This window comes from Haloferax denitrificans ATCC 35960 (assembly GCF_000337795.1).
GTDB classification, from domain to species: domain Archaea; phylum Halobacteriota; class Halobacteria; order Halobacteriales; family Haloferacaceae; genus Haloferax; species Haloferax denitrificans.
Window position 1 is genome coordinate 338,750 of sequence record NZ_AOLP01000001.1, and the last position, 54,904, is coordinate 393,653.

The window sequence follows — 54,904 nt, forward strand, 5'->3', positions numbered from 1 at the left end:
GGGCGCTCGGCCCCTCCATCGGCTGGCTGGCCGAAGGCGACATGGCCATCGAAGAGGAGTTCGACGCGCTCCAAATCGTCTGGAACGCCTTCGAGCAGGACGTGGGCAACCACTTCCTCGACACCATCCGCGAGACCGGCTCTCCGACGAGCCTCATCGCCCGCGTGCCGCACTCCTCGGGCCTCCTGAACGAGCAGGTCCGACCCGAGACCGAACTCGGCTCCGGCGACCACCGCGGCTTCCGCCCCGACGAGTGGTACGAGACGGGCTGGGAGAAGCTCGAACAACTCCGCTTCCTCGAACGCGACGGCGAGCGGACGATGGCGCAGGCGTCCATCGCCTACCTCCTCGGCTACGACGAGACCGCGGCCGTCACGCCGACGTTCCGCACGAAAGACGACATCGACGAGTGGGCGAAGGCCTCCGACGTGCCGAAGCTCACCGACGAGGAGATGACCCGCGTCGAGGAGCTGTACGCGGACAACTTCGGCATCGACCGCTTCGACGGCATGGACGCGCTCCGCTCGTCGGTCGACGGCGACGACATCCGCGCGGCCGGCCTCGACAAGCGCGTCGCGAAGGGCGCGCGCAACGAGGCATAATGGGTCGCCTGAAGACCCTCCTCGGCGTCACCGCGGTCGCCCACGTCGCGCTCGCGTGGCTGGTCAGCCTCGACGCCAAGAAGCGCGGCGACGACGCCGGCAAGTGGATTGCGCTGACGCTCCTCACCGGCGTTGTCGGTGCCGCGAAGTACGTCCGCGACGGCCGCTGACGACGGCGGTCCCGCGGCGGCTCAGTCGCGCGTTCGCTCGTTTTGGTTCGTTCTGTTTCCCTCCGTTTCGGACGCTCACGAGGGCTCCCGTTCGATATATATCCAACTTATAAGCCTACTACACCCCCGCCGTCGAACCCGACCGGTACGGTCGCCGCGGTGCGCTCGCGCCGGGGCGACGCGCACACCCGAACATGTCGAATTCAGCATCCCCCTCCCCCGAGACGCGGTCGGAGCGCGCGTACAGAACCTACCCGCTGGGCGTCCGAATCGTCGAGTTCGACGACCCCGACGGAGAGGGCCGGCGGTACGGCTTCCGCGCGCCCGACCACGCGGGCCGCGAGTTCGACGACCCCGACACGGCCGCGCTCTACGCCGACGTCTACTTCGACGTGAACGGGTTCGTCGAGGCCGGCACGGGTGACCGCGGCGTGCCGCCGGAAATCATCCAAGCGGGCCGCGACACCCTCGCGGCGTACTTCCTGACGCAACCCTACGCCGACGCCGACTGGGTGGCGTCGTTCTACGGGAAAAAGCGGGCGCGAATCGAGCGCTACGTCGCGGCCGTCCGACGGCGCGCCGAGGAGATTCGAGACGGGGTCGAGGCGCTCGAACGCGAGGGGAAGCCAGTCGCGGACGACGCGTCGCCCGCGAAGTGAGACCGGACCGCTATATACTCAACAGACCGCTCTCCCCCGGACAGTATTGCAACCTTGTTGTCATATAAATCTACACGGGGGCCGGTTCCGCTTCTTCGGACGCATGGTGGAATTCACTCGGCGAACCCTCATGGCATCGTCCGTCGCCGCCGCGCTGGGAGCGAGCGTGGCAGGCGTCGGTCAGGCGGCCGACCCCGACGACCCGAACACGCCGCGCGCACCGCTCGTGCGTGGCGAACTCAAGCGGTTTTCGACGACGGCGTTCGGCGCGGAAGTGACCGGTCCGTTCGTCTTCGGCGACGGGTCGCTCCTCTACAGCCTCCAGCACCCCGACCGCGAGAACCCCGCGCCCTACGACAGGGCGGCGGTCGGCTACTTCTCCGGCTTCCAGTTCTCGTTCGACGGCGAGAGCGACTTCGACGAGCTATCGACGCCCGAGACGGACGCAGAGCGGCGAACGGTCCGGTCCGCCGCCGGCGACTACGAGATTCTGGCCCGCGAGCGCGACGTCATCAACGGCGGGTCGGAACTCCTCGGCGTGCCGCAGACGCCCGACGGGACGAACATCACGAGCGACCAGTTCAGCGGGTCGAAGTACGCCGACGCGGGCTACACCCCCGACTGCAACCAGTTCGTCGCCACGAACGACGAGGAGACCGAAGGCTACCTGTTCACCAACTGGGAGGCGAGTCCGGGTAACGTCTCGCGGATTCCGCTCAGTCGGGACGACGACGGCTCGTGGACCGCCGACCTCGAAAACGCGCTGAACCTCGCCAACACCGACGCCCTGCGCGACCTCGGGGGGACGCGAATCAACTGCTACGGCGACCTGAGCCCGTGGAACACGATGCTGTCGGCCGAGGAGAACTACGGCCACCCACGCGTCTCGCTGACCGCGACGGTCGGCGACATCGTCGAGCAGGGCACTGGCAAGGGGCTCCGCGGCGCACACGAGTTCTGGAACCGACCCAACCCGACCGAGATTCAGGCGGCCGTCGACGACTACTACGGCGACGAGTCGTGGTTCGTCCAGAGCTACTGGGCGGTCGCGGGCGTCGAACTCCTCGCGTACTACCTCGGCGCGGAGCCGGTAGACCAGTCCGGCGACGGCAACGACCTGACGCCCATCGGCGACGTCTACCCCAACCCGTACCGCTACGGCTACATCGTCGACGTCCGCGACCCGGCCGCCGAGACCCCCGAGCCGGTCAAGTACTACGTCATGGGCCGGGCCGCGTGGGAGTGCCCCGACGTGCAGTCCGACGAGCGGACGGTCTACCTCGCCTCCGACGGCGACAGCAAGGGCGTCTACAAGTTCGTCGCCGACGAGCCGATTCCGAGCTACGACGACCCGATGGACCTCGCCGGGACGCTCTACGCGCCGTACGTGACGAACCGCGACGCCGCGGTCGACGCGCCCCCGGCCGACGTGAACCTCGAAATCGAGTGGGTCGAACTCGGGCACGCGACCAACGCGGAAGTCGCGGCGTGGGTCGCGGAGTACGACGGCGTCACGCAGGTCGACTACCTCGAAACCCACACGGACTGGACCGAAGGCGACGAGGTGACCCCCGAACTCCTCGAAGCCGCCGACAGGGCGGTCGTCGAGGGGGGCAACCGCGACTACGTCACCGACGAGGAAATCGTCGAGTGGGCCGACCAGTACGAGACGCGCGGCCCCGGCGGCGTCGACGAGGAACTGCGCCGCGTCCCGTTCCTCGAGACCCGCGCGGCCGCGAAGGAAATCGGCGCGACCATCGAGTTCAACAAGGCCGAGGGCATCGACAGCGTCGACGGCGCGGAACCCGGCGACTACGTCTACTTCGGCATCTCAGCACTCAACGACGACATGTCGAACGACGCGGGCGACCTCCAGCTCCAGCGCGTCGACGGGGGCGTCGTCTACCGCGCGGAACTGGAGGCCGACTACGACGTCTCGACGCTCGAACCCGTCATCGTCGGCCCCGACGCGAGCGACCCCGCCGCCGTCGCCGACGACGCGCTCATCAACGTCGACAACCTCGCCGTGCTCGACGACGGCCGCGTGCTCTGTTGCGAGGACGCCGACCAGTTCGGCCGCTCGTACAAAAACGACTGCCTGTACGTCTACACGCCCGAAGACGACGACCGCGGCCACGGGAACGACCCCGACGGCGACGACGCCGACAATCCGGGCCGAGGCGAGGGTGACGGCAATCCGGGCCGAGGCGACGATGACGACACGCCGGGCCGAGGCGACGGGAACGGAAACGGCAACTAACCCGCCTCGCTCGGACGCGGTTTTTTGTATTTCGAGAGACACGTCCGACCGATGGTCCTCGAACGATTCGGTTCGGTACTCTCCCGCGAGGCCCGCGTCGTCGCCCGAAGTCCGCCGCTCTTGGGAGCGGTCACCGGGGCGTGGTTGATGCTCATCGCGCTGATGATGGGGCTCGAAGCGCACCTCGCCGTCGTCTGGTTTCTCGTCGTCGCGCCGACGGTGATGGCGCTGGCGTACGCCGGGCGGCGCGTCCTGCGTCGCGTCCGCGGCGACCCCGACGGCGACGGCGAGTGGACGCGGGCGTCGGACGAGTCCGGGTACGACCCGGTCGACGACGAGTCGGCCATCGAGCGACTGCGGGAGCGCTACGCCGCCGGCGACCTCTCCGACGAGGAGTTCGAGCGCCGCCTCACCAGACTGGTCGAGACCGAGGACCTCCTCGCCGGGTCGCAATCGCGGACGCGGGAACGGGAGCGGGCGCGGGCGACCGACGAGTCGGAACCGACGTTCGAGCGGAACTGAAGCCGATTCGAGACCGAAAAAGCCACAACGCTCGACCGAGTTCGGGACGACTATGCGTAGTTCACTCGTCGACGTGCTCCCGGACCTCCTCGAACTCCTCGTCTTCGGCCTCGGCAGTGCGGGGCTTTCTCTCGCCGGCGCGTACATCGAGCGGTTCGCGTTCGTCACCTTCGAGCAGGGCAACGTCGAAATCGCCGCGTGGGCGGTCGTGATGGGCGCGGTGGCGCTGTACTTCGCGTACAACGTCGGGACCGACAAGGTCCGCCCGAAGCTCCGAGACGTTCGCACCGCGCTCGCGTGAAAAAAGCCGCGTCCCTATTTTGACGTTCGACCGACTCAGGCGAGGAAGACGTGTCGCGGCCGGTCCGCCAGCACGTACACGCCACCGTTTCCTGCGCTCGCTCCGCTCGCTGGCAAACTCTGGACCAAAAAGGTTCGTCACCCCCGTATGGGGGTTCCTCACCCCGCTCCCGATGGTCGCGGAGCTACGCTAAGAACACGTGTCGCGGCCGGTCCGCCAGCACGTCGCGGCCCCACTGGACCGTGTCGCGGAACGCGTCCGAGCGGAAGAACTCCATCGCGTCGTCCTGCGAGCGCCACTGGCTGGCGATGAACATGTCGTCTTCGTCCTCGACGTTGACCATCAGGTCCGTGTCGAAGTGGCCGTCCATCTCTTCGAGGAGGCCGCCGACGGTGCCGAACTTCTCGACGAAGTCGCCGCGGTGTTCGGACTTGACGGTGTAGAACATCCCCATCGTGCCGAAGCCGGACTCCTCGCCGGCGCGCTCGACGATGCCGGGAAGCTCCGAGAGGAAGCCCGCGGCGGTCTCGGCGGCCGACGCCGTCTCCCAGATGGAGACGACGGCGACCCGGCCGCGCTCGTTGGCCTCGTAGACGGCCGTCTTGACGTGCGTCGGGTAGTGGTCGAAGTTGCCCCGGAGGCCCTCGACTTCCTCGAACAGCTCGTCGGCGTCGGCCTCGGAGTAGAGCACCGTCGCGTACACGTCCTCGCCGTGGGGCTTGCCGGCGTAGATGTTCAGGTCTTCGAGCTGTCCCCGGATGTCCTCGTCGGCGCTCTCGTCGCCGCCGTCGTCGCCGTGGTGGTGTCCACCGTCGTCGCCGTCGCCGTGATGGTGGCCGTCGCCGCCGTGTGCGTGCGCGCCGTGGTGGGACTCGTCGCCGAACTCGCTCGTCGGGACGCCGTCGCCCGCGAGGAACGCGCCGAGGTCCGACGGCGGGAAGCGCCGCCCGACGTAGAACTGGCCGAACTCGCCGTACTTCGAGGACACCTCGTCGAAGCGCATCTCGTAGACGATGTCCTTGATGTCGGTCGGGTCGTCGCCGAACAGCGTGACGCCCCACTCGTAGTCGTCGAAGCCGACCGAGGAGGCGATGACCTGCTTGATTTTCCCGGCGTACTGCCGGCCGGTGTCGCCGTGGGTGGACATCAGGTCGCGGCGCTCGTCGAACGAGAGGTCGTACCAGTTGTGCTCCTCGCCGCGGCGCTTCGACATCGGGTAGAAGGACATGTAGGTGTCCTCGGGGATGTCGGGCTTGAGCTTGCCCTCGATGTAGCGGAGCAGGCCGGTGTCGATGTCCTCCTCGTTGCCCTCGAAGTAGTCGTCCGAGACGTAGCCGGACACCTCGGTGACGGAGACGTAGGAGGTCGGCTGTTCGGTGAAGGCCGCGAGCGCGGTCTGCTCGAACTGCCGTTCGGCGCGCGAGACGTCGTCCAGCGTCGGCCGGAAGTGGACGACCACGAAGTCCGCCTTGTGGCCGAGGACGGAGAAGACGGCGGACGCGCCCGCCTCGGCGTCCTCGACCGCCTCGTGGGCGTCGAGGTACGCGACGCCCTCCTCGATTGCGCGGCGGCGCTCGTGTTCGGGCGCGTCACGCCACGCGTCCCAGTCGACGGTTCGGAAGTCGTGCAGCGCGAACCAGCCCTCGTCGGTCTGTGGGGCCTCTACCATACCGTGGCCTAGGGAGTCATCCGGTATTGAAGTTGCGAGTCGTTTTCGCGGTTCGAGAACCGTCGGAGGGATGCGGGTCGGCGTCGACCGGGATGCTCAGCCGAGGAGCGTCGGCCCGAATATCATGAGCACGAGCGACGCGAGCATCGTGAGGCCGATGGAGGTCGTGATGGTGCGGACGACGGTGTGGGGGTCGTCGACCGGGAGCCGCGAGACGACGGCCTCGGCCGAGGTCCGCAGGATGCGACCGCCGTCGAGCGGGTAGCCGGGGATGCAGTTGAAAAGCCCCAGTTGGAGGTTAATCCACGCCGTCCAGAACAGGACGTTGGCGAAGATGAAGACGCCGCCGCCGAGGAAGCCCAGCGGGCCGCCGACCTGATAGAAGTTGACGACCTGTCCGGTGAAGCCGGGGAAGTTCGGAATCCCGAGGACGACCGACGCGAGGGGCAAGAGCAGTGACACGTAGACGAGTTGGAGCGGCGACCCTTCGAAGGCGGTCGCGAGGCCGCCGTCGCCGCCGTCGCCGCCGAGAAGCGAGAGGTACGTCCCCGCGGGGTACTCCTGCGTCCCGAAGTCCGTCAGGAGCAGGCCGCTCGTCCCCTGGAAGATGTTGACGCCGAGGAAGCCGTTGCCGTCCTGGTCGTTCGTGCCGAGCGTCACCTGCACCGTCTCGAAGCCGCCGTTTCGGTACAGTTCGACGGCGACGGTCTGGTCGGGGTCCGTCCGGTCGAGCGCCGCTTGCAACTCCGTCGAGGAGGTGATGCGCTCGCCGTTGAACGACGAGACGATGAGGGGCTGGGTCGTCCCCGTGGCGTTGTACAGCGGGCCGTTCTCGGCGACGGTCGTGATGTAGGCACCGACGGGGATGGTGCGCTCGCCGGCGGAGGTGTCGAGGCGGGCGAATCGCGAGTCGCCGACGGCCGACTCGAAGTCGGCGCGCGTCGAGACGGCGGTCCCGTTGACCGCGGTCACGCGAATCGGGTCGGACCCGGACTCGACGGTCAGGTTCGCGGGGTTGCCGGCGACGGAGCCGGCGACGACGAGTTCGCGCGTGACCGAGACGGTCCGCTCGCCGTCGAGTTCGACCGAGACCGTCCCCGCGTCGGTCGCGAGGAGCGCGGCGTCGAGTTCCCGCGTCGTGTTGACCGGCGTGCCCTCGATGGCGGTCACGCGGTCGCCGCCCGAGATGCCCGCCGCGTCGGCCGGCGACCCGGCGTACGCGCCGGAAACGGCGACACCGGGCGCGACCGAGATAGAGCCGATGACCGGGCCGAAAAGCAGGGCGAACGCGACGAGCGTGACGGCGAAGTTGTTCGTCACGCCGGCGGCGAACATCCGCGACTTGCCGCCGCGGTCGGCGCGGCGCTGGCTCTCCTCGGAGGGTTCGACGAACGCCCCCACGGGGAGTATCGTCAGGAGGACGATGCCCATCGACTCCACGTCGATGCCCTCGACGCGGCTGAGGACGCCGTGGCCGCCCTCGTGGACGACGAGGCCGACGAGGAGGCCGAAGAGGATTTCCGGCGCGACCGAAAGCGGGAGGAAGTCGTTGACGCCGGGGATGACGAGGAAGTTCTGCGGCTGGTTCACCTGCGTCGGGGCGGGCGGGTTCTGGAGGATGACGACCGCCTGAAACACGAGGAGGACGAACGTCCCGACCATGATGACGAGGGCGATGCCGAGGCCGACGTTGCTCCACGCACGCCAGAACCGCTTGGGGGCGGCGATTCTGTCGAGGAGTTCGCGGCCGCGACGGGTGTGGACCGTCGTGAGGGGACCCTGGACGCGGACGTACTCGGGGAGGATACCGCGAGCACGCAACAGCGCCGCGAGGAGAGAGTAGGCGATGAAGCCGGCGAGAACCCAAAGCAGCGTGTTCATCGCCCGAAGGGAAGCGGCGCGCGCCAAAAGGCGTTCGGGTTACGGTACCACCGTTCGGGTCACGGTACCGCGTTCGACGAGCGCGAGCGGGGTCGCGGTCGGGAGCCGACCCGGCCCGCGACCGAGAGTCGGGTTACTCGTCGTCGTCGCCGGGCGACTCGATTTCGACTTCGACCGCGCCGTCGTCGTCCGCGTCGGTCTCCTCGTCGCTCGCGTCGGCAGTCTCGTCCGTCTCGTCCGTCTCGTCGTCGGACGCGGCGTCCTCAGTCTCCTCTTCGGGGTCGTGTTCGACGGTGACCGTGGCGTCCTCGTCGTCGGACGCGTCGTCGCCCGCGCCGGTCTCCTCGTCGGCCGCCGTCTCGCCCCCGGCGGGGTCGTCGGCGAGCGCGATGTCGGTGAAGGAGTCGCCGGACGACGAGCGAAGCCGAGAGACGACGTAGGCGACGCCCACGAGGAGCAACGCGACGAGGAGCAGACGGCCCCACGAGCGGCCGCCCGAGGGGTCGTCGTCGACGGACGCCTGTTCGGAGTCGGCGTCGAACTCCTCCAGTTCGACGTCGAATTCGTCTTGCGATTCCTCCACGGACCGGATGAAGTCGATGAGAGACATGTGAACTGTGATGCGGCGAAGCCGCGGTAGGCGTCGTTCGCGAGGGAACGAGCCCGTCTCATCGTATGCGCGTCGGGGACATAAGTCGTCCCCCAGAAGGGTTTTAGCCACCCCGGCGACCAACGGGAACCGTGTTCGACAGTTCCCGCTACGAGGTCCGACAGAAGGTGTCCATCAGCAACAAGTACGTCGTCTACGAGGGCGACGACCCCATCCTCTCGGCGAAGCAAAAGAAGTTCAAACTGAAAGAGGACTTCCGGCTGAACGACCACGAGACCGGCGAAGAGCGCTTCCGCGTCAAGGCCGACAGCGTCCTCGACGTGTCGGCCGCCTACGACATCGTCGACAGTCGGACCGGCGAGCGCGTCGGCGCGGTCAAACGCGGCGCGTTCTCGTTCGCCAGACACACCTACCAACTGCTCGGTCCCGACGGCTCGGTCGCGGGGCGAATCGTCGAGGACAGCGTCCCGATGGCGGTCGCCAGACGGCTCGTCACGACGCTCATTCCCTTCTCGTACCGCATCGAGGACGCGACGGGGGAGTCTGTCGGCGCGGTCGACGGGCAGTTCTCGCTCCGCGACAAGTACACCGTCGACGTGGACCGCGAGCGAATCGACCCGCGGCTCGCCGTCGTCGGCGCGGTCGTCATAGACGCTATCGAGGAGAACTGACGGTCCGGATGAGGGCGACGGCGACGGCGACGACGAGGGGAGAGGGGCGAGGAGTCAGTCCTCGCGGCGGAGTCGCGTGACGACGAAGTCGCGCTCCAGCTCGCCGAGGAACTCGCCGAGTCGCGGCCCCTGTTCGGCGTCGAAAAACAGGCGGTAGCCGGCGGCGAAGAAGTCGCCCATCTCGATGTCGTGGCGGCGCGCCGTCTCGTAGATTTCGCCCTGAATCGCCTCGCCGTCGTGGTTCTCCTCGACGAAGTCCGCTAGTTCGTCGAGCGCGGCCTCGACCGCGGGGTCGAAGTCGAACTCGGGGAGGTCGACCTGCAGGCGGTAGTTGTACTGGTTGTCCATCTTCTCGGCCCAGCGGCGGGCGCGCTCGACCCGGCCGAGCGCCTCTTCGACCACCTCGTCGGGGGTGTCCTCGTCGAAGAAGCCCTCGTTGCGGGCCATCTTGACGCGCAGGTCCTCGTCGTCGGTCATGCCGAGGACGGCCGCGAACGTGTACGGGAGCCGAACCCGGTCCTCGCGGACCTCGTCGACGACGAACGGGTAGGCGCGCTCGGCGAAGCGGGTCAGGCTCTCGTCGTCGACGTCGCCGAAGTAGGCGCGCTCGAAGCGGTCGAAGTCGTCGACGAGCTGGTCGAGCCGCGTGAGGTCGAGGTCGCGGGCCTTCCGCGGGTTGAGCGCGAAGAAGTACCGGAGCACCTCGGGTTCGAGCAGGTCGAGCATCTCCGCAACGGTGACGATGTTGCCGGCCGACGACGACAGCGCCTCGCCGTTGAGCGTGAACCACTCGTACACCATCGGCACCGGCGGCTCGATTCCGAGGACGTTCTCGGCGATGTCCTTGCCGGAGGGCCACGAGCCCTCGGCGTGGTCCTTGCCGAACGGCTCGAAGTCGACGCCGAGGACCTGCCACTGACCGGGCCACTCGAAGCGCCACGGCAGTTTTCCCTCGCGGAACGTCGCGGTCCCCTCGTGGCCACAGCCGTCGATGGTGTTGTCGCCGACGGTCATGTCGGTACAGACGTAGTCGACGGTGCCGGCGTCGAGGTCGATGTCCGTGACCGTCTCCGTGATTTTGCCGCACTCGGCGCAGACGGGGTTGAAGGGGACGTAGTCCTCGTCGACCTTCGACTGGTACTCGCCCAGCACCTCGCGGGCGGTGCCGGCGTGTTCGAGGACGTGTTCGACCACGGGGTCGAAGTCGCCGTTGTCGTACAGTTCGGTGTTGGAAATCATCTCCACCGGGACGCCGAGGCGGTCGGCGTCGGCCTTCAGGAGCGCCGCGAAGTGCGCCGCGTAGGACTCGGCCTCGCCGAACGGGTCCGGAATCGACGTGTACGGCTTGCCGAGGTTGCGGCCGAGCGCGCCGGCGTCGACCTCGCCGAGCCCGACGATGTTGCCGTCGGCGTCCGCGAGCTTTCGCGGGAGCTTCCGGAGCGGGTCCTTGTCGTCGCTGGTGAACACCTGCCGGACCTCGTGGCCGCGCTCGCGGAGCACCTCGGCGACGAAGTAGCCGCGCATAATCTCGTTGAAGTTGCCGAGGTGGGCCACGCCCGAGGGGGAGACGCCGCCCTTGACGACGACCGGTTCGTCGGGGTCGCGGGCCTCGATTTCGTCGGCGACCTCGTCGGCCCAGAAGCCGTGGTGGGCGGCGTCCGCGTCGCCGTCGCCGTCGGTCGCGTCCGCGGCGGGGGCGTCGCCGCGGGAGGGGTCGTCGGTCGTCATCTCAGGGGGCCCAGTAGGTGGGTTCGTCGCCGCCCTCGGGGATGATGTCGGTGCCCGTGTGCTCGCCGCGGAGGACCGCCGGCGTGATGCGGTCGGGGTCCGTGCCGTCGAGGACGATGGTGCGCATCTTCGCGCGCTCGATGAGCTTCGCGGCGAGGAGGTCGACCGGGGCGGACGACCCGGCGTTCATCTCGATGTCGCCGATGACGTCGACGAGCTCCGCGGCGGTCATCTCCTCGAACTTCGTCGCGTCGGGGTCGGATTTCGGGTCGGCGCTGAACACGCCGTCGACGCTGGTCGCGTAGACGAGCAGGTCGGCGTCGACGTACTCGGCGAGCGCGGCCGCGACGGCGTCCGTGGTCTGGCCGGGCATGACGCCGCCCATCACCGAGATGTCGCCGCGCCGGATGGCGTCGCCGGCGTCCTCGTAGTCGTGGGCGACCTTGGGGTCGACCTGCGAGCCGAGCGCCGCGATGAGCAGGCGGGCGTTGATTCTGGTCACGTCGATGCCGATCTGGTCGAGTTGGACCTCGTTCGCGCCGAGGTCGCGGGCCGCACCGATGTAGTCGCGGGCGACGCCGCCGCCGCCGACGACCGCACCGATTTCGCACCCGTCCCGCGCGAGCGTTTCGACGACGGAGGCGTGAGCCTCCACGCGTCGAGCGTCGAGGTCCGGCGCGAGCACGCTTCCGCCGATGGAGATGACGACTCTCATTGCACACGGGTATCCGTGACCGCATCTTAAGGGTTATCAACTGCGAGACGCCCGTGTCGGGGGCTTTAAACCACTCTCGCGGCGACTACGGGTATGCGACTCGTCACCGTGGAGACGGTCACGCTCATCGCCGTCGGGTGGGTGCTCGCGCTCGGCGCGATGCTCGTCCGCCACCGCCGCGGCGAGGTCGACCGCAGAACCGTCTTCAACTGGGCGCTGGTGGCCTGTTTTTCGGTCGGCTGGGCGCTCTGGCAGTTCGACACGTTGCCCGCGACGGCCGACACCCCCGTCGGCGCGGCGGCCCCGTGGCTGGCGACGCTCCTCGGCCTCGTCGGCGCGGCCGTCGCCGTCCACCTGTATCGGACTCGCCCGCGCCCCGAGGCGCGGAAGTCGGAGCCGACACCCGAGCCCGACGAGGCCGGCACGGAGCAATCTTAAACCGGCGCGGGCCGTCCTTCGGGTATGCACGTCCTCGGAATCGTCGGCGCGGGCGCGACGACGCTCTGTGACCGACTCGCCGCGCAGTTAGACGGCCGCGTCGCCACCGTGGAATCGCTCCCCGAGAGCGCGACCGAACCGGAGTCGACAGACGGCGTCGCCGCCGCCTACGGCCTCTCGCCGGACGGCAACTGGGTCGGCACCGGCGACGACCGCGACCTCGATGGACTCCTCGACGACCTCTCCGCAGAGTACGACTACGCGCTCCTCTCGGGGTTCCCCGACGCGCGCGTCCCCACGGTCGCCCTCGCCGGTGCCGACGCGGCGCGCGTCGTCAAGGAAGTCGAAACGGCCGACGCCGCGGACGTGGCGTCCCTCGCCGCGGAGGTCGACGCGCACGAACCGCACGTCACGCTCGAAACGCTGGTCGAACGCGCGAAGGCGGACCCACTGGAGGTGTACGCCGGCGCGATTGCGACGTTCACCGGGCGAGTGCGCGCGAAGGAGGCCGAGGGCGACGACCCGACGCTCAGCCTCGAATTCGAGAAGTACGACGGGGTCGCGGAGTCGAAGATGGCCGCGATTTCGGAGGAACTGGAGGAGCGCGACGGCGTCCTCCGCGTCCTCATGCATCACCGGGTGGGCGTCATCGGCGACGGCGAGGACATCGTGTTCGTCGTCGTTCTCGCGGGGCACCGCCGAGAGGCGTTCCGGACGGTCGAAGACGGAATCGACCGCCTGAAAGACGAGGTGCCGATTTTCAAGAAGGAGACGACCACCGACGAGGAGTTCTGGGTCCACGACCGCTGAGGCAGAGTAGATTATTCAAGGTACGCGGATAGTCGCGTCGGCGGGGAAATCACCGATATTGCGGCACCGATTTCCGCAAAATGGGGCGTCAGACGGGGTGAATCGGGGTGTTTTCGCCCCATTAGTTTCTAACTATTATTTTCAGAAATAATCCCTCAGAATCGGTTCTAAAAAATCTACGTCGATTTCAAAGATTCCTAAAACGAACCGTTTTGGTCGATTCAAGCTGAAAGCGGCCGAACTAATTCTAACGGACCTTCCTTTATAACAGGTGATGGGTCGATAGGTGGAAGTGAGGTGTACCAGATGAGCGCAACAGTACCCCCCTCCACCGACAGTAGCTCCAAGGAAGACCGCCTCAAGCAGTACCTGCTCGACCGTGCGAAAGACGGCGAGATGTACTTCAAGAGCAAATTCATCGCCGACGATGTCGGCCTGTCTCCCAAGGAGATCGGCGCCCTGATGGTCAAGCTCCGCGACTCCGCGACGGACCTGACTATCGAGAAGTGGTCGTACACGAGCGCGACCACGTGGCGCGTCGAGACCGCCTGAACGCACGCACCGCCCGCCCCGACCGACGCCAGCGTCAGGACGACGCGTACCGCCCGGTCCCCGGACGAACTGAACGCGACCCCACGACAGCCCCGCCGAGCCCGCTCGGACCCCACGCCGAGACGCGACTCGGCCGCCCGAGAGCCCCGCTCGGTTCGTGACGCCGACGAACCGACGCCCTCCCCACGGCGCAGAGAGCCGAACTCCCCGCACGCCCCCGCCTCCCGCCGGAACGGCCTCCACCACACATCCCCGGTGACGGCCCACCCGTTCCGCGGCGACGCCCGCACGGTTCCGCGGCGCTTCGCTTTTTGACTTCGACGCAGACGCCCGAGCGACCGCCTCCCGCGCCGCCGTCGCCGGCCGGTTCGGGTCCCGTCACGGGATTTATGCACGTCGCCCCCCTACCCAACGGCGATGGAACAGTCCGAATCGGCGGACGGACCGCCGGTGGAGGCGCTTCGCGCCGTCTTCGACGTTCACGAGGTGCGGTCAGACGGTCGCCGTCGAATCTACTACGGCGAGTCGCTCGTCCCCGAGCAGATGCTCGTCCGCGAAATCTGGTCGGCGTTCCGGGGGGCCGGCTACGACGTGGAAGCGCAGGTGTCTGGGCTCGGAGAGACCGACGTAGTCATCGTCGAGCCGGCCTCGCAGGGCGTCGAGGGAATCCCGTGGAAGAACATCACGCTGTTCGCGCTGACGGTCTTCTCGACGCTGTTCGTCGGCGCGTACGCGTGGTACTACATCCCCCTGTCCGACATCACCGCGAACCCGCTCGTGTTGCTTCGGGCGTGGCCCTTCACCGCCGCGGTCCTCGGCGTCCTCTCGGTCCACGAGCTCGGCCACTACGCGGTCGGACGATACCACGGCGTCAACGTCTCGCTTCCCTACCTCATCCCGTTTATCTTCCCGTTCGGCACGCTCGGTGCCATCATCCGCATGCGCGGGCAGATGCCCGACCGAAAGACGCTGTTCGATATCGGCGTCGCCGGCCCGCTGGCCGGCCTCTTGGCGACGGTCGTTGTCACGGTCATCGGCCTCTCTCTCGAACCGATGACCGTCCCGAGCGAGGTCCTCGCCCGGTCCGGAGACATGATCGTGTTCAACAACCCGCCGCTCCTCGACGCCATCGCGGCCGTCCTCGGCCGGCCGACGGAGTACGCCGACCCCCGGACCGTCGTCCACCCCGTCGTCATCGGCGGCTGGGTCGGGATGTTCTTCACCGTCCTCAACCTGCTCCCCGTCGGCCAACTCGACGGCGGCCACATGGTCCGGGCGATGCTCGGCGAGCGACAGGAGTCGCTCGCGGCGGCCGTCCCGCTCGTCCTGTTCGGCATCGCCGGCTACCTCCACTACGTCCGCGGCCTCGGACTCAACCAGTCCGTCGGCCTGTGGTTCTTCTGGGGCCTGATGTCGACGTTCATCGCCTACAACGGCCCGGCGAAACCGATAGACGAGACGCCGCTCGGAACGGGCCGAATGGCCGTCGGCCTCTTTACGTTCGCCCTCGGCGCGGCGTGTTTCCTCCTCGTGCCGATTCAGGTCATTCCGGGATAGGGCGCGAGCGGGCGCTGGCGCAATCAGCGGGTTACTCGGGCCGTGAAACCGCTCAATAGGACGGGTGTGATGTGTTGGATGGGTAGCTGAGACTGCCACAAATCGCCACCCGTTCTTGGCTATCGGCCGGGTGAGACCGCCGTGAGTTCGGGGTCGAATCGGACATAATGTATTTCAACAGACAGTTTTAACGTCGCCTATGGAGAGAAACGAACTCTACCACGTCGTCGGGTTATTCCTGTTGGCGATGGTAACGCTGACGAGCGATTTCTCCGACCTCACGTTCCCAGCGAGCATATTCGGTAGCCTCGCGCAGATTGTCTCCCTCGCGGTGATGGTCGTCGCTCCATCGTACGTTATCGCAGACACCGTGGTCCGACTGACTGGTAGTTAGTGCGGCTATGTCCGGGGCTTCGATGACCGGATGATGACCGGAGCTGCCAACGGCGTCAGCTATTCGTCGCCGCCGTGGGTGTAGCCGCGGTCCGGAACGGCCTCGCCGTCGGCGACGACGGCGGCCTCTGTGGATTCCTCGACGACCTTCCCGACCACCGTGAGCGACACGTCGGTCGCATCGCGGGCGGCGTCAAGCGCCGACTCGGGAAGCGTGAACACGAGTTCGAAGTCCTCGCCGAAGAACGCCGCGAGGTCGCGCCTGTCGTCGGAATCGGTCGCCACCTCGCCGACCGCGTCGTGGACCGGGAGCGCGTCGAAGTCGAGGTCGAAGCCGCAGTCGCTGGCCTCCGCGAGCTGGTGGACCGAGCGGGCGAGGCCGTCGCTGGAGTCCATCATCGCCGTGGCCGACCCGCGGAGGGCGACGCCGGCTTCGACGCGAGGCGTGAACCGAAAGAGGTCGTTCGCGCGGTCGGTCTCGCCCGCCTCGAACAGGCGGACGGCGGCGGCGGAGCGACCGAGGTCGCCCGTGACGCAGAGCAGGTCGCCCGGGGCCGCGCCCGAGCGGCGAACCGGGTCGTCGGTGCGGCCGATGGCCGTCGTCGCCGTCGTGAACTCCCGGTGGGTGTCGAGGTCGCCGCCGACGTACTCCGCGCCGACCGCCTCGCAGACGTCCCGCGCGCCCCGGACGAAGTCGCCGAGTTCCGTCTCGTCGAGTTCGACGGCGGCGTAGGCGGCGACGGCGCAGGTGGCGCTCGCGCCCATCGCGGCCACGTCCGACAGCGACGCGCCGACGGCCCGCCAGCCGGCGGTGTAGCGGGTCGTCCCCGCGGGGAAGTCCGTCGTCTCGTGGAGCATGTCGGTCGTGACGACGAGGTCGTCCACGACGGCGGCGTCGTCGCCGGCACCGGGGAGGTCCGCGGCGAGCAGTCTGAGGGCGGCGCGCTCGTCCATGCCTCGGACGTGTCGGGCGACGCGGAAATGTCCATCTATCCGCCGTTGAGTGGCGTCACGGGTTCGGACGACGAGGTGCGGGACCGCGACAGCGTCGGCGACGGCGTCGGTGGCGGCGTCCGCGACAGACCTGTTTGTCGGCCGTCGAATCCGGTGACTTAATGCCCGTCGTAGACGCATCCCCAGCAAATGGCCCGCGAGAACCTCCGCGCGACGGTGCTCGGTTTCGCAGCGGCGGTCGTCGTCTTCGCCGTCCTGTTCTACTTCGCGGGCGTGGACGAGCTCATCGACCGGGTGACGATGGCCGAGCCGACCTATCTGGTCGCCATCCTCGCCATCACGCTGGTCTGGCTCGTCGCGTGGGGGGCGTCGCTGAAGACCGTCCTCGGCGTGCTCGGCGTGGACGTCTCGCTCGTCCGCTCGTTTCTCATCTTCACGGGCGCGACGTTCTCGAACAACATCACCCCGTTCGGGCAGGCGGGCGGCGAGCCCGTGACCGCGCTTCTCATCTCCCGGAGCGCCGACACCGAGTACGAGACCGGGCTGGCGGCCATCGCCAGCGTCGACACCGTCAACTTCGTCCCCTCCATCACCATCGCGCTCATCGGCGCGGGCTACTACGCCACGGAGGTGACGCTCGGCCGCAACCTCGAAATCGCGCTCGTCGCCGTCGTCGGCCTCGCCGTCGGCGTGCCGGCGGCCGTCTACGTCGCGTGGAAACGCCGCTACGACCTCGAACACCGGCTCATCGGCGTCCTGACGCCGGTCATCCGAACCGTCTCGCGGTACGTCCCGCGGGCGTCGGTGCCGTCGAACGACGGCATCGAGCGCCGCATCAACGGCTTTTTCCGCTCTATCGAGCGCGTCGGGCGAAACCCGCGGGGACTGGCGGTCGCCCTCGGCCTGTCGGGTGCCGGGTGGTTCTGCCAGATGGTCGCGCTCTGGGTGGCGTTCCACGCCATCGGCGCGCCCATCGCCTTCTCCATCGCGCTGTTCGTCGTCCCCATCGGGGCCATCGCCGGCGTGACGCCGCTTCCCGGCGGCGCGGGCGGCATCGAGTGGACGCTCGCCATCCTCGTCGCCGCCGCGAGCTCCGCCGTCTCGTTCGACGTGGCGACCGCGGGCGTCGTCGTCTTCCGCGGGTTCATCTACTGGGTGCCCGTCGTCCTCGGCGGCCTCGTGATGGGCACGGAGAGCGCGCGCGGGTGGCGGTCCTGACGGCGCGATACGGGCTGTCACCCCGGTGCACGCCGGGCGGGGCGCAGGAGCCTCCAACCGCCCGTATCGGGCGAATACGATGCCTTTAAACGCCGCGATTATGAACCAATAGCCATGGTAACCATCTATGACGTCCCGGCGGACGCCCTCATCGAAGAGGTCGCCGGACGACTCGAGGACCGTATCGAGCAACCCGACTGGATGGCCTTCGCGAAGAGCGGCCAGACCCGCGAGCTCCCGCCCCAGCAGGACGACTTCTGGTACGTCCGCGGCGCGAGCCTGCTCCGCAAGGTCGCCATGAACGGCCCCGTCGGCGTCGACCGCCTCTCGACCGAGTACGGCGGCCTCAAGCGCGGTTCCAACCGCTACAGCGTCTCCGGTGCGCACAGCGACGCCGGCAGTAAGAACATCATCCGCACGCTCCTCCAACAGCTCGAAGAGGAGGGCCTCGTCGAGACCGCCAAGGGCGAGGGTCGCCGCATCACCGCCGAGGGGACGAGCTTCCTCGACAACGCCGCGTCCGACGTGCTCTCCGACCTCGACCGTCCGGAACTCGAACGCTACGCGTAGAGCCGCCGACACACACCGAGAGTTCTTCTTCGACCGCCGATTCCCCCAGAGCCGTCGGTATACGGGTCCGTAATGGTTTTCAGACATCGGACCGTGCGCTAGGGTATGAGTGGCAGTCCCGACGATGAGCGACTGGAGGAGCTTCGAAAGAAGAAGATGCAGGAACTCCAGGAACAGCAGGGCGGCGGGCAGGGCTCCGCGGAGCAACAGCAGGCCGAGGAGGCCGCCCAACAGCGCGCCGAACAGCAGAAACAGGCGCTTCTCAAACAGCACCTGACCGACGAGGCCCGCCAGCGCCTCAACGCGGTGCAGATGTCCAAGCCGGACTTCGCGGAGCAGGTCGAGCGCCAAATCGTCGCCCTCGCCCAGAGCGGGCGCATCCAGGGCCGCATCGACGACGACAAGATGAAGGCGCTCCTGAAGGAGCTGCAGCCCGAGTCGAAGAGCTTCAACATCCGCCGCCGGTAACACGTGGAACTCGCGCTCCTCTACAGCGGCGGCAAGGACTCCTCGCTGGCCGCACTGCTTCTCGACGCCTTCTACGACGTGACGCTCGTGACCGTCCACTTCGGGGTCACGGAGGACTGGACGCACGCCCGCGACGCGGCGGCCGAACTCGGCTACGCCTTCGAGACGCTGGAACTCGACCGCGAGGTCGCGGCGGCGGCGACCGCCCGTATGGTCGAAGACGGCTACCCGCGCGGCGGCATCCAGCGCGTCCACGAACACGCCCTCGAAGCGGTCTGCGGCCTCGACTTCGACGCCGTCGCCGACGGCACCCGCCGCGACGACCGCGTCCCCTCTATCTCGCGGGCGCAGGCCCAGAGCCTCGAAGACCGCCACGGCGTCGACTACCTCTCGCCGCTTTCGGGGTTCGGCCGCGGCGCGGTCGACCGCCTCGTGGCGTCGCATCTCGACGTCGAAACCGGCCCCTCCGAGGAGATTCCGAAGGCCGACTACGAGGGCGAACTCCGCCACCTCATCGCCGCCGAACACGGGCGGGCGGCGGTCGACGAGGTGTTCCCGGACCACGTCCAGAGCTACGTCCACGGCCGGCGCTGAGGGCGGCCCCAGCGTTCGGACGCCGCCCTGTCTCGGCCACCCCGCGCCGCCCCGGCCGACCCGCCGCTCCGGCTCGTACCGCGTCGTTTTTCACGCCACCGCGCGCCGGGTGAGTCATGGACCCCGGCATCGCCTACTCCGTCCTCGCCGCGTTCGTCTGGGGCGTCTACATCTTCGCCCTGAAGCGGTACTTCCCGGGCTACTCCGGGGCGGTTCTCACGGTCGTCGTCAACGCCTTCGCAGTCGTCCTGTACCTCCCGGTCACGGCGATGACGTACGACCCGCAGGCCGTCCCCTCGCTGGCCGAACTCGGCGCGACGGGCGTGGGAATCGTCGCCGGCACGGCCGCCCTCGTCGGCGTCGCGCTCATCCTGTTCGTCGACGCCCTCGACGCCGGCGACGTCTCCTACGTCGCGCCCATCAACAAGCTCGTCCCGGTGTTCGTCCTCCCCATCGAAATCCTGTTTCTGAACCAGTTCCTGACGGGGATTCAGGTCCTCGGCGTCGCGGTCGCCACCGTCGCCGTCTACGTCGCGAACTACGAGGGCGGGGCGTTCCTCGACCCGCTTCGGCGCGCGGTCCGGTCGCGGCCCGCCCAGCTCGCGCTCGCCAGCGCGGCCTGTTACGCCGTCAGCGACGTGGGGAAACGCGTCGCACTGCAGGAACTCGGCATCCCGACGAGCGTGTTCGTCCCGGTGCTTTTCGTCGGCGCGGCGCTCGCCGTCCTGCCCGTCGCGGTCCGCAACTGGCCGGGGGTCCGCGGCGACCTCCCGAAGTTCGCCGCGGCGGGCGCGCTCGTCGCCGTCGGCGAACACGTCACGTCGACCGCCTTCGGGCTGGTGCCGGCGAGCATCGCCTCGCCCATCGTCAACATGCAGGCCATCGTCGCCGTCGTCCTCGGAGGCGTCGTCCTCCGGGAGGCCCGGTTCGGCACGCGCCTCGCCGCCGCCGTCCTCGCGGTCGTCGGCGTCTCGCTCATCGCGCTCGGCGACGTGGCGGCGCTCCGGTCGCTCGTCGGGTAGTCGCCCTCGCCCCGAACAACAGGTTTCAAGCGCGACCTTCGCCAACCAACGCGCATGTACGACCGACTCAAGGGATTTCGTGACTTCTACCCCGGCGAGATGTCGGCCCGGCGCGAGGTCGTCGACGCCGTCGAGACCGCCGCCGCCCGCTACGGCTTCCGCGAAATCGGGACGCCCCACCTCGAACGGACCCAGATGTACGTCGACAAGTCCGGCGAGGAAATCGTCGAGGAGCTGTACGCCTTCGAGGACAAAGGCGGCCGCGAGGTCACCCTCACGCCCGAGCTGACGCCGACGGTCGCCCGGATGGTCGTCGCCAAGCAACAGGCGCTGTCGAAGCCCATCAAGTGGGTCTCGACCCGGCCCTTCTGGCGCTACGAGCAGGTCCAGCAGGGTCGCTTCCGCGAGTTCTACCAGACCAACGCCGACATCTTCGGCTCCTCGGAGCCGGAGGCCGACGCCGAGATTCTGGCCTTCTGCGCCGACGCGCTGACCGACCTCGGTCTCACGGCCGACGACTTCGAGTTCCGCGTCTCCCACCGCGACATCCTCGGCGGCCTGCTCCGGTCGTTCGACGCCGACGTGGACGTCGCCGACGCGGTCCGCGCCGTCGACAAGTCCGAGAAGGTCGAACGCGAGGAGTACCTCGGCCTGCTTTCGGACGCCGGACTCTCGTACGACCAAGCCGGCGAGTTCGCCGACCTCATCGAGCGCGGCGACCTCGACGAAATCGCCGAGTTCGGCGGCGACAACGTCGCGGCCGCGGTCGAGAACCTCCGAAACGTCCTCGCCGCCGCCGACGACTTCGGCGCGGGCGAGTTCTGCGAGGTGTCGCTGACGACCGCCCGCGGGCTGGACTACTACACCGGCGTCGTCTTCGAGTGCTTCGACTCCACGGGCGACGTGTCGCGGGCGACGTTCGGCGGCGGCCGCTACGACGACCTCATCGAGTCGTTCGGCGGCCAGCCCACCCCCGCCGTCGGCGTCGGCATCGGCAACGCGACGCTCCAACTGCTCTGTCAGCGCGCCGGCGTCTGGCCCGAGGAAGAGCTGGCGACCGACTACTACCTCCTCACCGTCGGCGACACCCGCGGCGTCGCCTCAGACATCGCCCGCGACCTGCGCGCGGCGGGCAACGTTGTCGAGGTCGACGTCTCCGACCGGAGCTTCGGCGCGCAGATGTCCTACGCCGACTCCGTCAACGCCGACACGGTCGTCATCGTCGGCGAGCGCGACCTCGAAAACGGCGAGGTGACGGTCAAGGACATGGCGAGCGGCGACCAGACCACCGTCCCCGTCGACGACTTCCCCGGCGAGCGCGACGCGCCGACGTACGAGGACTACGAGTAGGCCGGCCCGCGGGTCACGCCGGCAGACCCGACCCTCGCGCCGACCGACTCGCCCCGCGATTCCCGCGGCCCGATACCGGCGCGCGCCCTTTTGTCCCCGCCCGTCGTACAGGCGAGTGACATGTACGACAGGATTCTCGTCCCGCTGGACGGTAGCGGCCCCGCCGACGAGGCGCTCGACCGCGCTCTCGACCTCGCCGCGACGACGGACGCGACGCTCTACGCCCTGTACGTCGTCGACGAGCGCGCCCTCCACGCGACCCAACTCGACGCCGGCGGCCTCGTCCGCGCCTACGAGGCGGAAGGCGAGCGCATCGTCTCCGAGGCCGTCGAGGCGGCCGAGGCGGACGGCATCGAGGTGGTCACGGCCGTCGAACACGGCTCGCCGCACCGGGCGATTCTCCGGTACGCGGACGAGGTCGACGCCGACCTCATCGTGATGGGCACCCACGGCCGCCGGGGCATCGAGCGCTACCTGCTCGGGAGCGTCACCGAGCGCGTGCTCCGACTGGCCGACGTGCCGGTGCTCTCGGTCCGAAGCGAGGACTCGCCGGTCGAAGACGAGCAGTCACTGGACGCGGACGCGTAGTCGCGGGGCGACGGCGTGGAGTCACGGGCCGACGGCGTGGAGTCGCGGGCCAACCGGAGCCGCCGAACCGGGTGGCGTCGGTTAAGTAGTCCGCCGGAAAATCACCCGGCATGCGCGCTTTCCGCGTCGCCTACGACGGACGCCCGTACCACGGGTTTCAGCGACAGCCGGACGTGCCGACCGTCGAGGACGCCTTCTTCGACGCCTGCCGCGCGCTCGGCGTCTGCGACGACGACGAGGAGCCGACCGACTACGCCGCCGCCGGGCGGACCGACGCGGGCGTCTCCGCGCTCGCCCAGACCGTCGCCTTCGACTGCCCCGACTGGTGTACGCCGCGGGCGCTGAACTCGGAGCTTCCGGGGACGGTGCGGGCGTGGGCCGCCGCCGACGCGCCCGACGACTTCCACGCCCGGCACCGGCCGACCCGCCGCGAGTACGTCTACGACCTCCACGCCCCGAGCGACGGCTTCGACGACGACCGGGCGAGCGCCGCCTTCGACGCCTGCCGCGGCGAACACGACTTCCACAACCTCACCCCCGACGACCACGGGACCGTCCGAGCCATCGACGGCGACCTGACCCGCGACGGCGACTTCCTCCTCGTGCGCGTCGAGGCCGGCGGCTTCGCCCGCGAACTCGTCCGCCGGCTCGTCTCGCTCGTCCGCGCCGTCGGGTCGGGCGCGGCCCCGCCGTCGAAGGTGGACGACGTGCTCGGTCCCGACCACCTCGACGGCCCCGAGGGCGTCCCGCCCGCGCCGCCGACCCCCCTACTTCTCACGGCGGTTGACTACCCGGGAATCGAGTTCGACGTGGACTCGATGGCCGCCGAGAGCGCCGCCGCGGCTTTCGGCGAGCAGGCCCTCGCGGACCGCATCGGCTGGCGCGTCGGCTCGCGCATCCGCGACGGCGTCCGGCGAGAGGCGGGCGACTCCAGCGAGTGAGAGGCGGGCGACCGCACCGTCGGCGACGGCGAAGACCGCAGTTGACGGACGCGCGAGGAGTCAATAGCTCTCCGGAGCGGTTTGGGTCGCACATAGCAACGTTATCGTGAGTCGGGCGCGAACGGTTCGACCATGTGCTACGACGCTGTCATCTTCGACAACGACGGCGTGCTGACGAAGCCGACACTCCTCGAAGTCCAGCGGGAGGCGGTCAGGCGGGCGTTCGCCGAGTTCGACGTGGAGCCGACGACCGAGACGGTCGACGGCGTCATCAACGGCGGCCTCACGCGCCTGCGCCGCATCTGTTCGGTCCACGACGTGCCGGTCGACGACTTCTGGTCGCGCCACGAGACCCACGCCGCGGCGACCCAGCGGGCGTGTCTCGAAGACGGGACGAAACCGCTGTACGACGACGTGACAGCCCTCGACGACATCGACCACCCGCTGGCGGTCGTGAGCAACAACCAACACGCGACCATCGAGCACATCCTCGACGTGTTCGACATCGGCGACCGCTTCGAGGTGGCCTACGGCCGCGACCCGACCGTCGAGGGCGCGCGGGTGAAGAAGCCGGACCCGCACTACATCGAGCGCGCCATGGGCGAACTCGGCGTCGACTCGGCGCTCTACGTCGGCGACAGCAACGTCGACGTGGTCGCGGCCGACCGCGCCGGCATCGACTCGGCGTTCATCCGCCGGCCCCACCGCGAGGGCTACGAGTTGGCCGCCGAACCGACCTACGAACTCGACTCGCTCGACGAACTGCTCGCGGTGTGCTGACGCGCGGGGGAGTGACTTCCCGCGACCCCGCGCCGCGTATCGACCAGTAGACACATCACGCGGCTCGCCGTCGGCTCACGCATGGACCGGTCCGCCGCGTGGGACGCCACCCTCCGCATCGTCTTCGGCCTGTTTATCGTCGGCGTCGGCAACGCCGTCGGCGGCTTCCTCGCCGGCACGACGGGCATCGCCGGCCTCGCGCTCTATCTCCTCGTGGCCGTGCCGACGTTCGTCTACGGGATGTTCTACGTCGTCATCGGGGCCGGAATGGTCGTCGAGGCCGCGACCGAAAGCGCGCTCGAAGCGGCGGACCTGACGGTCGAAGTCGGCGACGGCGAGGAAATCGAGCGCGACGACTCGGGCGGGGACGGCGGCGACGGCCCCGACCCCGCCGAAGACGGCTGACCGGCGCTACTCCCAGCCGTCGGGCCAGATGCCCGCCGCCTTCATCCCCGTCTCGAAGTCGGCGTCGCGGAACGCCGCGGCGAGTTCGTCGTCGTCGAGTCGGGGAACCTCCCCGTCGGCGGCGGCCGCGGCGAGTTCGCGGACGACGAGTGCAGTCAGCATCCCGTGTTCGCGGACGTTCCTGTCGTCGACCTTGTCGCGGGTGTCGGCGTGGGTGTGGCCCCAGCCGCGGCCGCGCTCGCCGCTTTCGCTCCTGAGCTGGAGCGCCGGGACGCCGGCGCGGACGAACGGCCATTGGTCGCTGAACGGGTGCGGTTCGGGTTCGATATCGACCGGGTGGCGCGTCTCGTCGCCGACGCGGGTCGCCACCGCGGCGGTCGCCTCGGAGGTGTGGCTGTGGGCGACGAGGTCGCGGAACCGCCCCGCGCCGTCGACGTTGACGACGGCGGCGACGCGGTCGAGGTCGAGGCGGTCGGCGAGGTGTTCGGAGCCGGTCAGCCCGAGTTCCTCGGCTCCGACGCCGACGACGCGCACCCCGAGGTCGAGGTCCATCTCGGCGAGCAGTCGCGCCGCGGTGACGACGACCGCGATGCCACAGCCGTTGTCGAGCGCACCCTCGGCGATGTCGTGGGCGTCGAAGTGGGCGCACAGGAGGAGTTCGCGGTCGGTGTCGGGGCCGACGCGACCCTCGACGTTCCGGCTCTCGCCGGGGGTCGTCTCGGCGTCGACCGAGAGGGTCGCCTCGCCGCCGCGGGCCGCGTAGTCGGTCAGCCACGACCCGGTTTCGGCGCTCACGCCGACCGCGGGGGCGGCGGCCTCCTCGTCGTAGCGGAGCGCCCCGGTCGGCGGGAGTTGCCCGGGGACGTGGTTGACGAAGACGAAGCCGACCGCGCCGGAGTCGATTGCGTAGTTGAACTTCTCCATCCGGTGGACGAACCGGCCGCCGGCGGGGGTGGTCGCGCTGGCGACGGCGAGCGCGCCGTCCACGTCGGCCGCGTCGATTTCGCTCGGCGTGCCGTAGCCGACGTCGACCAGCGGGCCGGAGACGGTCGCCGGCGGGGCGTACGGGAGCGCGACGGCCTCGAAGCGCCGCTCGTCGGGCGCGGTGAGGTCGAGCGTCGTGTCGCCGCGGGTCCAGCGGGCCATCTCGAAGGGGTCGAACTCGACGCGCTCGACGCCCGCGTCGGTGAAGGCGTCGGCGACGAGCGCCCTCGCGCGGCGGTCGCCCGGCCCGCCGGCCATCCGGTCGCCGATGGCGGTCAAGTCGGTGAGGAACGCCCACGGGCGGTCGTCGACCCACGTCCGGGCGAACGCCTCGCGGACCGCGGGGGAGAGGTCGTCCATGGGGCATGAACACGCCCGCCAGTCAAAGTGGTTTGCACCGCCGGACCCCGCCGAGCGAGCCCTCCGCGGTCGGGGCCGGAGTCGGTGTCGGATGCCGAAAATCGCCCACAACATCTAACTCAGTTGACGTGGTACGAACGACCGCCATGCCGACATGTCAGAACTGCAATTCTTTCGTCACGGAAGGTTACGTCAGGGTGTTCGCCCCGGAGGGCATGGACGACCCCCGCGTCTGCCCGCACTGCGAGGACTTGGTCCGGGACGGTTCGCAGGTCCGAGAGGCGAGGGCGACCCGACACTAACCGCGTCGCGGCCGTCCGCTTCGACCCCGCACCGCCCTTCGATTGATAAGGCTTACCAGCCGCGCGCGCGTCAAAGTAGCCGACATGAGTTCGGTTCCCGAGCGGAGCGACATCGACGAGGAGTACAAGTGGGACCTCGACAGCATCTACGCGTCCGACGACGAGTGGGAGGCGGCGTACGAGGACGTCGCAGAGCGCGTCCCCGAACTGGCGAGCTACGAGGGCCGCGCCACCGAGGACCCCGAGACGCTCCTCGAACTCTTCGAGACGATGGAGGAGGTGCTCCGCGAGGTGTCGATGGTCGTCTCCTACGCGAACCTCCGTAGCAGTCAGGACACGCGGAATCAGGAGTACCAGGCGCAGGCCGGCCGCGCGGAGGCGCTGGCGTCGAGGGCCCGGAGCGCGGTCAGCTATCTGGACCCCGAACTGCAGGAGCTCGGCCGCGACGGCGTCGACGAGTTCGTCGAGGAGGAATCCGAGCTGGCGGCCTACGAGCACTACTTCGACGACGTGCTCCGAACGAAGGAACACACCCGCTCCGCGGAGGTCGAGGAGGTCCTCGCCGACCTCTCGGACGTGACCGGCGCGTCCAGCGACATCTACTCGATGCTCGCCAACGCCGACTTAGAGTTCCCGACCGTCGAAAAGCCCGACGGCACGTCGGTCGAAATCACGCAGGGCAACTTCACGAAGCTTCAGAAACACCCCGACCGCGAGTTCCGCCGGACCGTCCACGAGGAGTTCTACGACCGCTGGGCCGACGTGCGCAACGCCGTCGGCACCTCGCTGAAAAACAGCGTCAAGAAGGACGTGAAGACCGCGCGCATCCGCGACTACGACGCCGCCCGCGAGGCCGCGCTCGACGGCCCCAACGTCCCCGTCGAGGTGTACGACAACTTACTCGATACCGTCCGCGACAACCTCGGCCACCTCCACCGCCACGCCGAGTTGAAGCGGGAGGCCATCGGCGCGGACGAACTCCAGATGTGGGACCTGTACGTCTCGCTCACCGGCGACCACGGCCCCGAAATCCCGTACGAGCAGGCGAAAGAGTACATCGTCGAGGCCGTCGAACCGCTCGGCGAGGCCTATCAGGAGCGGATGGCCGAGGGGCTCGACGACCGCTGGGTCGACGTGTACGAGAACCGCGGCAAGCGCTCCGGGGCGTACTCCGCGGGCACCTACGACACCCAGCCGTTCATCATGATGAACTACCAGGACGACGCCGCCTCGATGTTCACGCTCGCCCACGAGCTGGGCCACTCGATGCACTCCGAACTCGCCAACGACGCCCAGCCGTGGCACGACGCGAGCTACGACATCTTCACCGCCGAGGTCGCCTCCACGGTCAACGAGACGCTCCTGACGGAGTACCTCTTGGAGAACGTCGACGACGACGAGCTCCGGACGCACGTCCTCGACGAGTACCTCGAACGGTTCCGCTCGACGCTGTTCCGCCAGACGATGTTCGCCGACTTCGAACTCCAGATTCACGAGGTCGTCGAGAACGACGGCGCGCTCACGCCCGACCGGTTCGACGAGATGTACGGGGACCTGAAGGCGGCGTACTACGAGCCCGCGGCGACCGACGACCGCATCGCCCGCGAGTGGATGCGCATCCCGCACTTCTACTACAACTATTACGTCTACCAGTACGCGACGGGTATCTCCGCGGCGGCGGCCATCGTCGAGCGCATCCGCGAGGAGGGCGAGTCGGCCGCGGCGGACTACCGCGAGGCGCTCGCGCTCGGCGGGAGCGAATACCCCCTCGACGTGCTCCAAACCGCCGGCGTCGACATGACCGAACCCGAGCCCATCGAGGACGCGATGTCGGTGTACGCCGAGTTCCTCGACGAGGCCGCGACGCTCCTCGACCTCGAATAAGGGAAAAAGCGGTGCGGGCTCAGCCGACCTGCACGAGTTTGGCCTGCCCGGACGCGCTGTTGATGTGGACGTTGTACTCGCCGCGGTCGTCGGCGGCGTGGACGACCCACGCGGACCGCTGTTGAGACGGCGCTTCGATGACGGCGTCGTCGTGGCCGGCGTGGGCGAGCTTTTCGCGCGCGATGCGCTGTGCGTCGAGCGGCGACCGGACGGACTGCTCGCCGTCGCGGAGCCGAATCGTCGTCACCGGGACGCTGGCGAGGCGGCCGACGCGCTCGGCGACGCTCCCGTTCACCAGTCGGTCGACGCCCTCGCGGCCGTGGGTCCCCATCACGATGAGGTCGGCGCGGTGCGTGTTGGCGAAGTCGGCGATTGACGCCGCGGGGTCGCCGACGAGGATGCTCGTCTCGATGTCGACGCCGCGTTCTTCGGCGCGTTCGACCACGTCGGCGAAGGCGCGTTCGCTCCGCGACTGCGAGCGTTCGCCGTCGTCGTCGGTGTCCACGGGCGGTCGAGTGACGTACAGCGCGTGAACCGACGCGCCGACGGCGTCCGCGAGGCGAATCGCGTGACTCGCCGCGTTCATTGACTCCGGACTGGTGTCGACGGGAACGAGGATGTTAGTGTACATTTGTTGGCCCTCCTGAGCCAGAGTACGCGGGGTACGGAGTAATATCGGGTATTCGGTTCTTATATTTCGAGAACGACCGGGTCGGTATGTAGCGCAGAGCGTGCTATGTTCGGTACGCGCCGCACACGACGGCGTCGTCAAATTATGAATGACGGATGGAACATCGTCGTCTGCGTCAAGCAGGTTCCCGATGCGGACGACGTCACGATTGACCCCGATACGGGGACGTTGAACCGCTCCGACGCGCCGGCGGTGCTGAACAAGCCCGACCACAACGCCGTCGAGTCCGCGCTCGCGCTCCGCGACGCCGTCGGCGGGACCGTGACCGCGGTCACGATGGGACCGCCGCCGGCCAGCGCCGTCTTACAGGCGGCCGTCGCCGCGGGCGCGGACGGCGGCGTCCTGCTCACCGACCGGGCGTTCGGCGGGAGCGACACGTGGCCCACGAGCCTCGCGCTCGCGCGGGCGGCCGAAGAACTCGACGCCGACGTGGTCATCTGCGGCGAGGAGAGCACGGACTCCTCGACCGGACAGGTGCCGCCGGGCATCGCCGCCCACAACGGCTGGGCGCAACTCACCTACACCGAGTCGCTCGACCCCAGACCCGACGAGGGCGTCCTCGTCGGCACGCGAGATGTGGAGGGCGGCTACGAGCGCGTCGCCACCGCGCTTCCGGTCGTCGTCGCGATGGTGTTCGGCGCGAACGACCCGCGACCCGCCGGCTTACACCGGAAGATATTCGCCGAGACCGAGTTCGAACCCGTCCAGTGGACCGCCGCCGACCTCGGAATCGAAGACCGGGTCGGCCTCGTCAACTCGCCGACGAAGGTCGGCGGGATGGACACCGCCTCGCCGGTCGAACGCGAGCGGACGCGCGTCGACAGCGTCGAAGCGCTCTACGACCACCTCGCGGAGGTGCTCTAGATGAGCGCCGCGAGCGGGCCGGGAATCGACGTGGCCGACTACCGGGACGTCTGGGTGTTCGTCGAACAGCACGAGGGTGAGGCCGCGCCGGTGTCGTGGGAACTCCTCGCGAAGGGCCGCGAACTCGCCGACGAGACGGGCGAGTCGCTCGTCGCGCTCGTCGTGGGCGACGGCGTCGCCCATCTCGCCGAGGAGGCGGTGGCCCGCGGGGCCGACCGCGCGCTCCTCGCCGACGACCCGGTGTTCGAACCGTACCGCGCCGACCCCTACGGCGAGCAGTTCCGCGCGCTCGTCGAGGCGCGCAAGCCGAGCATCGTCCTCATCGGCGGCACCCACACCGGCCGCGACTTCGCCGGTCGGGTCGCCGTGCCCGCCCACGCCGGCCTCACGGCCGACTGCACCGAACTCGCCGTCGACGAGGAGGGACTCCTCCTCGCGAGCAGACCGACGTTCGGCGGGAGCGCCATGGCGACAATCAAGTGCCCCGCCCACCGCCCGCAGATGGCGACGGTCCGCGCCGGCGTGTTCGACGCCGGCGAACCCGCCGAACCGACCGAGAACGCGGCCGACGCCGTCGAATCGGTCGAGGTCGTCGTCGCCGAGGAAGACACGCTCTCGACCGTCCTCGAACGGGTCGTCGGCGGCGTCGTCGACATCACCGACGCGGACGTCATCGTCGCCGGCGGCGCGGGCTGTGAGGGCGACGTGACGCCGCTCGTCGAACTCGCGGAGGCGCTCGGCGGCGAGGTCGCCGCCACCCGCGCCGCCGTCGAGGAGGGCTGGGTCGAACCCGCGCGGCAGGTCGGCCAAACGGGCAAGACCGTTCGGCCACAGCTCTACATCGCCGCGGGCATCTCGGGTGCCGTCCAGCACCTCGAGGGGATGAACGGGAGCGACGTGGTCGTCGCCGTCAACACCGACCCCAACGCGCCCATCTTCGAACACGCCGACTACGGCATCGTCGGCGACCTCCACGAGGTGCTTCCCGCGCTGACTGCGATGGTTCGCGAGAAACAGGAGGTGGCGGCATGAGCCGCGAGGCGACCACGGCCGGTGGCCTGCAACGCCCGACCCTCCGGACCGAGACGCCGAGCTACGACGACGCGTTCGACGCCGTCGTCGTCGGTGCCGGGCTGGCTGGCACTGCCGCGGCGCTGACGATGGCCCGCGACGGCCTCGACGTGCTGATGCTCGAACGCGGCCCCGCGCCGGGGACGAAGAACGTCTTCGGCGGCGTGCTCTACACGCCGACGATTCGGGAGTTGGTCGATATCGACGGCGCGCCGCTCGAACGCTACGTCGCCGAGAAGCGCTTCTCGATACTCTCGTCGGACGGCGACGAGACCGCGATTTCGATGCGGCCCGGCGCGTGGCGCGACGAGCCCCACAACGACTCCTACACCGTCCTCAGACGGCGGTTCGACGAGTGGTTCGCGAAGCAGGCGGTCGAGGCCGGCGTGACGCTCGTCACCGAGACGACGGTCACGGGCCTCCTCCGCGACGGCGGCGCTGTCGTCGGCGTGACGACGGACCGCCCGGACGGGGAGATTCACGCCCCGGTCGTCGTGCTCGCGGAGGGGGCGAACTCGCTCGTGAGCGAGGGCGCAGAGCTCAAGGAGCGCCCCGAGCGCGATGCGGTCGCGGTGTCGGTCAAAGAGGTGTTCAAACTCGACCGCGACACCATCGACGACCGCTTCCGCCTCGACGGCGACGCCGGCGCGGCCTACCAGTACTTCGGCGAGGGAGCCGTCGGCGAGGCCGTCGGCGGCGGCTTCGTCTACACGAACAAGCGCTCCGTGAGCGTCGGGGTCGTCTACCGCGTCGAAGACGCCGCGGCCGGCCAGACGCCCGAGGCGACGCTCGACGCCTTCGAGTCGCACCCCGCGGTCGCCCCGCTCGTCCGCGGCGGCCGCCGCATCGAGTACAGCGCCCACGTCGTCCCCGAGGGCGGCGCTCGCGCGATGCCCGACCTCGTCCACGACGGGGCGGTCGTCGTCGGCGACGCCGCCGGCCTCGTGCTGAACAGCGGCGTCCACCTCGAAGGGACGAACATGGCCGTCGAGAGCGGCTACCACGCCGGGAAGGCCATCGCGGCCGCGCTGGCGGACGGCCGGAGCGACGCCGAGGCGCTCGCCGCCTACGCGCGGGACCTCGACCAGTCGTTCGTGGTCGAGAACCTCCGGCACTACGACTGGTTCCAGCGGACCATCGCGGCCGACCGGCAGTTCCTCTTCGAGGACCTGCCGCGCGCGCTGGCCAGCGCCGAGACGGAGTACTTCAAGATGGACCGCGCGTCGAAAGACGAACACACGGGCGCGGCCCGCGACCACCTCGTCGCCGCCGCGGGCGGCTGGTTCGGCGCGGCGAAACGCGCCTGGCGCTTCCGGAGGATGTTATCATGAGCACCGCACAACCCCACGTCCCCGACGTGAGCATCGAAGACCGTCTGTACACGGTCAAGTACCGCGACGCCGGCGAGTCACACCTCGGCGTCGAGAACCCGGACGTCTGCGCCGACTGCACCACAAACGAGTGTACGTCGGTCTGTCCCGCGGCGGTGTGGACGGTCGACCCCGACGGCGACGGCGTGCCGTCTATCGCCTACGAGAACTGTCTGGAGTGCGGGACCTGCCGCTACGGCTGTCCGTACGACAACGTCGAGTGGAGCTACCCGAAGACCGGCGGCGGCGTCGTGTTCAAGCAGGGTTGAAAAACCTAATCCCCCTGTTTCGGGTTTTTGAGAGCCTCTATGCCCAAACGAAGATATAGTTCGGAAGCCAATATATTCTCGGGGACGTGACTGATGTCAGACGAGTGTTTCCGAATGAATCTGGGGGAGCAGACCGACGTTGACGAAGTGGTGCTCGGCTTTCGCAAGAACGGGGCGTTCTACGAGTTACTGACGGTCTCACCGCCCATCGAAGCCGAAGTGCGGTGTCTGTTGACCGAACTCGTACAGAGCGACGATTGACTGCTCGTTTTCGCGAGAACGACGGCGCGCGCTGTCGCTCACGCCGTTCGATTCGCGATGTGGCTCCTGTGGAGCCGTGTCACTCCGCACGAACTTCGTCGCAGAAACGGGCTGGGAGGGACTTGAACCGAGCCCAGACGTGCTCGCTCCGCTGTGCGCGACTGGTCGGGTTCAATCTCTCGAAGCCGTTTCACTCCTCACAGTTGTTCGGAGTAGAAACGGGCTGGGAGGGACTTGAACCCCCGACCGTCTGGTGTCTTCCGAAACCACGCGACTCGCGTAGTCCCGCTAAAAGCCAGACGCTCTGCCTAACTGAGCTACCAGCCCTCAGCGAGTTCTTAAGTGGGGATACTGATAAGCGTTTATTTTCGCCGCCCCCGCCTGCTTTGTACCCCGTTGCCGTCCCTCATAATATGGACCTTCGCGACTTCGTGGACGCACTCCTCCGGTTCGAGAGCGTCGCCCGCGCCGAAGCACCGGCTCAACAGTGGGTCAAAAACCGCCTGCACGACTTCGGGTTCGAGACCTACGAGTGGACCGCCGACCCGGAGCGACTGGCCGAACACCCGTCGTTCCCGGACGACCCCGACGACATCGACACCGCGGACCGGCCGAGCGTCGCCGGCGCGGTCGAGTTCGGCGACCCCGGCGCGGGACCGACGCTCGTCCTCAACGGCCACGTCGACGTGGTTCCCGCCGACAGGGAACTGTGGTCCCACGACCCGTTTTTACCCGACTGGGACGACGACGCGGGCACCGTCAGCGCCCGCGGCGCGGCCGACATGAAAGCGGGGCTCGCGGCGTGCGTCTTCGCGGCGCTCGACCTCCGCGACGCCGTCGAGGCTGGCGACCTCGCCCTCGACGGGCGGGTCGTCGTCGAGAGCGTCGCCGGCGAGGAAGACGGGGGTATCGGGGCCGCGGCGGCCGCGCTCGACAACCCCTATCCGTTCGAGCGGGACGCCGCGCTCGTCGCCGAGCCGACGCGGCTCAAGCCGGTCGTCGCCACCGAGGGGTCGGTGATGAAGCGACTCCACCTGACCGGGCGGACGGCGCACGCGGCCTCGCGGTGGCGCGGGGTCGACGTCATCGAGAAGTTCGAGGCGATTCGGGAGGCGTTTTTCGACCTCGAAGCGGAGCGGACCGACGCGGTCTCCCACCCGCGTTTCGACTACCCGATACCGTGGCCGGTCTGCGTCGGCCGCGTCGAGGCGGGGTCGTGGGCGTCGAGCGTCGCGGGGACGCTCACCGCGGAGTGGCGACTCGGCGTCGCGCCGGGCGAGACGGTCGCCGAGGTCGAAGCCGCGTTCGAGGAGCGACTGGCGCGCGTCGTCGCCGACGACGAGTGGCTGTCGGCGCACCCGCCGGCGTTCGAGCGGTTTTCGGTGCAGTTCGAACCGGCGGAAATCGACGCCGACGAGCCGGTCGTGGAAGCGTTGCGGGCGGCGCTTCGGGCCGACGGCCGCGACGACGACCCGGTCGGCGCGACCTACGGCGCGGACTCGCGGCACTACGTGGAAGCGGGCATTCCGACGGTGCTGTTCGGACCCGGCGACATCGACAACGCGCACTTTCCGGACGAGACCGTCGAGTGGGCGGAAGTCGAGGTGGCGCGGGACGTGATTGGCGAGACGGCGACGCGGTTCCTTCAGTCGAGGTAGTCGTCGAGGGCGTCGGCGACCACGTCGCCGGGGGGCGCGTCTTCGAGCGAGGCGCGGCGGCGGAGTTCGAGGTAGACGTCGGCCGGGAGCGTCACGTCGAGCGTGCCGATATCGACGCCGTGGTCGGCGAGGGCGTCAACGGCCGGCTTGCCGTCGTTGACCTCGCTGGCGAGGCGGCGGACCTCGCGGACGGTCAGTCCGGCGTCGAGCGTCGCCCACGCGAGGTGGAGCCGGGCGTCGCCGGAGACGCGGGCGATGTGCTTGGCGGCCGTGGGGGCGATGCGGCCGCGAGCGACGTGCCGGCGGACCGACTGCGGGAGGTCGTGGACGCGGGCCCACTTGCGAATGAAAGAGACGGACACGTCGCCGCCGGCGCGCTCGGCGGCGCGCTTGTAGGAGCCGACGCCGCGGACGAGCGCGGCGCAGGCGGCCGCGCCGCGGAGCATGAACACGTGGTCGTCGTCGCCGGCGGTGGATTCGGCGAACGAGCGAACCGTTCTGGCGGCCTCGGCGAGGCTGTCGGGGTCAGTGGGGTCGAAGCCGACGGCCTCGCGGGCGCGGTCGCCCGTGACGGCGGGGTCGCCGCGGACGACGGGTTCACCGACCGGTTCGCGTCGGTCGGCCGGAACCTCGGTCGTTCGTCGGCGTTCGTCGTTCGTCATCTACGAATCGGTAACGCGTTGGGGCTTAAAAACGTCTCCCCGAGAGGCGAGATTCGCGCGAGAGCGGTCGGTCAACGGGGTTCGGACGGGTGGGAGTTCCGGCGGTCGGGGGCGAGTTACTCCTCGCGGGACTCAGAGAGGTGCGACCAGATTTCGGTACAGCCCGCGCCGTCTTCGAGGTCCTTGAGGTGGGCCGCGGGGTCTTCGTCCTCCACCTCGGGGTCGGCCTCGGCGTCGCGGTCGCGTTCGGGTTCGAGTTCTGCCTCGCCGGTCATGCGTCTCCCTCCGTGGACTGTTCGAACAGCTCTGGGGCGACGTCGGCGGAGGCGTGTTGTCGGACGGCGGTGCGGTGGTCACTCATCACCACCACGTATCGGCCGGACCCGCATAAGGGAATCCGCACCTGTAATGTGTACCCCCACTCCCGGCTACCGGAACGGGTTGCCCCTACCTCTGACGGCCGATTTCGGCCACAATCGCACGACTACGGCGGGCCGACCGGCGAAACGCGCGTCGCGCTCCCCCGCGGGGTTTGCGGACGCCGTCCCGCATAGGTAGCCGGAGCCCGGAGGGTGAGGTATGAGCGTCTCCCTGCGCGTCCTCGACGACGGGGCGTGGGTCTCCGTGAACGACGCCAGAGAAGTGAGCGTGAGCGAGCTCTGGCGGCTCGACGACCCGTCATTCTGTGGGTGCGAGCTTCCCGACTTCGTCGTCGAGAACGTCCTCGACGTCGGCGCGGACGGCAGAACCGTCTCCGCGAAAGTGTACGGCCAGTGCATCGCCTGCGGCCAGACGGGCGTGCCCGGCTGGGTCCCGGTCGGCAGGCTCCGCGAGGGCGAATTCGTCGATATCGACCGCGAGCGGGTCGTCCTCCCGGTTCGACGTGCCGACGACGACGAGTAGGCAACATTCTCCGCTTTTGGCCAGCACCGGGAAGGGTTGACGGTACGCTCGGGGCCTTACGTGGGCACGTATATGGATATTCATACGAATGCCCACGGACGTCGAACGCTGGAAGTCGGAGGTCTACGGTAACGAGATACGAGAGCACCTGCTCGAATTCGCCGAGCAGGGCTGGGACACCATCCCGGAAGACGAGCGAGACGCCTGGTTCGAGCGCTTCAAATGGTGGGGGCTGTACCACCAGCGCAACGGACAGGAGTCGTACTTCATGATGCGCATCGGGACGCCGAACGGCGTGCTGACGCCCGGTCAGACCGAAGTCGTCGCCGAGGTCGCCGACGAGTACGCCCGCGGTCCGGCCGAAAATCCCATCTTCGGCAACGGCTACGTCGACTGGACGACCCGCCAGTCGATTCAGCTCCACTGGATTAAGCTGGAGGACATCCCGGAAATCTTCGACAAGCTCGAATCGGTCGGGCTGTCGACCCAGCAGGCCTGCGGTGACTCGTGGCGCAACATCGTCGGCTGTCCCGTCGCCGGCAAGGACAAACACGAGCACGTCGACGCGCTCCCCGTCGCAATGGAGCTCAACGAGACGTTCAAGGGGAACGACGACCACTCGAACCTCCCGCGCAAGTGGAAGGTCTCTGTCACCGGGTGCCGCGAGGGCTGTGGTCAGGGCGACATCAACGACCTCGCGCTCGAACCCGCGACCAAGGAGATCGACGGCGAGGAGACGAAGGGCTTCAACATCCGCATCGGCGGCGGCCTCTCGCGTAACGAGCCGCGGCTCGCCCGCGACATCGACGTGTTCGTGACGCCCGAGCAGGCCCCCGAGGTGTCGGGAGCCATCTCCGCGCTGTTCCGCGAGAACGGCGACCGCGACAACCGCTACAACGCCCGCATCAAGTTCCTGATGGACGAGTGGGGCGCGGAGAAGTTCCGCAACGTCCTCCAAGAGGAGTACGTCGACTTCGAACTGGAGACCGCCGGCGACGACCTGCGCTCGGAGTACTCCTACAACTCCGGCTACGCCGACGGCGGCCACTCCGACCACGTCGGCATCCACGAGCAGGCCGACGGCAACTACTACGTCGGACTCGACGTCCTCGTCGGCCGCATGGGCGTCGACGACACGAAGGAACTCGCCCGCGTCGCCGACGAGTACGGCTCCGGCGAGATTCGCATCACCCAGCGCCAGAACGTCATCATCACCGACGTGCCCGAGGAGAAGCTCGACGCGCTTCAGGACGAGGACCTCCTCGACCACTACTCGCCCGACCCGCACCCGTTCATGCGCGGCTCCATCGCCTGTACGGGCACCGAGTTCTGTTCGCTCTCCATCGTGGAGACGAAAAACCGGCAGGTCCGCTACGCCCGCTGGCTCAAGGAGAACGTCGAACTCCCCGCGGGCGTCGAGGACTTCCACATCCACCTCTCGGGCTGTACGGCCTCCTGCGCCCAGCCGCAGATTGCCGACATCAGCCTCCGCGGCATGAAGACCCGCAAGGACGGCGAGCCGGTCGAGGCGCTCGACATCGGCCTCGGCGGCGGCCTCGGCGAGAACCCGAACTTCGCCGAGTGGGTCACCCAGCGCGTCCCCGTCGACGAGGTGCCGGGCGCAATCAAGAACCTGCTCGCCAACTTCGAGGAGCGCCGCGAGGGCGACGAGACGTTCCGCGAGTTCGTCGCCCGGACGGACGAGGAGGACCTCGCCGAACTGGTCGAACCCGAAGAGACCAGCTACGAGGACCCGATGATGCACAACACGAAGCGCACGTGGTACCCCTACGCCGACGACGACAGCCTCGACGCGAGCCCCGCGCCGACCCACGGCGACGGCACGCCCATCGCGAGCGACGACTGAGCGGGCAGACTGCGCTCGTCGCCGGTTCCCGGCGCGGTTCGTACCGGTGACGATTCCGCCGCGCTACCTATTTACGACGACACCGAACACTACTCACAGATGCCAGACCGAATCCTGAAGGTCAACGCCTACACGACGCTGGACCTCGTCGACGCGTCGGCGACGGGCCACGACTTCGAGGAGTCGGCGTTCGCCGTGTGCAACGTCACCTCGCCGCGGAAGCACCCCGACGAGATTACCCTCGAACTCGAACTCGACTGGACGCAACTCGACGCGCTCGCGCCGCACGCGGACAAGCTGACGCTGTCGCCCGAGGAGGCCCGGAAGCTCGCGGCCGACCTCGAAAAGCACGCCGACCGCGTCGAAGCCGAACAGCGCGACTGACCGCAGTCCCTCGATTTTCCGCGGCATCCCGGCGCTCAGAGCGGCGCGATCGGCCGCGCGACTCTCGGCGGGTCGTGACAACACCACCCGTGATAACTTCTAACCCGGTTTAGTCAACGAATCGTGGCAAACGGTAACTCGAACTGTCGATTCGTACTGCAACGAGAGTAATCGTTAGACATATGACTTCGAGGGTCGCAGGATGTGTTGTGATACAGACGACGCCCTTACGCCGTCCACGCACCGAGCGTCGACCGCACTCCACCTCCCGCGCCCGCCCGGCGAATCGAACGCCGGCCACAGCGCGGGGGGTGGTGGCGTGAGCCGTCACCGGACCCTCGTCCTCTTCGTCGCGGCCGCGGTGCTGTTCGGCACCTCCTTCGTCGGCATCAAGGCCGCCATCGGCTCGGTCCCGCCGGTGCTGTTCGCCGCCTTCCGCGTCGACGTCGCCGCCGTCGTCCTCCTGACGCTCGTCGCCGTCCGCGGCGGCTACTGGCTCCCGCGGACCCGCGCCGACGCCCTCGGCATCCTGGCCAGCGCCGCGTTCGTCCTCGGGGCGAACAACGTGTTCCTCTTCCTCGGCCAACAGCACGCGACGACCGGCGCGGCCGCCGTGATGTACAGCATCATGCCCGTCGCCTCCCCGGTGTTCGCCGTGTTGCTCCTCGACGACGCGCGCATCTCGGCGGTCGACGCCGCCGGCATCCTGCTCGGACTCGTCGGCGTCGTCGTCATCGTCGGCCCCCAGAGCGTCCTCGGCGGCGGGAGCGTCGGACAGGCGCTCATCGTCTGTTCGGCGCTGTCGGTCGCCCTCGGAACCGTCCTGCTCAAGCGCGTCGGGCCCTCCATCGGGACGCTCCCGCAGACCGCGTGGGCGATGGCGGCCGCCGCCGTCGGCATCCACGCCGCGAGCCTCGGCCTCGGCGAGTCGGTCGCGCAGGTCGCGTGGTCGCCGGAACTCGTCGCCGCGATTCTCTACGTCGGCATGCCCGCGACCGCCGCGGCCTACCCGGTCTACTTCGCGCTCCTCGCGGAGGCCGGTCCCGTCCGCGGCAACCTCGTCGCCTACGCGATGCCCGTCGTCGCCACCGTCACCGGCTGGGCGTTCCTCGGCGAGACCGTCTCGCCGGCGACCGTCCTCGGCTTCGGGGTCATCCTCTCGGGCTTCGTCTTGGTCCAGCGCGAGAGCGTCGCTCGGGTGGTCGGACTCCGGGGAAGCGTCCCCGCGGAAGCCGAGTGAGAAAACAGACCTCGAAGCGCGGCCCCGACGTCAGGCCGCGACCCGCCGCCGGACCGCGACGGCGACGGACACCAGCGTCTCCTTTTTCATCGCCGCGAAGCCGAAGAAGATGGCTCCGAAGCCGACGAGCGCCGTCGCGTCGATGACGTGGCCGAGGAGCGCCCAGCTCATGAGCGCCGCGACCACGGGCTCGACGTAGCCGATGAGGTTGAGTTCGGTCGGCCCGAGGCGGTCCAAGAGTTCGAAGTAGAGGAGGAACGCCACCGCGCCGGAGACGAGCGTCAGATAGAGGAACGACGCGATGCCGGCGGGGGCGAACTCGATGGCCGAAAGCGACTCGCCGTTGGCGAGCGCCCAGCCGTGGAGCAGGACGCCGCCGCCGAGCATCGCCCACGCCTGCATCGACTGGACCGGGAGGTCGGTCCGGAGCGGGCGGGTGAGGACCGCGCCGAGCGCGAACGACACCGCGGCGAGGAAGATGAGGACGATGCCGAGGCCCTGCGTCGAACCGCCCGACCCGGAGAACGCCGAGACGGGGTCGGCGACGAGGACGACGCCGGCGAAGCCGGCGAGGAGTCCGACCGTGCCGGTCCTCCCCAGCGAGCCCTCGGTGAGGACGAACGAGGCGAACACGGCGGTCAGGATGGGCGAGAGGCTGATGATGATAGAGGCCACCGCGCCGGGGACGTGTTCCTGTCCGAGGTACAGCAGGCCGTGGTGGGCGGCGATGATGAACACCGCGCCGATGGCGGTCGCGAGCAGTTCGTCTCTCGTCTCCGGCCGCCAGCGGTCGGTCGAGTAGCAGGCGTACGCCAGCATCACGAGACCCGCGAGTTCGTAGCGGAGCGCGGCGAAAGAGAGCGTCGGGAAGAACTCCAGGCCGACCTCGATGGCGACGAACGAGGTGCCCCACATCGCCGCGAGCGCGACGAAAAGCAGGGGCGTCGTCGGAATGTTTCTCCAGGTGGTTCGCGTCATAGTCGAATCTGTTTCAGTTCTCAGAGACGCGGCTTGTTAAAGTCTTCTACAAGAGATTCTGATTGAGTTGGAGTTTAGAATATATTTTCCGTGTTTAGCTGTAGCAGGCGTCATATAATTCGTGATAGTTCGATTGGAGTCGAGAGGTGGCGAAAACGGCGGACAGAACAAGGACTTACGTCACCGACCGCAACGGGAGGGTATGGACGAACGCGACGTGCGCCTGTTGAAGGCCATCGCGGACCTCGGGACGGGCAGTCCCGAGAAGCTACACGAAGCGACGGACATCCCCGTGTCGACCATCCACTACCGCCTGAACAACCTGAAAGACGACGGCGTCATCGAAAACGACCTCTACGACATCGACTTAGAGGCGTTCGGACTCGGCGTCACCGTGGTCGTGGAAGTGCTGGCGGACTACAGCGGGTCGTACGAGGAAGTCGGGAACAAACTGCTGGAGATAGAGGGCGTCACACAGCTCTACTTCACGATGGGTGAGACGGACTTCATCGTCGTCGCCCACCTCGCGGACTCCGACCGCGTGGAGCGCCTCATCAGCGACTTCGAGGCGACGCCGGAGGTCGAGCGAACGAACTCGACGTTCGTCATCTCCTCGATGCGCGACAGCCACCGGGCGCTCCAGAGCTACACGCTGGAGACGCTCCTCGACGAGTTGGGTATCGAGGACTGAGAATCGGCCGGGAGCGTATCAGTGTTCGGGCCGTACCGTCGACCATGGCGAACGACGTGCGGACGTGGCTTGTCGAACGGACCTACTCGGACGACGAACAGAACATCATCATCCTCGTGTACGCGACCACCGACGGGACGCGCTACCATCGGAAGGAGCGCTCGCTGACGAGCTTCGAGTCCGACGCGCGCGACACCTACGCCGCCGTCGACGTGCCCGAGGACGAACTGGGCCGCGTCGGCGACGAGGAGACGAGAGAAACCTACGCGGCCGCCGCGAGCGAGATGGCCGAGTCCCACGAGCCGACCGACACGGTCTGAGCCGGGGGCCGGCTCAGGCGACCGCCGCCAGCGGGATGGCGACGACGGCCACCGTCCCCGTCGGGTCGTTGTCCTCGAAGTGGACCTCGCCGCCGAACGAGTCGACCAGCTGGTGGACGAGGTAGAGCCCGAGGCCGGTGCCGGTGCTCTCCAGTCCCTTCTCGCCCTTGCCGAAGACGACCGACTTCCGCGCGTCGGGGATGCCCGAGCCGTCGTCGGCGATGCGGACGACCGCCGTCTGGGCGTCGTCGTCCACGGTCGCCGAGACGGTGACGACGGTGTCGTCGGCGTTGTGCTGGACGGCGTTGTTGAGGAGGTTGCCGAGCACCGACGCGATAAGCGGGTTCGCGCGCACCGCCACGTCCGGAATCGCGCCGTCGACCTCGAACGTCGCGTGGGGGAACGCCTCGCGGCGGACCGCGAGTTCGCGCTCGACGGCGTTCGAGAGCGACATCGGGCGGGTCTCGACGCCGCCGCCGCTCATCGTCTCCATGAGGTCGCGGGCGACCTCGGTTATCTCGGTGGTGTGGCGACCCGTCGAGAGGATGCGCGAGAGGATGTCCGCGCCCTCCTCGTCGACGTGTTCGCGGAGGAGCTCCGCCCAGCCGACGACGACGGCCATGTCGTTGCGGATGTCGTGGCGGACGATTCGGTTCAGCGCCTCCAGTTCGGCGTTCATCCGTTCGAGTTCGTCCTCCCGGGTCCGGCGGGCGGTCACGTCCTGAATCGTCCCCCTGAGCGCCGCCACTCGGCCGTCGCGGATGACCGGCTCGCCGCGGGTGCGGACCCACAGCTCCGACCCCTCGGCGGTGACCAGTCGGAACTCGTCTTCCCACGGGACGCCCGCGGACAGACAGCGGTCCAACAGCTCGCGGACCCGGTCTCGCTCCTCCGTGGCGTAGAACTCGACGGCGTCGTCGACCGTCGGCTCGTAGTCGAGCGGCACCTCGTGGATGCGCTTCGTCTGGTCGGTCCACGCCAGCGCGTCGGTCGCGAGGTCGAGTTCCCAGCCGCCCACCTTCGAGATGCGCTGGGTGCGTTCGAGGAAGTCGCGGCTCCGTTCGAGCTCGTCCTCGCGGGCCTTCTGCTCGGAGAGGCTCTGGAAGACGATGACGTTCCGGTCGCCTTCGAGCGACGTGATGGAGAACCGAGCCGGAACGAGCACGCCGTCGGGCCGGCGAATCGCCACCTCTCCCTGCCACTTCCCGTCGGCTTCGAGCGCGGGCGGCACCGTCTCCCGCAGGCGTTCGAGTTCCGCCTCGTCGTGGAGGTGGCCCCAGCCGGTCCCGAGCATCGCCTCGGCGTCCGGGTAGCCGCAGATGTCGGCCGCGGCCTCGTTGACGTACACGTGTTCGTCGTGTTCCGTGATTGCGACGCCGGCGTCGACGGCGTCGACCGCGCCCTTGAACGCTTCGAGGTCGCGCTCTCGGCGGCGCTCTGCGGTCACGTCTTCGACCGTCGAGATGAGTCGGTCCCGCCCCGAAATCTCGGCGACGGTGAGGCTCACGCGAATCCAGACGGTGTCGCCGGCGGCGTTCTCGATGGGCCACGTGAAGGCGTTTTCGCCCTCCTCGCGGGCGGTCTCGACCTCGTCGAAGGCGCGCTCGGTATCGTAGCCGGGGACGTCCGGGGTCACGTACGTCGGACTCGTGTCGAGGACCGACTCGCGGTCGATGCCGAGGATGTCCAGGTAGTGTTGGTTGATGTCGACGAGTTCGAGCGTTTCGAGGTTCCGAACCGCGAGCCCGACGTTGACGGCCTCGAAGAGCGCGCGGTGGTCGAGCGAGCCGACGGAAGTGCGAGCGGCGTCGTAGACAGCGCGGCCGAGCGTGTCGAGGTCGCGGTCGCGGTCGGCGACGGTCGCCACCTCGTACGAGACGCGCGGAACGCCGTCGACGCGGCGCTTCGAGACGGGCGGTTGCCCCTCCGAGTCCGCGACCTCCGTCGAGACGACGAGACAGTCGATGCGGGCGCGTTCGAGTTCCGCGCGGGCTCCGTCGGGGCTGTCGGCGGTCGAGACGCGGACATCGGTCGTCGAGTCGCCGACGAAATCGGGAAGCTCGTCGGCGAGACGCTCGCGAACGGCGGCGTCCTCGCTGACGACGAGGACGTGCAACCGACCAGGCATACCGGCGAGAGGACAGCGAGGTTCAAGTATGAACCGACAGCTGTCGGCGGAAAATCACGAAAAGCGGCCCGAGCGAGCGTCGCGCCCGACCGCGCCGGAGATTCTAACCTCCGGGCGTCGAAAAGCGGGGAAATCCAAACTTTGCCGGCGTCAGAGCCGAAGGATCGAAGCGACAATCGTCCTAAGCGTGGAGCGCGTACTGGTATCTGTGAGGCGGCCACCGCCGCCTCGGTGAACACCATGACGACGACAAACGACTCGACGCGACTCGCGGGCATCGTCCTCCTCGCGCTGGCCGCGCTGTTCGCGCTCCCCGCCCTCTTCGGGATGGCCGGCTTCGGCGGCGGCATGCCGATGGGGTGGGGCGGCGGCTGGATGCACGACACCTGGATGCACGGCGGAACCGGCGGGACCGTCCCGTGGTGGATGTGGGGGATGGGAATCCTCGGCCAACTGCTCGTCTTCGCGGTGGTCGTCGCCGGCGGCGTCCTCCTGTTCCGCGCCCTGCGCGACGGGAGCGACGGGAGCGATAGCGCGCTCGACGAACTCCGCCGGGCCTACGCCCGCGGCGACATCGACGACGACGAGTTCGACCGCCGCCGCGAGCGACTCGAACGCGACTGACGCGTCGGAAATCGAGACAGTCAGGGTGTTGCAGGCGAAACGAAGGGGTCCCCGCCGAGCGGCGGTCGCGGGAACCCCCGACACCCGAACGCGCGCCGACCGCAACGACTATGTTTATTTAGGCCAACCTAAAAGTATGAGCTCGGATTCGTCCGGTGGGAAGTTTCGCTCGTTCGTCGGCCGGTTCCGGTCACAGCGGACCCGGCTCCGCGTGTCCGCGTGCGTCGCCGCGAGCCGGTCGATAGCGGTGCCCGACGACGACGCCACCGCCGACGACCGCGTCTGAGCGTCGAGGGCCGGAGCGCCGTCAGCCGCCGCGGGGACGATTCGCCCCGACCGCCGCGCGGTTCAAACCTCGACCGTCGCCCCGATTTCGGGAGCCGCGGCCTCGTGGCCGTCGGCGCGTAGCTCCTCGGCGAACGCCGCACAGCGGTCGCCGTGGTTGACGAACACCGGCGCGTCGCGGTAGTCGTCGAGGAACGACAGGAGCCCGTGTCGGTCGGCGTGGGCCGAAAAGTCGTACATCTCGGCGCGGGCGGCGACCGGAACGACGCCGCCGTTGAGTTCGCACCGACCGCGTTCGACCAGTTCCCTGCCCGGCGTCCCCTCGACCTGATAGCCGGTGAGACAGATTTTGTTCGTCGGGTCGCCCCGAATCTCGGGGATGTACGTCATCGCGGGCCCGCCCGAGAGCATCCCGCTCGTCGTCACGATGACCGAGTTCCCCCGGGCGATGCGCTTTCGCTGGCCGTCGCGGCCCGAGACGACGCGGGCGTTCGACTTCGCCCGCTTGAGCGCCGCCGCGTCGCGGACGTAGTCGGGGTGGTTTCCGAGCATCTTCAGCACGCGGACCCCCATGCCGTCGACGTAGCAGTCGATGTCGTGGGCGTCGAGCACCATGAGAACCTCCTGCGTGCGGCCGATGGCGAACGCGGGGACGACGACGGTGCCGCCCTCCCAGACGGTCGTCCGCACCGACTCGACGAAGCGCTCTTCGACGGTCGCGCGGTCGTCGTGTTCCACGTCGGAGTAGGTGGACTCGCAGATGACCACGTCGGCGTCGGGGCGGTCGGTCGTCCCCGAGACCAACCGCTGGTCGTCGGTGTGGAAGTCGGCGGTGTACAGCAGGCGCGTCTCGCCGTCGTCGACGAGGACGTGTGCGCTCCCGGGGATGTGGCCCGCGTTGTAGAACGTGACCTCGTGGCCGGCGGCCTCGAACGCCTCGCCGTAGTCGTGGTGTGCCGACTGCTGGGTCATCCGCCGGACGTGCGTCTCGGTGAACGGGCAGTTGTAGCTCCCGCCGTGGAGTTTGAGCGTGTCGCGCGCGAGGGTCCGGGCGAGTTCGTCGGTCGGCGGCGTCCAGTGGACCGCCGGCCAGTCGTCGCCCGACAGGAGCGAGGGGACCGTCCCGACGTGGTCGAGGTGGCCGTGGGAGACGACGACGGCGTCGGGGTCGACGGAGCCGACGGGGAACTGCGGGGGGTTCCCGGTCAGTATCCCGTAGTCGAGCAACAGCGAGTCGTTGACGAGAATCGCACTGCGCCCGACCTCCTCGGCCCCGCCGAGGAACTGGAGTTTCATTGCCGGCAGTACCGACCGGAGGGGCTTTTGCTCGTCGGTCCCGCCGGACCGCCGGGCCCGGCGGAATCGCGGACTCGACGCTTTTCAGGCCGGCCGCCGTCTCCCGAGGTGTGACCGGCTCCGACTCTGCCCCCGACGCCGATGCCAGTTCCGACTCCGACGCCGATACCGATGCCGAACCCGACCGCGACGACCTCGACCGACTGGTGACGACGCTCCACGACCGTCTCGCCGCGACGGCGACCCGGCCCGTCCGCGAGGACGCGAGCCGATGGCTCGGCGAGGCTGAGGCGGTCGCGGGCGACCTCGCGGTCGGCCCGCTCCCGGACGACGAGGTGGTCCGGACGCGACTCGGCCACGTCGAACGCCTGCTGTCGAACGTCGATGGAACCGAAGACGAGGCGGCCGACGAACACGTCGCGTCGGCGCGGGCGGCGCTGGCCGATGCGCTGGCGGCGCTCGGTGACGGCGGCGACGGCGGAGGCGACGGGTGAGCGAAGGCGAACCGGCCGGTGAGAGACGAGAGATGAGAGGCGGGCGACGAAGCGCGGAGGCGGAGGCGGAGGGAAACGCGCGTGTCGACCGGCGGCTCAGTTCGAGAACCAGTCTTTCGCGGTGGACGCGAGGATGGAGAGGTCTTCGAACTTGAGCATGCGGAACATGGCGAGCGGACTGCCGCCGTTGGCGGCGTCCAACTGCTCGTTGGGAAGGCGGTGGAGGTCTTCGAGCAGTTTATCGTAGCGCTCGTTGGAGGCGCGGTAGAGCATCTCCGTCATGAACAGCCGGTTTTTGACCTTCGGCGCGACGCGCTCGTGCCACAGCTGGTCGTAGACGGCGAGTTCGGACGCCGAGGTGTCGCGGTCGGAGTTGGTGAGCGCGCGGTCGGCGGTCGCGGCCGCGACCCGGCCCGAGCGCATGCATTTGTCGATGCCCTCGCCCCACAGCGGGTCGACGGTCGGAACCGTGTCGCCGATGGCCATGAAGTTGTCCGTGCTCATGCGGCCCGGCAGTTGGATGTGCGCGGAGCCGCGGTGCTGTTTGCCCGCGATGCGCTCTGCGTTCGCGAAGCGCGGGTCGGACTCGGTCCAGTACTGGAGGTAGTCGTCGATGGTGTAGCCCGACTTGGCGTTGTGGCGGTGGCCCTCGTTTTGGATGTAGCAGACGCCGACCTTCGCGGTGTCGCCGCCGGTGTGGAATATCCACGAGTAGCCGCCGGGCGCGATGTCGTGGTCGAGGCGGAGCATCATCGCGTCGGTGAGGTCGCCGTAGCCGTCGGGCGCGAGGTCCATGCCCTCGTACTCGAACTCGATGCCGATGGCCTGCTTTTGTCGGTCGAGGTCGCACACGTCGAGGGCCTTGGCGAGCGGCGCGCTCGGTCCGGTCGCGTCGATAACGATGTCGGCGTACACCTCCTTGTCGCCGTTGTATCGGACGCCGACGATTTCGCCGCCCTCCATGACGGGCTTGGAGACGCGCGCGTCGAACAGGTACTCCGCGCCGTCGGCCTCCGCCTCGTCGACGAGCCAGTTCTTGAAGTCGGCGAATTCGAGGACCGCACCGGGCTGGTGCCGGTGGTAGTGGTGGCTCGGGGACTCCAAGACGACGTCGTCGGTGAAGTTCATCACGACCTCGTCGGGGATGTTGAACGAGGCCATCGTCGACGGGAACGTCCCGGCGGTCGATTTGTTACTCCTGGAGGGGAACTCATCTTCGGACTCGGTTTCGAGGACGCACACGTCGTAGCCGCGGGCGGCGAGGTCTCGTGCCGCCTGTCCACCTGCGGGGCCCGCGCCCGCGATAATCACGTCGTAGTTGTCAGTCATTGTAGAGTAGGCATCACCGGTAGGGTTGGTCGTACGCGTTACACACCTTTTCTGTAACAAGCGTGTAATCTGCTTTGGTTTTGACCGGGGGGAAAGACGGGGCGTTCTGCGAATTCCGACCGCTTCGAAGCGACAGAAGTCCGCGGGAGACGGTGGGCGAACGGAGAGCGTGTCGCGCCGCCGGAGCGCGGCGAAAACGGCGACCGACAGGACCGCAAAACGGGCGACAGGCGACGCTCAGGCCTTCGGGATGCGGCGGACTTGGAACTCGCGGTAGCCGCCGTAGGCGGCTTCGAGCGCCCCGAGCCACCAGTTCCAGCGCGTCGCGGGGCCCCCTCGGGCGCGTCGCGCATGTTGCGCACGATTTCGTCGCCCGTGAGCGGCGTGCCGCGGTCGGACTCGGCCTGCCCCGAGTCGGCGAGGTCGCGGGCCTGTCGCGCGACGACCCGGCGCTCGGCGTCGGTGCCGCCGAACTCGGCGAGCGCGTCGCGGAACGACTCCTCGTCGAACGCGGGGTGGGCGTCGCCGTGCCTGTCGGTGGGAATCACGACAACGTCTACGCGGGCCGTACCAAAGAAGGACTCGGCCGATTCGGGTGGGTGAAAACCGGCGGGTTCGGAAGCGCGCGCCCGACGCGCGGCGCGGCGAGCGCGCTACGTCCACCACTCGCTCCGGCGCTCGCCGTACGTCGCGTTCCGGAACGGTTCGGGCTTGTCCTCGTCGGCCTCCGCGCCGAGATAGTGGGCGGTCCAGTAGCCGACGTGCCAGCCGACGGCCTCGGTGTCGAGGTCGACGAGGACGACCCGGTAGTCGCTGTAGGTCTCTAAGGCGTCGTCGCCGTCCGGGTCGTAGCCGCCGCCGATGGCGCAGGAGGCCGCGCCCGCGGCGCACGGAGAGGTGTCCGCAAAGGAGATGCGCACCTCCGCGTCCGCCGGGTCGTCGACGTAGGTGTAGGTGAGGTTGTCGGGCATCCCCGGCGCGCCGGCTTCGAAGTAGTCGAGGGCGTGGCGAATCTGCTCGCGGGCGGCGTCGGGGTCCGAGGCGTTCGCGTCGTCCACGTAGACCGTGAAGTTCGGGTCGTCCCACGGGAACGCCTTGTCGGTCGCGTTCGTCCGCGGGAGCGTGTAGAGGATGCCCGTGGCGTTCATCAGCTCCGCGGGCTCGTCGCCGTGGGCGAGCCCGAGGGTGTGGCCGAGTTCGTGTTCGACGATGTCGACCGTCGAGTCGTCGCCGAAGCCGGTTCGGATATAGACGGTTTCGGGGCGGTCTATCTGTCTCGCGTCGGTGAGATAGGGCGCACAGCCGACCGCGTCGGTCTGCCCGCCGCACTCGGGGACGGTGTCGACAAAGTGGACCACGATGTCGGGGTCGCGGGCGTCGGCGTCGACCTCGTAGTCGACTTCGTAGCCGAGGTAGCGCGCGTCGTTCGTCTCCCAGAACGCCGTCGCTTCGGTCACGAACGCGGCGTAGTCGCGGTCGTCGTCGGGCGTTTCGACGGCGACGACGACCGGCTCGGACCCCCACGGGCCGTATCCCGAGGCGGGGGTGAACGTCTCCGTCGGTTCGGGCGTCGGCGACGCGGTGGGTGTGGCAGTCGGGGTCGCGGTCGCGGCCGTGGTCGCGGTCGTCGACGGAGGCGACGTCGTCGGTATCGCGGTCGCCGTGGTCGCTGAGTCGGTGGTCGGCGAAGCCGCAGACGTGGGGGTCGTCGCTGTCGTCGCGTCGGTTCCCGGCGACACCGGCGCGGCACAGCCGGCGAGGACAACGAGCGCCGCGACGAGGAGAATCGAACCGCGCATACCGAGACTGCGGCGGCGAACGGTCAAGAGCGTTTCCCGACGAGGCGACCGACAGACGGAGCGGTCGCTCGGGCGTTCGAAAGCGGCTGAGAGGAGTAAGCCCCCTTCTGTTCGTCCCAGCATTCGGCTCAGCGTCCGCGTCCTTCTCGGGGCGAGCCCCGAGGGCGCGACGGGCGAACCCGACGCGCCGTCCGAACTACCTTCGCGGCGCGGACTTGCACCGGTGAGGATTCGCCGTTCCATCCGTTCTCGACCGTCGGCGATGGCGGATGCCATCTCTCCCTCTGCGGGTTAACTCCCTCCCCTTACGGGTCGGTTCGCTCGCGGACGGTGAACCCGTCCGCGCCGGCGACGGCGGGGCCGTCGCGCGCGCATCATCGGTCGGGTCGAGCGGTCTCGTTTCTGTTCCAGCGCCAGCCGTCTCCGACTCCGGGCTTGCGCCCGGTCACCCGTTCGGACGGTGGGGGGACTTTCCTCATGCCCGTCTCGGGCACGGGAACTGGGCTCTCTCTGCCGACCTACCCTAGTCCGGTCCGTCGGATAAGCGGTTCGATTAACGGGGTCATACGCGAGTTTAGTCGGCCGTTATGTGGCACCTAACTCACATAACAGCCGGATAACACTCGAGGGAAGCGTTGAAGTCACCACAGAACTTGAATGATAGTATGTCCGAGGCGCAGACCGTACACCTCACCTACGATGATGGGGCGCGGGCGGTCGAACTAGCGCGGGAATCGGTCGAATCGTACGTTCTTCACGGGCAGAGAGAACAACCGGGCAGCATGCGCGACGCGTTTTACGCCCGAACCGGGGCGTTCGTCCGCATCAAGTCGACACGTGGGCGCGGTCGACTGCGGGGCTGTGCGGGCGCGTATCGGGGGAAAGACCAACTCGGTCACGCCATCGTCGACGCGGCCATCAAGGCCGCGTCGGGCGACTCGTGTCAGACCGAAATCGAAGCACCCGAACTCCCGAACCTGAACATCTCTGTTTGTATCGTCAACAACTACACGCTGACTAACGACCCAGTCGCAGACATCGAACTCGGCACCCACGGAATCGCCATCGACGCCGGCGGCACCCACGGCTGGATGTATCCGACGCTCCCCATCGAACTCGGCTGGTCGAAAGAGGAGTTCCTCACGAACGCCTGTCGCAAAGCCGGCCTGTCGCCGCTGGCGTGGCAGGACGACGACACGATGATTACCCTGTTCGAAGGGCAGGTCTTCCGCGAGCGCGACGACGGCGGAAGCGTCGAAGCGCTGTAAGTCGTCGCGGCGACGACTCGACTCCTTGGGGGGGAGAGATACGACCGGCGAGCGACGGCTCCGAACGCCGTCGAAGAACGAGAGCGCGTCTTACTCCTCGCCGAAGCCGACCGACTCGGCGTCTTCTCTGGCCCGCGTCGCGGCCGCGTCGATGTCGAAGTCGAACTCCGAGACGACCTCGCCGTCGCGGATGAGCGGTTCGAGGAGCGACTCGCCATCGGTCGGGCCGGGCCGCCCGCGGAGGCCGACGTGGTGGCCGCCGTCGGCCGTGCGGTAGACCTCTTTGACGCCCGAGAGTTTGCCCCGCTTGGCCGCGGGTTCGCCGTCGACCTCGACGATGTCGAGCGCGAAGTCCACCGGGTTGGCGTTCGAGATGTAGCCGCCGACGCCGAAGCCCTCGACCACGTCGCGGAGGTGCCGGAGTTCCGCCGGGCCGAGGCCGCCGCTCACGAAGATGCCGACGTCCTCGTGGCCGCGGGCGTCGAGCACCCAGCGGACCTCGCGGACGATGTGGCGGAAGTCGCCGCGGCGCGAGGAGGTGGTGTCGAGGCGGACGCTGTCGAGGTCGTCGCCGAGCGCCTCGACGGCCTGCAGGACCTCCTCGGTCTCGTCGCCGTAGGTGTCACAGAGGGCGACCCGCGGCACGTCCTCGGCGACCGCCTCGTCGAAGGCGCGGAACGCCTCGGCCTGATGGCCGCGCCCGAAGGCGATGAGGAGCGCGTGGGGCATCGTCCCCGACGCCTCCTTCCCGAGAATCTCGCCGGCGGCGACGTGCGAGAAGCCGTCGAGGCCGGCGACGAGGGCGCTTCGCTCGACCATCGCGGCGATGGCGGGGTGGACGTGTCGCGCGCCGAACGACAGCACCGTCGAGTCGGGGGCCGCCGAGCGGGCTTCGAGGGCGGCCGTCGCACAGCCCGAGGCGTGCGAGAGGAAGCCCAGAAGCGAGGTTTCGAGCCGGGCGAATTCGAGGTAGTCGCCCTCGATTCGCATCACGGGGCCGCCGTCGAACAGCGTGCCCTCGGGCACGGCGTCGACGTCGATATCGCGGCCGGAGAGCAGTTCCGCGGCGTCTTTCACGCCGGCGAACAGCTCGAACTCGCCGTCGGGGAACTGGTCGGCCGTCACCTCGGCGACGACGCGGGGGTTCTTGCCCGCGTGTCGGAGGGTCGCCTCGGTCCGCTCGAAGTAGGCGTCGGTCGCGACGCCGTCGCGGATGGCCTCGGGACCGACGATATCGAAGTCACTCATTGGCGCGGATTCCACCCGGCCGATGAAAAAGGTGTATAATCGGTCACGTGCGTCGAAGACGAATTGTCTTCAACGGCTCAGCAGACGGCGACGAACAGGACGAGCGAGGAGGCGACGAGCGCGAAGCGACCGAGACGCCGGGGCATACGAAACAGCCGTCAGCGATGCTACAAGTGCTTCTCCTAGCTTCGCTCGTGAATCTCGTCTAACTTCGCCACCGTCGGCGCGTTGACGACGGTGACGGTGTCGCCGTCTCTCGTCACCCGGTAGGCGTCGGCGAAGGGGCCGTCGTCGACGCGGTAGGTGTCCTCGCCCGCGACCGACGCGTTGAGAGAGAGCCGGAGCGTGTCGTTCACGTACGCCCGTTCGAACTGCTCGGCGTCCGCCTCGGTGTCCCAGACCGTCCGCCAGACGTAGCCGCGCTCGTGGGGGTTCGCCTCGTAGGTCCCGTCCGACGCCGGGCGGTAGGGGACCACCGCGTCGCCGGCCCAGCCCGCCGAGGGCTCGGCGGTGTAGTTGTACGGCGAGTACGCGCCGGGGTCCTGTTGGAGGCCCGCCCGGTCGACGGCGCGGTGCTTCCAGAACGTCGCGAAGATGGACGCCTCGCCGACCGCGTCGGCGACGGGGTCGGTGTCGTAGCGCGTCCACGCGGCCGACGAGCGGTCTTCGACCGTCACCGCGACCGGGCGCTCGTCGGGGTACCGGTTCGGGTGGAGCACCTGCTCGGTCGAGGTGGGGCGGTCGGCGTAGGCCGCGTCGACGGCCGCCCAGCCGCCGCGGTCGCGCAGGTCCGAGACGAACGTCGGCCCCTCGCTGTAGGGCGTGTAGATGACGAGGAAGACCGGGTAGTCGACCGAGCCGCCGCCCGCTCCACTGCTCGACGGCTGAGGGACGCAGTCCCAGTCGGCCTCACAGCGGGCTTCGTACAGGCCGTCGACGTAGCGGGCGTCGCCTTCGACCAGCCCGCCGTGGGCGAGTTGGGCGTCCTGCGTCGTCGGCGAGCCGTCCAAGCCGAACTGCTGGTCCTGTGCGGCGTGGACCAGCTCGTGGGCGAGCGTCCGGCGGTCGATGGTCGGTTGGTCGTCGTCGCTCACGACGACGATGCGGCCCTCGGAGGGGTCGTAGTAGCCGAGCACCACGCCGCCGTACAGTTCGTCGAACACCTCGTCGATGGTCCGGTCCTCGCCGACCAGTAACAGCGCCTCCCACACCTGGTCGTTCCAGTCGCTGTGGACCGGGTCGGTCGACTCGTCGGACTCGTTTCGGTACTCGGCGCGCGAGACGACCTCGACCGGCACGGACTCCTCGAACTCCAGTTCGCGGACGACCTCGACGCGGGCCATCGTGCGGGCGACGAACGCCTCCATCTCGGAGTCGTTCAGCCCGTCGGACTGGTCGACCGCGATGGACTCGTTGTACCAGTAGCCGTTCTCCCAGCCCAGCCGGTCGGTCGGCGGGTCGTCGGGCCACGACCAGTCGGCGGCATCCGCAGTCCCGCCCGCGGCGTCCGAGTCGTCGCTCGCGGCGCTCGGGTCGGCGACGGGGGCGGCACAGCCGGCGACGACGAGCAGAAGCGCGGAGAAAACGGCGGCGAGACGGCGGTTCATAGCGAGTCCACGGGCGGGAGACGAAAAAGCGTCCCGGCGGGGGGGTTACGACGCGAGCCCCGGCCGAATCTCGTCCACGTCGGCGGGCGTCGGCCCGTTGACGACGACGACGCGGTCGCCCGTGCGGACGACCCGGAAGGCGTCGTTGAACGGGCCGTCCTCGACGACGTAGATGCCGTCGTCCCGCTGGGTGGCGTCGTGGGCGCTGAGGATGTTCAGGTAGGCGTCGCGGAACTCCCGCGCGTCGCCGTCGGTGTCCCACTCGGTCACCCAGACGTAGCCGTAGTCGGTCTCCGCGCCGGCCGCGTTGCGGTAGGGGAACAGGCGGTCGTTCGCCCAGCCGTTCGACGGCTCGGCGTCGTAGTTGTACGTGTCGTACCGCGAGTTCGTGTCAGCGATGGACTCGACGCGGACGGTCTCCGCGCCGGACGTTCGGGCCTGATACCAGAACATCGCGAACATCGACGCCTCGCCGACCGTGTCGGAACCCTCGACGCCCTGGTCGGGGAAGGTCGTCCAGCCGTTCGTCCCCTCGTCGGCGAAGGAGATGGGACGCGGCGACTCGTCGGTCACGTGGATGGTCTGTTCGGTGGACACCGGCGGGTTGCGGAGGGCGTCGTTGACGGCTTCCCAGCCGCCTCGCTCGTAGAGGTCGTGGACGTACACCGGGCCGTCGGAGTACGGCTGGTAGATGGTAATCAGGACGCCGAGGTTGGGGTCGCCGCCGCGGCTGTTTTGGGTGTCGGGCGTGGCGACGCAGTCCCACGTCCCGGCGGCGCACCGCTCGCTGTACTGTCGTTCGACGTAGCTGGCGTCGCCCTCGATGACGCCGTCGGTGGCGAGGTCGCCGTCCTGCGTCTCGCTTCGGAAGCGGGCGTCGGTCAGGTCGAACCGCTGGTCCTGAACGGCGTGGACCAGTTCGTGAATGAGCGTGGCGTTGTCGATGGTCGGCTCGCCCGGGGAGTCGGTGACGATTTTGATTTCGCCGTCGGACGGCGAGTAGAAGCCGAGGACCGAACTCCCGGTCGTCGCCGAGATGGCGCTCGCGCTCCCGGTCGACTCACCGGCGATGAAAAGCGCCTCCCACACCTGGTCGTTCCAGCGGTTGAACTCGGAGTCCGAGGGGGCGGCGCCGCCGGCGCTGGCGCTCCGGTAGTCGTCTCGGGAGACGACGCTGACGGGGACGCGCTCGTCGAACTCCAGCTGGCGGATGTGCTCGACGCGGGCCATCCCGCGGGCGACGAACGCCTCCATCTCGGAGTCGTTCAGCCCGTCGGACTGGTCGACCGCGATGGGCTCGTCGTACCAGTAGCCGTTCTCCCAGCCGAGGACGTCCTGGTCGGGGTCGTCGAAGCCGTCTCTGTCCGGGTGGGGGGTCGCGGGCGACGCGTCGCCGCCGGGCGCGGCCGTCGGGGCGGCACAGCCGGCGAGAACCAAGAGTACGGCGGCGAAAACGGCGCGGAGACCGGTGGTTCGCATATCGTACCCTTAGACTCCGGAGTGAAGTACCTTGTCGGGTTCGGGCGTCGAAACGGCGGACTGCGAGCCGGTTCTGGGTCGGTCGAGTCGAAACCGGGGTGGGTCGGTTAAGTCGAGTCGAATCGAGCGGAGTCGAATCGAGTCGAAACCGGGGCGGCGC

58 protein-coding genes, 1 tRNA gene, 1 other RNA gene and 1 pseudogene (1 of these 61 only partly in view) are annotated in these 54,904 nt (G+C 68.8%); 40 read left to right on the plus strand and 21 right to left on the minus strand.

Translation table 11 applies throughout. The features are described from left to right. From C438_RS01535 to C438_RS01555, 6 genes are all read left to right on the plus strand, one after another. Positions 1–602, plus strand: partial view of an aldo/keto reductase gene (locus C438_RS01535; protein ID WP_004967474.1) — the 3' portion only. The gene continues 472 nt to the left of window position 1, outside the view; the window shows 602 of its 1,074 coding nt (coding positions 473–1,074); its start codon lies beyond the left edge, outside the window; its stop codon occupies positions 600–602. Next, positions 602–772 (plus strand): hypothetical protein, encoded by a 171-nt coding sequence (locus tag C438_RS19580; protein WP_004041755.1) that lies wholly within the window; start codon positions 602–604, stop codon positions 770–772. Before C438_RS01535 ends, C438_RS19580 begins: the two co-directional genes overlap by 1 nt. Positions 773–966: 194 nt before the next feature. Beyond that, positions 967–1,431 (plus strand): hypothetical protein, encoded by a 465-nt coding sequence (locus tag C438_RS01540; RefSeq protein WP_004967475.1) that lies wholly within the window; start codon positions 967–969, stop codon positions 1,429–1,431. 103 nt (positions 1,432–1,534) lie between these two features. Continuing rightward, a complete protein-coding gene (locus C438_RS01545) occupies positions 1,535–3,691 on the plus strand; it encodes an alkaline phosphatase PhoX (protein WP_049917636.1) in 2,157 nt (718 codons plus the stop codon). A 51-nt stretch (positions 3,692–3,742) separates the two neighbouring features. Next, positions 3,743–4,213: an SHOCT domain-containing protein gene (locus tag C438_RS01550; protein ID WP_004967477.1), complete on the plus strand. Its 471-nt coding sequence runs from the start codon at positions 3,743–3,745 to the stop codon at positions 4,211–4,213. Between the two features lie 52 nt (positions 4,214–4,265). Then, on the plus strand, positions 4,266–4,514 hold the full coding sequence (locus C438_RS01555) for a hypothetical protein (RefSeq protein WP_004967478.1): 249 nt from the start codon (positions 4,266–4,268) through the stop codon (positions 4,512–4,514). Positions 4,515–4,698: 184 nt separating this feature from the next. On the opposite strand, the gene C438_RS01560 is transcribed toward C438_RS01555, so the two are convergent. The 3 genes from C438_RS01560 to C438_RS01570 form a co-directional block, all read right to left on the minus strand. Further along, positions 4,699–6,183, minus strand: coding sequence for a heme-binding protein (locus C438_RS01560; protein ID WP_004967479.1), 1,485 nt, complete (start codon positions 6,181–6,183; stop codon positions 4,699–4,701). 96 nt (positions 6,184–6,279) lie between these two features. After that, positions 6,280–8,064 (minus strand): site-2 protease family protein, encoded by a 1,785-nt coding sequence (locus tag C438_RS01565; protein WP_004967480.1) that lies wholly within the window; start codon positions 8,062–8,064, stop codon positions 6,280–6,282. 133 nt (positions 8,065–8,197) lie between these two features. Further along, the gene (locus tag C438_RS01570; protein WP_004967481.1) at positions 8,198–8,674 is read right to left on the minus strand and encodes a hypothetical protein; all 477 of its coding nucleotides are present in this window, start codon (positions 8,672–8,674) and stop codon (positions 8,198–8,200) included. A gap of 131 nt (positions 8,675–8,805) precedes the next feature. Between C438_RS01570 and C438_RS01575 the strand changes: the two genes are divergently transcribed. Next, positions 8,806–9,345: a hypothetical protein gene (locus C438_RS01575; RefSeq protein ID WP_004967482.1), complete on the plus strand. Its 540-nt coding sequence runs from the start codon at positions 8,806–8,808 to the stop codon at positions 9,343–9,345. A gap of 54 nt (positions 9,346–9,399) precedes the next feature. Here the strand turns inward: C438_RS01575 and lysS are convergent, their stop codons facing one another. Beyond that, a complete protein-coding gene (gene lysS, locus C438_RS01580) occupies positions 9,400–11,073 on the minus strand; it encodes a lysine--tRNA ligase (protein ID WP_004967483.1) in 1,674 nt (557 codons plus the stop codon). 1 nt (position 11,074) lies between these two features. Then, positions 11,075–11,788, minus strand: coding sequence for a UMP kinase (gene pyrH, locus C438_RS01585; protein WP_004967484.1), 714 nt, complete (start codon positions 11,786–11,788; stop codon positions 11,075–11,077). Between the two features lie 93 nt (positions 11,789–11,881). Between pyrH and C438_RS01590 the strand changes: the two genes are divergently transcribed. From C438_RS01590 to C438_RS01610, 5 genes are all read left to right on the plus strand, one after another. Further along, a complete protein-coding gene (locus C438_RS01590) occupies positions 11,882–12,226 on the plus strand; it encodes a hypothetical protein (RefSeq protein ID WP_004967485.1) in 345 nt (114 codons plus the stop codon). 24 nt (positions 12,227–12,250) lie between these two features. Beyond that, positions 12,251–13,036 (plus strand): molybdopterin synthase, encoded by a 786-nt coding sequence (locus C438_RS01595; RefSeq protein WP_004967486.1) that lies wholly within the window; start codon positions 12,251–12,253, stop codon positions 13,034–13,036. Between the two features lie 306 nt (positions 13,037–13,342). Next, positions 13,343–13,588, plus strand: coding sequence for a DUF7123 family protein (locus tag C438_RS01600; RefSeq protein ID WP_049917659.1), 246 nt, complete (start codon positions 13,343–13,345; stop codon positions 13,586–13,588). Positions 13,589–14,005: 417 nt separating this feature from the next. Further along, positions 14,006–15,145, plus strand: a complete 1,140-nt coding sequence (locus C438_RS01605) for a site-2 protease family protein (protein ID WP_004967488.1) — start codon at positions 14,006–14,008, stop codon at positions 15,143–15,145. Between the two features lie 199 nt (positions 15,146–15,344). Beyond that, positions 15,345–15,539 (plus strand): hypothetical protein, encoded by a 195-nt coding sequence (locus C438_RS01610; protein WP_004967489.1) that lies wholly within the window; start codon positions 15,345–15,347, stop codon positions 15,537–15,539. A 59-nt stretch (positions 15,540–15,598) separates the two neighbouring features. Here the strand turns inward: C438_RS01610 and thiL are convergent, their stop codons facing one another. After that, positions 15,599–16,492 carry a thiamine-phosphate kinase gene (thiL, locus tag C438_RS01615; protein ID WP_004967490.1) on the minus strand — a complete coding sequence of 298 codons (894 nt, stop codon included), beginning with the start codon at positions 16,490–16,492 and terminating at the stop codon, positions 15,599–15,601. 189 nt (positions 16,493–16,681) lie between these two features. Between thiL and C438_RS01620 the strand changes: the two genes are divergently transcribed. The 10 genes from C438_RS01620 to C438_RS01665 all read left to right on the plus strand — a co-directional run bounded on the left by C438_RS01620 (position 16,682) and on the right by C438_RS01665 (position 24,428). Continuing rightward, positions 16,682–17,710, plus strand: coding sequence for a lysylphosphatidylglycerol synthase transmembrane domain-containing protein (locus C438_RS01620; protein WP_004967491.1), 1,029 nt, complete (start codon positions 16,682–16,684; stop codon positions 17,708–17,710). A 114-nt stretch (positions 17,711–17,824) separates the two neighbouring features. After that, complete coding sequence (locus C438_RS01625) at positions 17,825–18,280, plus strand: 30S ribosomal protein S19e (RefSeq protein WP_004041740.1); 456 nt, start codon at positions 17,825–17,827, stop codon at positions 18,278–18,280. 105 nt (positions 18,281–18,385) lie between these two features. Beyond that, positions 18,386–18,748 (plus strand): DNA-binding protein, encoded by a 363-nt coding sequence (locus C438_RS01630; protein ID WP_004063030.1) that lies wholly within the window; start codon positions 18,386–18,388, stop codon positions 18,746–18,748. A gap of 3 nt (positions 18,749–18,751) precedes the next feature. Further along, positions 18,752–19,342 (plus strand): DUF7411 family protein, encoded by a 591-nt coding sequence (locus C438_RS01635; RefSeq protein WP_004967492.1) that lies wholly within the window; start codon positions 18,752–18,754, stop codon positions 19,340–19,342. 116 nt (positions 19,343–19,458) lie between these two features. Further along, on the plus strand, positions 19,459–20,364 hold the full coding sequence (locus C438_RS01640; RefSeq protein WP_004967493.1) for an EamA family transporter: 906 nt from the start codon (positions 19,459–19,461) through the stop codon (positions 20,362–20,364). A 54-nt stretch (positions 20,365–20,418) separates the two neighbouring features. Next, on the plus strand, positions 20,419–21,714 hold the full coding sequence (hisS, locus tag C438_RS01645) for a histidine--tRNA ligase (RefSeq protein WP_004967494.1): 1,296 nt from the start codon (positions 20,419–20,421) through the stop codon (positions 21,712–21,714). A gap of 120 nt (positions 21,715–21,834) precedes the next feature. Continuing rightward, positions 21,835–22,302, plus strand: a complete 468-nt coding sequence (locus C438_RS01650; protein WP_004967495.1) for a universal stress protein — start codon at positions 21,835–21,837, stop codon at positions 22,300–22,302. Between the two features lie 110 nt (positions 22,303–22,412). Continuing rightward, on the plus strand, positions 22,413–23,243 hold the full coding sequence (gene truA, locus C438_RS01655) for a tRNA pseudouridine(38-40) synthase TruA (RefSeq protein ID WP_004967496.1): 831 nt from the start codon (positions 22,413–22,415) through the stop codon (positions 23,241–23,243). A 132-nt stretch (positions 23,244–23,375) separates the two neighbouring features. Beyond that, the gene (locus C438_RS01660) at positions 23,376–24,023 is read left to right on the plus strand and encodes an HAD family hydrolase (RefSeq protein WP_004967497.1); all 648 of its coding nucleotides are present in this window, start codon (positions 23,376–23,378) and stop codon (positions 24,021–24,023) included. Positions 24,024–24,104: 81 nt separating this feature from the next. Then, entirely contained in the window at positions 24,105–24,428 is a 324-nt protein-coding gene (locus C438_RS01665) for a hypothetical protein (protein ID WP_004967498.1), read from the plus strand. A 6-nt stretch (positions 24,429–24,434) separates the two neighbouring features. On the opposite strand, the gene C438_RS01670 is transcribed toward C438_RS01665, so the two are convergent. Further along, the gene (locus C438_RS01670; protein WP_004967499.1) at positions 24,435–25,772 is read right to left on the minus strand and encodes a M28 family metallopeptidase; all 1,338 of its coding nucleotides are present in this window, start codon (positions 25,770–25,772) and stop codon (positions 24,435–24,437) included. 146 nt (positions 25,773–25,918) lie between these two features. Here C438_RS01670 and C438_RS20285 point away from each other — a divergent pair, with 146 nt between their 5' ends. Together C438_RS20285 and pepF are read left to right on the plus strand one after the other, a co-directional pair. Next, positions 25,919–26,074, plus strand: coding sequence for a DUF7563 family protein (locus tag C438_RS20285; RefSeq protein ID WP_004967500.1), 156 nt, complete (start codon positions 25,919–25,921; stop codon positions 26,072–26,074). Between the two features lie 84 nt (positions 26,075–26,158). After that, complete coding sequence (gene pepF, locus C438_RS01675; RefSeq protein ID WP_004967501.1) at positions 26,159–27,958, plus strand: oligoendopeptidase F; 1,800 nt, start codon at positions 26,159–26,161, stop codon at positions 27,956–27,958. Positions 27,959–27,977: 19 nt separating this feature from the next. Here the strand turns inward: pepF and C438_RS01680 are convergent, their stop codons facing one another. Further along, a complete protein-coding gene (locus C438_RS01680) occupies positions 27,978–28,589 on the minus strand; it encodes a universal stress protein (protein WP_004967502.1) in 612 nt (203 codons plus the stop codon). Between the two features lie 144 nt (positions 28,590–28,733). Between C438_RS01680 and C438_RS01685 the strand changes: the two genes are divergently transcribed. From C438_RS01685 to C438_RS19465, 5 genes are all read left to right on the plus strand, one after another. Further along, positions 28,734–29,513 (plus strand): electron transfer flavoprotein subunit beta/FixA family protein, encoded by a 780-nt coding sequence (locus tag C438_RS01685; protein WP_004967503.1) that lies wholly within the window; start codon positions 28,734–28,736, stop codon positions 29,511–29,513. Beyond that, positions 29,514–30,545 (plus strand): electron transfer flavoprotein subunit alpha/FixB family protein, encoded by a 1,032-nt coding sequence (locus C438_RS01690; protein ID WP_004967504.1) that lies wholly within the window; start codon positions 29,514–29,516, stop codon positions 30,543–30,545. Then, positions 30,542–31,915 (plus strand): FAD-dependent oxidoreductase, encoded by a 1,374-nt coding sequence (locus tag C438_RS01695; protein ID WP_004967505.1) that lies wholly within the window; start codon positions 30,542–30,544, stop codon positions 31,913–31,915. The genes C438_RS01690 and C438_RS01695 overlap by 4 nt, the downstream gene beginning before the upstream one ends. Beyond that, a complete protein-coding gene (locus tag C438_RS01700) occupies positions 31,912–32,223 on the plus strand; it encodes a ferredoxin family protein (protein WP_004967506.1) in 312 nt (103 codons plus the stop codon). Before C438_RS01695 ends, C438_RS01700 begins: the two co-directional genes overlap by 4 nt. A gap of 114 nt (positions 32,224–32,337) precedes the next feature. After that, positions 32,338–32,484, plus strand: coding sequence for a hypothetical protein (locus C438_RS19465; RefSeq protein WP_160166858.1), 147 nt, complete (start codon positions 32,338–32,340; stop codon positions 32,482–32,484). 219 nt (positions 32,485–32,703) lie between these two features. Here the strand turns inward: C438_RS19465 and C438_RS01705 are convergent. Beyond that, positions 32,704–32,811, minus strand: a tRNA-Lys gene (locus tag C438_RS01705). 86 nt (positions 32,812–32,897) lie between these two features. Between C438_RS01705 and C438_RS01710 the strand changes: the two genes are divergently transcribed. After that, positions 32,898–34,142, plus strand: a complete 1,245-nt coding sequence (locus C438_RS01710) for a M20/M25/M40 family metallo-hydrolase (RefSeq protein WP_004967507.1) — start codon at positions 32,898–32,900, stop codon at positions 34,140–34,142. On the opposite strand, the gene C438_RS01715 is transcribed toward C438_RS01710, so the two are convergent. Together C438_RS01715 and C438_RS19585 are read right to left on the minus strand one after the other, a co-directional pair. Further along, positions 34,130–34,804, minus strand: coding sequence for a DUF7119 family protein (locus C438_RS01715; protein WP_004967508.1), 675 nt, complete (start codon positions 34,802–34,804; stop codon positions 34,130–34,132). The genes C438_RS01710 and C438_RS01715 overlap by 13 nt on opposite strands. A 116-nt stretch (positions 34,805–34,920) precedes the next feature. Further along, on the minus strand, positions 34,921–35,079 hold the full coding sequence (locus C438_RS19585; RefSeq protein WP_004967509.1) for a hypothetical protein: 159 nt from the start codon (positions 35,077–35,079) through the stop codon (positions 34,921–34,923). A 304-nt stretch (positions 35,080–35,383) separates the two neighbouring features. Here C438_RS19585 and C438_RS01720 point away from each other — a divergent pair, with 304 nt between their 5' ends. The 4 genes from C438_RS01720 to C438_RS01735 all read left to right on the plus strand — a co-directional run bounded on the left by C438_RS01720 (position 35,384) and on the right by C438_RS01735 (position 39,198). Beyond that, the gene (locus C438_RS01720) at positions 35,384–35,707 is read left to right on the plus strand and encodes a hypothetical protein (RefSeq protein ID WP_004967511.1); all 324 of its coding nucleotides are present in this window, start codon (positions 35,384–35,386) and stop codon (positions 35,705–35,707) included. Positions 35,708–35,795: 88 nt separating this feature from the next. After that, positions 35,796–37,574, plus strand: coding sequence for a nitrite/sulfite reductase (locus tag C438_RS01725; protein ID WP_004967512.1), 1,779 nt, complete (start codon positions 35,796–35,798; stop codon positions 37,572–37,574). A gap of 99 nt (positions 37,575–37,673) precedes the next feature. Beyond that, positions 37,674–37,958: a DUF6360 family protein gene (locus C438_RS01730; RefSeq protein WP_004967513.1), complete on the plus strand. Its 285-nt coding sequence runs from the start codon at positions 37,674–37,676 to the stop codon at positions 37,956–37,958. 319 nt (positions 37,959–38,277) lie between these two features. After that, on the plus strand, positions 38,278–39,198 hold the full coding sequence (locus C438_RS01735; RefSeq protein WP_004967514.1) for a DMT family transporter: 921 nt from the start codon (positions 38,278–38,280) through the stop codon (positions 39,196–39,198). Positions 39,199–39,228: 30 nt separating this feature from the next. On the opposite strand, the gene C438_RS01740 is transcribed toward C438_RS01735, so the two are convergent. Beyond that, the gene (locus C438_RS01740; protein WP_004967515.1) at positions 39,229–40,176 is read right to left on the minus strand and encodes a DMT family transporter; all 948 of its coding nucleotides are present in this window, start codon (positions 40,174–40,176) and stop codon (positions 39,229–39,231) included. A 202-nt stretch (positions 40,177–40,378) separates the two neighbouring features. On the opposite strand from C438_RS01740, the gene C438_RS01745 reads away from it, so the two are divergent. Together C438_RS01745 and C438_RS01750 are read left to right on the plus strand one after the other, a co-directional pair. Further along, a complete protein-coding gene (locus C438_RS01745; protein ID WP_004041677.1) occupies positions 40,379–40,867 on the plus strand; it encodes an Lrp/AsnC family transcriptional regulator in 489 nt (162 codons plus the stop codon). 44 nt (positions 40,868–40,911) lie between these two features. Then, positions 40,912–41,187 (plus strand): hypothetical protein, encoded by a 276-nt coding sequence (locus C438_RS01750; protein ID WP_004967516.1) that lies wholly within the window; start codon positions 40,912–40,914, stop codon positions 41,185–41,187. Between the two features lie 13 nt (positions 41,188–41,200). Here C438_RS01750 and C438_RS01755 read toward each other — a convergent pair whose 3' ends face one another. Next, positions 41,201–43,315, minus strand: a complete 2,115-nt coding sequence (locus tag C438_RS01755) for a PAS domain-containing sensor histidine kinase (RefSeq protein WP_049917637.1) — start codon at positions 43,313–43,315, stop codon at positions 41,201–41,203. A gap of 240 nt (positions 43,316–43,555) precedes the next feature. On the opposite strand from C438_RS01755, the gene C438_RS01760 reads away from it, so the two are divergent. Further along, on the plus strand, positions 43,556–43,939 hold the full coding sequence (locus C438_RS01760; protein ID WP_004967518.1) for an SHOCT domain-containing protein: 384 nt from the start codon (positions 43,556–43,558) through the stop codon (positions 43,937–43,939). A 136-nt stretch (positions 43,940–44,075) separates the two neighbouring features. Continuing rightward, on the plus strand, positions 44,076–44,225 hold the full coding sequence (locus C438_RS19590; protein ID WP_004967519.1) for a hypothetical protein: 150 nt from the start codon (positions 44,076–44,078) through the stop codon (positions 44,223–44,225). A gap of 62 nt (positions 44,226–44,287) precedes the next feature. Here C438_RS19590 and C438_RS01765 read toward each other — a convergent pair whose 3' ends face one another. Further along, positions 44,288–45,520: an MBL fold metallo-hydrolase gene (locus C438_RS01765; protein ID WP_004967520.1), complete on the minus strand. Its 1,233-nt coding sequence runs from the start codon at positions 45,518–45,520 to the stop codon at positions 44,288–44,290. A gap of 110 nt (positions 45,521–45,630) precedes the next feature. On the opposite strand from C438_RS01765, the gene C438_RS01770 reads away from it, so the two are divergent. Next, positions 45,631–46,014, plus strand: coding sequence for a hypothetical protein (locus tag C438_RS01770; RefSeq protein WP_004967521.1), 384 nt, complete (start codon positions 45,631–45,633; stop codon positions 46,012–46,014). Between the two features lie 96 nt (positions 46,015–46,110). Here C438_RS01770 and C438_RS01775 read toward each other — a convergent pair whose 3' ends face one another. The 4 genes and pseudogenes from C438_RS01775 to rnpB form a co-directional block, all read right to left on the minus strand. Continuing rightward, entirely contained in the window at positions 46,111–47,343 is a 1,233-nt protein-coding gene (locus tag C438_RS01775) for a digeranylgeranylglycerophospholipid reductase (RefSeq protein ID WP_004967522.1), read from the minus strand. 237 nt (positions 47,344–47,580) lie between these two features. Further along, positions 47,581–47,891: pseudogene (locus tag C438_RS19885) on the minus strand (hypothetical protein). A gap of 105 nt (positions 47,892–47,996) precedes the next feature. Beyond that, positions 47,997–49,142 (minus strand): hypothetical protein, encoded by a 1,146-nt coding sequence (locus tag C438_RS01780; RefSeq protein ID WP_004967523.1) that lies wholly within the window; start codon positions 49,140–49,142, stop codon positions 47,997–47,999. Positions 49,143–49,226: 84 nt separating this feature from the next. Further along, an RNA gene (gene rnpB, locus C438_RS02155) (RNase P RNA component) lies at positions 49,227–49,657 on the minus strand. Between the two features lie 150 nt (positions 49,658–49,807). On the opposite strand from rnpB, the gene C438_RS01785 reads away from it, so the two are divergent. Continuing rightward, positions 49,808–50,410, plus strand: coding sequence for a TIGR00296 family protein (locus C438_RS01785; protein WP_004967524.1), 603 nt, complete (start codon positions 49,808–49,810; stop codon positions 50,408–50,410). Between the two features lie 90 nt (positions 50,411–50,500). Here C438_RS01785 and C438_RS01790 read toward each other — a convergent pair whose 3' ends face one another. From C438_RS01790 to C438_RS01800, 3 genes are all read right to left on the minus strand, one after another. Further along, the gene (locus tag C438_RS01790; RefSeq protein WP_004967525.1) at positions 50,501–51,658 is read right to left on the minus strand and encodes a nicotinate phosphoribosyltransferase; all 1,158 of its coding nucleotides are present in this window, start codon (positions 51,656–51,658) and stop codon (positions 50,501–50,503) included. A 182-nt stretch (positions 51,659–51,840) separates the two neighbouring features. After that, positions 51,841–53,265, minus strand: coding sequence for an Hvo_1808 family surface protein (locus tag C438_RS01795; RefSeq protein ID WP_004967526.1), 1,425 nt, complete (start codon positions 53,263–53,265; stop codon positions 51,841–51,843). Positions 53,266–53,310: 45 nt separating this feature from the next. Next, a complete protein-coding gene (locus C438_RS01800) occupies positions 53,311–54,744 on the minus strand; it encodes an Hvo_1808 family surface protein (protein WP_004967527.1) in 1,434 nt (477 codons plus the stop codon). Positions 54,745–54,904 lie beyond the last annotated feature (160 nt).

Bases quoted from the DNA above. Each gene is read 5' to 3' on its own strand.
- C438_RS01790 (WP_004967525.1), bottom strand. From the start codon at position 51,658: ATGAGTGACTTCGATATCGTCGGTCCCGAGGCCATCCGCGACGGCGTC.
- C438_RS01660 (WP_004967497.1), top strand. From the start codon at position 23,376: ATGTGCTACGACGCTGTCATCTTCGACAACGACGGCGTGCTGACGAAG.
- C438_RS01730 (WP_004967513.1), top strand. From the start codon at position 37,674: ATGCCAGACCGAATCCTGAAGGTCAACGCCTACACGACGCTGGACCTC.
- C438_RS01680 (WP_004967502.1), bottom strand. From the start codon at position 28,589: ATGTACACTAACATCCTCGTTCCCGTCGACACCAGTCCGGAGTCAATG.
- C438_RS01610 (WP_004967489.1), top strand. From the start codon at position 15,345: ATGGAGAGAAACGAACTCTACCACGTCGTCGGGTTATTCCTGTTGGCG.
- C438_RS01555 (WP_004967478.1), top strand. From the start codon at position 4,266: ATGCGTAGTTCACTCGTCGACGTGCTCCCGGACCTCCTCGAACTCCTC.
- C438_RS01650 (WP_004967495.1), top strand. From the start codon at position 21,835: ATGTACGACAGGATTCTCGTCCCGCTGGACGGTAGCGGCCCCGCCGAC.
- C438_RS01685 (WP_004967503.1), top strand. From the start codon at position 28,734: ATGAATGACGGATGGAACATCGTCGTCTGCGTCAAGCAGGTTCCCGAT.
- lysS (WP_004967483.1), bottom strand. From the start codon at position 11,073: ATGACGACCGACGACCCCTCCCGCGGCGACGCCCCCGCCGCGGACGCG.
- C438_RS19590 (WP_004967519.1), top strand. From the start codon at position 44,076: ATGAGCTCGGATTCGTCCGGTGGGAAGTTTCGCTCGTTCGTCGGCCGG.
- C438_RS01560 (WP_004967479.1), bottom strand. From the start codon at position 6,183: ATGGTAGAGGCCCCACAGACCGACGAGGGCTGGTTCGCGCTGCACGAC.
- pepF (WP_004967501.1), top strand. From the start codon at position 26,159: ATGAGTTCGGTTCCCGAGCGGAGCGACATCGACGAGGAGTACAAGTGG.
- C438_RS19465 (WP_160166858.1), top strand. From the start codon at position 32,338: ATGAATCTGGGGGAGCAGACCGACGTTGACGAAGTGGTGCTCGGCTTT.
- C438_RS01800 (WP_004967527.1), bottom strand. From the start codon at position 54,744: ATGCGAACCACCGGTCTCCGCGCCGTTTTCGCCGCCGTACTCTTGGTT.
- C438_RS01570 (WP_004967481.1), bottom strand. From the start codon at position 8,674: ATGTCTCTCATCGACTTCATCCGGTCCGTGGAGGAATCGCAAGACGAA.
- C438_RS01725 (WP_004967512.1), top strand. From the start codon at position 35,796: ATGCCCACGGACGTCGAACGCTGGAAGTCGGAGGTCTACGGTAACGAG.
- C438_RS01710 (WP_004967507.1), top strand. From the start codon at position 32,898: ATGGACCTTCGCGACTTCGTGGACGCACTCCTCCGGTTCGAGAGCGTC.
- C438_RS01590 (WP_004967485.1), top strand. From the start codon at position 11,882: ATGCGACTCGTCACCGTGGAGACGGTCACGCTCATCGCCGTCGGGTGG.
- C438_RS01745 (WP_004041677.1), top strand. From the start codon at position 40,379: ATGGACGAACGCGACGTGCGCCTGTTGAAGGCCATCGCGGACCTCGGG.
- C438_RS01620 (WP_004967491.1), top strand. From the start codon at position 16,682: ATGGCCCGCGAGAACCTCCGCGCGACGGTGCTCGGTTTCGCAGCGGCG.
- C438_RS01595 (WP_004967486.1), top strand. From the start codon at position 12,251: ATGCACGTCCTCGGAATCGTCGGCGCGGGCGCGACGACGCTCTGTGAC.
- thiL (WP_004967490.1), bottom strand. From the start codon at position 16,492: ATGGACGAGCGCGCCGCCCTCAGACTGCTCGCCGCGGACCTCCCCGGT.
- C438_RS20285 (WP_004967500.1), top strand. From the start codon at position 25,919: ATGCCGACATGTCAGAACTGCAATTCTTTCGTCACGGAAGGTTACGTC.
- C438_RS01630 (WP_004063030.1), top strand. From the start codon at position 18,386: ATGAGTGGCAGTCCCGACGATGAGCGACTGGAGGAGCTTCGAAAGAAG.
- C438_RS01605 (WP_004967488.1), top strand. From the start codon at position 14,006: ATGGAACAGTCCGAATCGGCGGACGGACCGCCGGTGGAGGCGCTTCGC.
- C438_RS01550 (WP_004967477.1), top strand. From the start codon at position 3,743: ATGGTCCTCGAACGATTCGGTTCGGTACTCTCCCGCGAGGCCCGCGTC.
- C438_RS01600 (WP_049917659.1), top strand. From the start codon at position 13,343: ATGAGCGCAACAGTACCCCCCTCCACCGACAGTAGCTCCAAGGAAGAC.
- truA (WP_004967496.1), top strand. From the start codon at position 22,413: ATGCGCGCTTTCCGCGTCGCCTACGACGGACGCCCGTACCACGGGTTT.
- C438_RS01670 (WP_004967499.1), bottom strand. From the start codon at position 25,772: ATGGACGACCTCTCCCCCGCGGTCCGCGAGGCGTTCGCCCGGACGTGG.
- C438_RS01690 (WP_004967504.1), top strand. From the start codon at position 29,514: ATGAGCGCCGCGAGCGGGCCGGGAATCGACGTGGCCGACTACCGGGAC.
- C438_RS01665 (WP_004967498.1), top strand. From the start codon at position 24,105: ATGGACCGGTCCGCCGCGTGGGACGCCACCCTCCGCATCGTCTTCGGC.
- C438_RS01720 (WP_004967511.1), top strand. From the start codon at position 35,384: ATGAGCGTCTCCCTGCGCGTCCTCGACGACGGGGCGTGGGTCTCCGTG.
- C438_RS01565 (WP_004967480.1), bottom strand. From the start codon at position 8,064: ATGAACACGCTGCTTTGGGTTCTCGCCGGCTTCATCGCCTACTCTCTC.
- C438_RS01545 (WP_049917636.1), top strand. From the start codon at position 1,535: ATGGTGGAATTCACTCGGCGAACCCTCATGGCATCGTCCGTCGCCGCC.
- C438_RS01785 (WP_004967524.1), top strand. From the start codon at position 49,808: ATGTCCGAGGCGCAGACCGTACACCTCACCTACGATGATGGGGCGCGG.
- C438_RS01640 (WP_004967493.1), top strand. From the start codon at position 19,459: ATGGACCCCGGCATCGCCTACTCCGTCCTCGCCGCGTTCGTCTGGGGC.
- C438_RS01540 (WP_004967475.1), top strand. From the start codon at position 967: ATGTCGAATTCAGCATCCCCCTCCCCCGAGACGCGGTCGGAGCGCGCG.
- C438_RS01780 (WP_004967523.1), bottom strand. From the start codon at position 49,142: ATGCGCGGTTCGATTCTCCTCGTCGCGGCGCTCGTTGTCCTCGCCGGC.
- C438_RS01695 (WP_004967505.1), top strand. From the start codon at position 30,542: ATGAGCCGCGAGGCGACCACGGCCGGTGGCCTGCAACGCCCGACCCTC.
- C438_RS01700 (WP_004967506.1), top strand. From the start codon at position 31,912: ATGAGCACCGCACAACCCCACGTCCCCGACGTGAGCATCGAAGACCGT.
- C438_RS01795 (WP_004967526.1), bottom strand. From the start codon at position 53,265: ATGAACCGCCGTCTCGCCGCCGTTTTCTCCGCGCTTCTGCTCGTCGTC.
- C438_RS19585 (WP_004967509.1), bottom strand. From the start codon at position 35,079: ATGACCGGCGAGGCAGAACTCGAACCCGAACGCGACCGCGACGCCGAG.
- C438_RS01740 (WP_004967515.1), bottom strand. From the start codon at position 40,176: ATGACGCGAACCACCTGGAGAAACATTCCGACGACGCCCCTGCTTTTC.
- C438_RS19580 (WP_004041755.1), top strand. From the start codon at position 602: ATGGGTCGCCTGAAGACCCTCCTCGGCGTCACCGCGGTCGCCCACGTC.
- C438_RS01715 (WP_004967508.1), bottom strand. From the start codon at position 34,804: ATGACGAACGACGAACGCCGACGAACGACCGAGGTTCCGGCCGACCGA.
- C438_RS01750 (WP_004967516.1), top strand. From the start codon at position 40,912: ATGGCGAACGACGTGCGGACGTGGCTTGTCGAACGGACCTACTCGGAC.
- C438_RS01775 (WP_004967522.1), bottom strand. From the start codon at position 47,343: ATGACTGACAACTACGACGTGATTATCGCGGGCGCGGGCCCCGCAGGT.
- C438_RS01755 (WP_049917637.1), bottom strand. From the start codon at position 43,315: ATGCCTGGTCGGTTGCACGTCCTCGTCGTCAGCGAGGACGCCGCCGTT.
- hisS (WP_004967494.1), top strand. From the start codon at position 20,419: ATGTACGACCGACTCAAGGGATTTCGTGACTTCTACCCCGGCGAGATG.
- C438_RS01760 (WP_004967518.1), top strand. From the start codon at position 43,556: ATGACGACGACAAACGACTCGACGCGACTCGCGGGCATCGTCCTCCTC.
- C438_RS01765 (WP_004967520.1), bottom strand. From the start codon at position 45,520: ATGAAACTCCAGTTCCTCGGCGGGGCCGAGGAGGTCGGGCGCAGTGCG.
- C438_RS01625 (WP_004041740.1), top strand. From the start codon at position 17,825: ATGGTAACCATCTATGACGTCCCGGCGGACGCCCTCATCGAAGAGGTC.
- pyrH (WP_004967484.1), bottom strand. From the start codon at position 11,788: ATGAGAGTCGTCATCTCCATCGGCGGAAGCGTGCTCGCGCCGGACCTC.